The organism is Sphingopyxis sp. KK2 (assembly GCF_001990265.1).
In the GTDB taxonomy this organism is placed as follows: domain Bacteria; phylum Pseudomonadota; class Alphaproteobacteria; order Sphingomonadales; family Sphingomonadaceae; genus Sphingopyxis.
Window position 1 is genome coordinate 1 of sequence record NZ_LYVN01000014.1, and the last position, 48,118, is coordinate 48,118.

Genomic DNA, 48,118 nt, shown 5'->3' on the forward strand with positions numbered 1-48,118 from the left:
CGCCATCGGCGCGCGCTCCTTGCCGGCGTTTTCGTGGACGAGGCCGATGCAGAGCGGCAGGATCGCGCCGGTAACGCCTTGCATCAGCCGGCCCGCGAGCAGCACCGGGAAGTTGGTCGAGAGCGCGCTGATCAGCGAACCCACCGCGCCGATGATGAGCACGACAACCAGCACCTGCCGGCGCCCGAACAGGTCGCCGAGACGCCCGACGATCGCGGCGATCGCGGCGCCGACGATCAGGTAACCCGTGATCAGCCAGCCGACCATCGCGGGGTTGCCGAAATCCTCGATCAGCTTCTTGAGCGCCGCGAGGATCATCGCGGTCTCGAAACTGCCGGTGACCTCGGCGATCCACAGCGCGCCGATGATCAGCGGGAGGTTACGACGATCGGTCACGCTAGCTCGCGACGGCCTTCGCGCCCTCAGGCACGCCAACCTGCGCGGCGCGGACCTCGATCAGGTCGACGCCGATATCGGCGGGCAGGCCGATGACCGACAGCAAGGCCTGCGCCATCGATTCGGGGGTCGCCCCCTCCCCCGTCATCGACGCGTGGCCGGTTTCGACGATCTTCTTGTAGAAGGCCGCCACCGTTTCCTGCGACCAGCTCTTGCCGCCCGAGCCGCCCTTGACCGACCCCGAACGCAGCACAGTGACGCGGATGTCGTCGCTGCGCAGTTCGTCGCGCAGACCATGGCAGAGCGTTTCGACCGCCGCCTTGGTCGCGGCGTAGAGCGCGAGCATCGGGAAGGGCATGTTCACCGACTCGCTGCTGATTGCGACGATCTGGCCCTTGGTGGCGCGCAAATGCGGAATCGCGGCGCGGACCAGCCACGAGACGCCGAGGATGTTGATGTCTATATGGCTGCGGATCATCTCGTCGCTGCCATTTTCGAAGGCGAAGGGATGGAAGATCGCAGCATTGGCGACGACGACGTCGATGCGGCCAAAATGCGCGACGGTCTGCGCGACGGCGGCGTTCACCGCCTCCGACGAGGCGACGTCGCAGGCGATCGGCAGCACCGCATCGCCGAACTCGGCGACGAGGCTGTCGAACTCTTCCGAGGCGCGCGCGAGGCAGGCGACCTTTACCCCCGCGGCAACGAGCGCGGCGACAAAATGCCGTCCCATGCCTTTCGATGCGCCGGTTACGACGGCGACCTTGCCGGCTAGCCTCTCCATCCCATTTCCCCTGATTTTCATGTTTCGGGCTTCATTTTTGACGATACGTCAATTTTTTGCCATATCGCAACCCCGCTGTTAGAATGGCGGCAAAATTTCGGGGCAGGATCACCTATTTGACGCAGACACAAGCCATCATCCCGGCGGACACCCCGCCCGAGCGCAAGCTGGGCGCGAAGGGGCAGCGGACGCGGCAGCAATTGATCGACGCGACGGTTGACCTGCTCGAAACGCACGGACTGCGCGACGTGTCGGTCGTCGACGTCGCACGCGCGGCGCAGACCTCGCCCGCGACCTTCTATGTCTATTTCAAGGGGGTGCCCGAGGTGGTGCTGGCGGCGCTCGAACATGCGAGCCAGACTTCGCCCGCGCTGGAAGAAATCGTCGCGCGCGACTGGCTGGCGCCCGGCGCGGAGCAGGCCGCCGCGGCGTTCGTCGAGGAATATACCGGCATCTGGAACCGCAACCGCACGATCTTCGTCGTGCGCAACCTCGCCGCCGAGGAAGGCGACACGCGCTTTTACGAGGCGCGGATGACGCAGGCGCGGCCGATGATGGACGCGATCAGCAAGCAGGTCGAGCGTGCGCAGGCGGCGGGGCGCACGCCCGCGCACCTGTCGCCGCGGTCGTGCGCCGGCACCGTGCTCATGATCCTCGAGCGCCTGTCGGCGATCGGACCGATGAGCAGCCATAGCGACGGCGTCGGTTACGACGATCTGAAGGCGGCGGCGGCGCATAGTATTGCGATGATGCTGGGAGCGCGGGGCTGATCAGGCGCCCGCCGCCTCGGCGATCATTTTCTGGATGTCGAGCACGCCCGTCGCGAGCCCGCCCGCAAGGCCGGCGTCGACCGGGAGGCACACCCCGCTGATGAAGCTCGCGGCGTCGCTGTTGAGCAGGATCAGCGGCAGCGCCTGTTCCTCGGCGGTCGAGTAACGGCCCTTCGCCTTGGCGAAGGCACCAAGTACCGCGTCGCCCGCGACCTTCCGGAACTCCCCAAGCATCGGGGTATCGATCGGGCTGGGCATGGTGCAGTTGATGCGGATGTCGCGGCCGATCAGGTCGGGCGCACGCACCTGCGTCCAGGTGTTGATCGCTTCCTTCGCGAGGCTGTAGGGATCGCCGACCTCTTCGGCGCGGTCGAGATACCATTGGCGCGCCGCGGCGAAATCCTCGATGGCGATGAATTCGCGCAACAGCGGCTGGCGCGTCAGCCATTTCATGCCGCCGAGCGACGAGACCGAGACGATCGCCGCGCCGGGGTTGAGGTGCGGGATCCATCCCTCGGTCCAGGCGCGGATGCCGAGGAAGTTGACCGTGACGACATCCTCGCCCGGGAAGGTCTGCGGCAGGCCCGAGACGTTGAACACGGCGTCGATCTTGCCACCGATGCTGGCGATGCCCGCGGCGATGGCATCGGGGTTCTTGAGATCGACCTCGGTGAAGCTCGCGAGATTGACCGGCGAAGGCTTGATGTCGGCGCCATGCACTTCGGCGCCGAGATCGACGAGCGCGCGCGCACAAGCCTCGCCGGTGCCCGAGAAGCAGCCCATGACGACGACGCGCTTGCCCTTATAGCCCAATATGTCCTTCGCCATGTCCCTCAACCTTTCGTGATGTTTATTGCAGCGGTGCGAATTTCGTGTCGGCCAGGCCGCCCATCGCGTCGGCCATCAGCGCCGCCTCGCGCGTTTCGTGGGCGTTGCAGAGGATGACCGCGGCATCGGTGGCGATGCGATCGCCGGCGACGGCGTCGCGGAAAGCGGTCCAGGCGGTGCGATAATCGGCGAATTGGAGCCCGAGCGTGGTTTCGATCTCCACCTTTTCGGCGGCGTGGAAACCGGGTTCGAAACGCTCGATCGCGCGCCACCATTTGATGAGGCGTGCCATGCCCTTAGCCTTCACCGCCGCCTGCTGGTCGGAGAGGCGCGGGACGATGGTGTCGCGGATGTCGTCGAGCGCGATCGCGAAGCTCTTGTCGTGTGCGCCGAGCGGGGCATCGGGCAGCGCGACGGGCGGCAAGGCGATGCCCGCGGCGTCGGCGAGCGCATGCGAGAGGACGCGGCGGTGGATCGTCGAATAGACGAGGTTCATACCGAGATTGGGCGGCGGCGGCGCGTCGGGATCGTCGTAGCGCGAGCGGCGCGCAAAGCTGGTCTGGAACAGCAGACGCCAGTAGATCAGGCGCTGCAGATCGACCTCGTACCCGCCGACCTCTTCGTAAGCGGCGAAGGCCTGCGGTAGCGGGACAAAGCCCTGGAACAGCATGCGGATCGCGAGCATCGCGAGGTCGGCCATCGGGTCGCCATAATGGACGAGTTCCCAGTCGAGCAGCGCGGTAACCCGGCCGCCTTCGTAGAGGAAATTGCCGGGGCCAGCGTCGCCATGGACGATGACGGGCGCGGGAATGTTTGCGGGAATATTGGCTTCGAGCCAGTCCAGCGACAGGTGGATGAGCGGATCCCAGCCCTTGCCGCTGTTGCTCGCGCGCAACTCGGCGATGCGGCGGCGGATGAAGGTTTCGGCGGGATCGACCGGGCCCATGCCTTCGACCGGGCTTGCCGCGACGTCGATGCGGTGGAGTGCGGCGAGCTGGCCCATGAAATCATTGGCGAGCGTGTCGCGCTGTGCGGTGTCGGTAAGGCCGCCGAAGCGGTCGTTGCCGGACACCATGCCGCAGACGAGCGCGCGCTGGTCGGGGACAGAGGCGTAGAAGGGCGCGACGCGGACGCCGGCGTGGGCGAGCGGACCCGAGAGGGCGCGGAGGACGGCGGCCTCGCGCAGGAACGCGGCATCGTCGCCCGCCCCGGCCTTGTGCACGTCGTAATTCATATAGGCGCTGGCGGCGCGGCCGTCGGGCCAGGACAGGTCGAGTTCGGCGCCCTCGCGCGACGCGCCGCCGCCGCCGCGGGGGCGCACCGCCGTAACACGTGCGCCGCTCGCGGTTTCGACTGCGGTAGCTAGCCCGTCGGGAAGGAGGTCGTGTGGGTTCATCCTACGATCTTGGCTTCGCGGAAGGCGGCGATCTCGGTGTCCGAATAGCCGATTTCGCGGAGGATTTCGTCGCTATGCTCGCCGACTGCGGGACAGCAGCGTTTGAAGACCACCGGGGTGTCGCCGAAATTCCAGAAGGCGCCGGGCTGCTCGACGATGCCGTAGAGCGGTTGCGACAGGACCGAGATCAGATTGAGTTCGCGGTTTCGCGGGTCGTCGAAGAAGCGGTGCATCGCATCCTCGAAATTGACCGCATCGGCCGGGACGCCGGCGGCTTCGAGGTCGGCGAGCAGGCCGGCGGCGGTGCGCGCTTTGGCCCCGGCCTCGAAATCCTCGCCGAGCAGTGTGGCCAGCGCGGCCTGTTGCTCGGGCTTGTGCGCAGCGACGGCGATCCATTTGCCATCGCCGCATTCGTAGATGCGGTGGTAGGGCGAGAAGCCGGTCTGGTCGCTCGTCAGATGATAAGTGTCGGTGAGGTCGCCATCGGCGCCGATAAGCCGCTCGCCCTGCGTGAAGGCGGCCATGCCGAGCAGCGAGGTCTGGGTCGTGTAGCCGCGGCCCGTCGTGCGCTTGGCATAGAGCGAGGCCATGAGTTCGACGAGACAGCTCTGCGCGGTGGACACGTCCATCGTGCCGGGGCGGTTGAAGACGGGGCGGTTGCCCTCGCCAGCATTTTCGAACTCCCAGCCGGCGATCGCGTTGAAGATCGAGTCATAGCCGGGCCAGTTCCCGCGCGCCCCGCGCTGGCCATAGGCGCTCGAATAGTTGAACGCGATATCGGGGTTATATTTGCGGATGCCCTCTTCGCTGAGGCCAAGCTTCGCGGCGCCCTTGAAGCGCATATTGTGGTGGACCAGCTCGGCCCATTTGAGGAGGCGTTCGAGGATCGGCTGCGCCTCGGGCCGCGTCAGGTCGAGCGCGAGGCTGCGCTTGCTGCGCGCGGCGGCCTGATAATAGCGATGCATGAAGCGGATGCGGTCGCCGGTCAGCGCCTCGACCTTGATGACGTTGGCGCCCATGTCGCCCATCATCGACGGCCCCATCGGCCCGGCGAGGAACATGCCGAGGTCGAGGACGCGTACACCTTCGAGGACTTCGACGGGGGCGGTGCTCGGCGCGGGTGCGGCTTTGACAGGCCATGGCGCATCCCCGCCTTCACCGAGGCGCGGAGCCGGGCGGCCCTGCGGCAGGTCGGCGTCGCTGTGGAAGGGCGTGTTCGGCTGGCGCGTCTGGCCGAGGTCGGGGTCGTCGACTTCGATCACGTAGCGGTTCGCCACGGCATCGTCGTGGCGCAGCACCTCGCCCATCGGAAAGGCGGGTTCGGCGGCGATGTCGGCGGCGCGGAGGTCGGCGAGCCAGTTCTCGAGCGGGCGGAGCTTGAAGGCGGCGGCCTGCCCGGCCTCGGTTTCGAGGTCGACCTCGGTCTCGGCCATGACGTCCCACATCGTCGGCATGGTGGCGTAATCGAACTGTCGCGTCGGATCCATGATCTGGAGCCAGTCGCCGCCCGCACACTGGAAGAGTTGCTGCGCGATCGGGCGCGGACCGAGCGGATAGGTCACCGGGTTGGGCATCGGGCCTTCGCTGTTGCGCGCCCAGACGAGGGGGAGCGTCGCGAGGAAGCCCTGGAAGATCGAGGTGTGCGCGGCACCGCCCTGCCCCGTCTGCAGCCGCATCACGAGCCGTGCGAGCAGCCCCGCGGCGGCGAGATGCGCGGCGGACCAGCTGCCCTGCCGGTAACGATAGGCGATGGGGCCGGCGCGGTGGCCGTCATTCTCGTACATCGCGCCGACGCGCGCGGCGACGAGCAGTTCGTCGTCGCTGCGTTCGACATCGGGATGGTTGGCGGGCGAACCGGTGATCGCAGTGACGACGAGATGCGGGTGGCGCACGGCGAGACTCGCATCGTCGAGACCCAGCGCCTTGGCGCGCGCCGGGGTGAACTGGTGGAGCAGAGCGTCGGCGCCCGCAAGGCGTTCGTCGAGCGCGGCCAGCCCCTCGGACGTGTCGAGATCGAGGGCGAGGCTCTTCTTGCCACGGTTCCAGTTCGCGAAAGGCGCAGTACCACGCGCGGGGTCGCCGTCCGGCCGCTCGACCTTCAGAACATCGGCGCCAAGTTCGGCCAGCATCAGCCCGGCGACCTGCACCGCCATGCCCTGCCCGATCTCGACAATACGAAGGTCGCCCAGCATCGCGTCAGGCCTTGAAGTTGGGGAGGACCCAGCCGTCCTGGATCGGGGTCCAGTCGACGCTGACCTTCATTCCGATATGGACGTCCTCGGCATCACAGCCCGACACGTTTGCATTCAGGCGCGTGCCCGGGGCGCCGTCGAGGTCGACGACGACGGGGACATAGACATAATCCTCGCCATTCTTCGGGTTCTTGTTGCAGATCGCATAGCTGAAGATCGTCGCGGTGCCGGGGAGCGTCGGCCACTCCTTGGCGCGGCTGCCGCATTCGGGGCAGATCGCGGTCGGCGGCATGCGGAAATGACCGCAGTCGCCGCACTGGCACGCGGTGAGCTTGCCCTCCTTCGCCGCCTGCCAGAAAGGCTCGGTATCGGGGTTGGTGGTGATGCGGATCTGGTCGCCGGGGAGCGCGCGGGCGGGGCCATAGGTCATGTCGGTCAGTCCTTGCGCAGGATGAGGCTGGAGACGGGGAGCGACGCCGGGCCGCCCGAAACGAGCGCGAATTCGGCATCCTTGACCTGGTTGATCGCGGTGCCGCGCACCTGTTCGACGCCCTCGACGATGTGGGTCATACCGATGATATAGGCTTCGTTGAGGTTGCCGCCGTGGGTATTCACCGGCACGCCGCCGTTCACACCCTTGCCCGTCGCAGGATCGTAGCGCAGCTTGCCCGACAGGACATAGTCATTGCCCTCGCCCTTCTCGCAGAAGCCATAATCCTCGAGCTGCATCAGCACCATCGGGCTGAAGTGATCGTAGATCAGCGCGACATCCATATCCTTCGCGGTCAGGCCCGATTGTGCCCAGACACGGTCGGCGGTGAATTTGTGGCCCGAGCTCGCGAAATAGGGATCGGGCATGCCCATCCACGCGAAGGCGCGGCCCCATTCGCGCTGGCCGCCATGCGCGGCGGCGTGGACGACCGCGGGCTTGTGGCGGCAGTCCTTCGCCCGGTCCATCGTCGTCGTGATGACCGCGACCGCGCCATCGGTTTCGAGGCAGAAGTCGAGACGACGCAGCGGATCGGCGAGCATCACCGAGGCGTCATATTGCTCCTTGGTCAGCGGGTCCTTGCGCACCGCCTTGGGCCGGTTGTGGGTGTTGGCGCGCGTCGCCATCACCACCTCGCCGAACGCGTCCTGCGTGGTGCCGTAGAGGTGCATGTGGCGGCGTGCGAGCACCGACATCAGGTGGCCGGGCCCGACGAGGCCCGAGGGTTGGAGGAAGCTGTTTTCGGGATTGGGCGCCGCGGCCCCGAACACGACGCCGAGGCGGTGCTGCGGCAATTGCTGCAGCGCCATCAGCGTCACGGTATAGGTGCAATCCTCGTTCATCAGCCCTGCGGTCGCGAGGCCGATCGCGCCGGGACAACCGCCGCCACCGCTGGTCAGGGTCGCCGACCAGCTGATGTGCGGCATGCCCAATGTTTCCATCAGGCTGGCGGTGTCGAACTTGTCGAGATAGCCCGCGCCCGCGGTCGAATAATAGGAGAAGCCATCGATCTGCTTGTGGCTGATCCCCGCGTCGGCGCAGGCGTTCATGATCGCCTCGGCCGCCATGTCGTTGATCGTGCGCGGCCAGCTTTTGCCCCGCACATAATAATCGGTCGCCCCGATCCCCACGATCGCGCATTTGTCCTGATTGACCCAGGCCATCCGCCTCTCCTCCGATTCTAGTTATATAACTAGGTTGGATATGATGCTGGCGGCTGCTTGTCCAGTCGTCAAGCGAAATGGAGTTTGCGATATTTGCCGCGGAAGTAGAGCAAGGGGTCGCGGCGCGGTTCGAAAATCGCCTTCAGCACCCGCCCGACCAAGATGAAATGGTCGCCGCCGTCGTGCACCGCATCGCGCGAACATTCGAAGCTGGAGAGCGATCCGGTGAGCACCGGCGTACCATATTCGCCGATCTCCCACGGGGTGACGCCGAAGCGATCCTCATTCTTGCCCGCGAAGCGATTCGAGGTCGGCTGCTGGCCGATCTGGAGCACATTGACCGCGAACCGTTCGGCGTCGCGCAGATAAGGCGCGCTGCCGGCATTGTTCGCGATGCACACGAGCAGCAGCGGCGGATCGAGCGAGACCGAGGTGAAGCTGTTCGCGGTGAGCCCGATCGGGGTGCCGTCGGGGCAGATCGCGGTAACGACGGTGACCCCGGTCGCGAAGCAGCCGAGCGCGTCGCGGAAAGTCCGCGCGTCACTGCCGGTCCGAAACTCGGGCGAGCCGCGCGGGGCGCGGCGTTCGAGGAAGTCGATCAGATAGCCGCCAAGCGCGTCGGCGCGGTCGTCGGTGACGACGAGCGCACTGTTCTCGACCTCGACCAGTTCGCCGTCGGGGAGCTGCGCGACGAAGGCGGCGGCATCGTCCTTCGACACCAGCTCGCTGATCGCGCCGCGCACATAGAGCGTGGGCAGCGCGATCTTGGCGGCGACGCCGTCGAGACGATCGGCCATCGCCGAGGTGTCGAGCGTGTCGAACAGGCGCACGTCCCACTGCGCCTGACCCGGCGCGAGCGTCGCGGCCTCGCGAATGCGTTCGCCGACGCGCTTCGCGAGCGCCGGGTCGACCTGCACCGGCGAATCGACGAGGACGAGCCCCGAGGCGAGCACCGCGGCGTCGCGTTCGAGCGCGGCGCTGGCGATCCAGCCGCCGAGGGTCGAAGCGACGACGACGGGGCGCGTGCCCATCTGCGCCAGCACGGCGCGCAAATCCTCGACCAGCGCCTCGAAATCGTACCGCGCATCCTCGGGCCATTCACTGCCGCCATGGCCGCGCAGGTCGAGGCTGATGACGCGGCGTCCGGCCTGTTCGAGCGCGTTGGCGACGCCCGACCAGACCGCACGGGTCTGGCCCGCGCCATGTACGAGCAGCACCGCCGGGTCGTTCTCCGCACCGATCACCTCGGCTTCGAGCCGGACGCCCGCGAAACCCCGATATTCGACGATGCTCATGCCTGCTTCTTCTCCTCTGCGGTGCCGAGGTTCAGCCACGCGTCGAATTGATCCGACCGCCGCCGCATCATCAACCGCGCGATGTCGGCATCGCCGTCGATGATCGCCTGGCACAGGCTGTGCTGCATCGCGCGGGTGCGTGCGCGCCGGTCGGGATCGGCGTAGAGGTCGCTACCTCGTTCGTCGAGGCCAAAGCTGTAACCGATTTCGAGGATCAGCTCGACGACCGGATTGCCGCTCATGCCCGAGATCAGCCGCGCCATCAGCAGTTCGGCGGCGATCAGGTCGCGCGGGGTGTCGCGCGCGTCGATCGTGGCGACAAAGGCTTGCAGTGCCTCGACATCGGCCGGGCTGCGGTGCAGCGCGGCGGCGACCGCCGCCTCTTCGGAGACCGGGCGCGTGACCTGGATAACATGCGCGAGGTTCGCGCCTCTCATCCGCAGGAAGCGCGCCAGCGACTGGATCGCGTCGCGCGCGTCGGGGCGTTCGGCATAATAGCCGCCCTGCGCGCCGCGGCGGATGCTGATGAGGCGGTCGCGCTCGACGAGTTTCGCGGCCTGGCGCAACGTCGGGCGGCTGACCCCGAAGCGCGCGAGCAGATCGTCCTCGGCACCGAGGTGCGTACCGGGATCGGCGGCGAGGCTGAGGTTCGCGAGGTTCCGCGCTGTGCGAGTGGCAAGGGTTTCGTTCACGATGGCCATAACAGGTATCTGTTTAAGCCTCTCATGGCGTCATGTCTAGCCGATCCGGCGCTTGACTTATATAACTAGGTATCTTTTAATCACACCAAGACCGATAGCGAGTCGAGAGGAGACTGCCATGAAACCCTTTGTGTTCAGCGCCGACAGCCACATCATGGAACCGTCGGACATCTTCCTCGACGGCCTGCCCGCTTCGCTCAAGGATCATGCGATCCATGCGCGGATGGAGGGCGAATATCTGGTCACCGGGACCAAGGACAAGATCATCTATCGCCTGCGCGTCGGGCAGCATCGCGAGAAGCAGCTCGGCGATGCGCAGCGCCGCGGCATCCGCGAGATCGCGGGGCGGCTCGAGGATATGGAGTTGGAAGGGATCGACAGCGAAATCTGTTTCCCGTCGCTCGGGCTGTGGCTGTACTGCCTCGACAGCCCCGATGCCGAGGCGGCGTCGGCGCGGCTGTACAACGACTGGAACGACAGCTTTCTGGGCGGGCATCCGAACCGCTTCGTGCGCTGCGGCATGCTGCCGGTGCTCGACTTCTCGAACACGCTCGCCGAGCTCGATTACCTCGCGTCGAAGGGCATCATCGCGGCGATGCTGCCAGCGGTGACGCCGCCGGGGCTGCCGAAATACAACAACGCGACCTGGGACCCAATCTTCGCCAAGGGCGCGGCGCTCGGGATCGTGTTCGTGATGCACACGGGCACCGGCCTCGAAAGCGTGATCGTCGAGCGCGGGCCGGGCGCCGGCATCATCAACTACACCAACCAGATGAACGACGCGCAGCACAGCGCGATGTACCTGACCGCCGGCGGCGTGCTCGACCGCAATCCCGGCGCGAAGGTCGCGTTCATCGAGAGCGGCGCCAGCTGGCTCGTCGCGCTCGCCGAGCGCATGGACGAGGTGTCGGTCGCGCACGCGAATTTCGTATTTCCCAAGCTCTCGCGATCGCCGAGCCAGATCGTCGACGACCAGATCTGGGCGAGTTTCCAGCACGACCGCGCGTGCATCGCGTCGGCCGCTGCCGGGCTCCCCGGAGCGAAGAATGTCATGTGGGGGTCCGATTATCCGCACGCCGAGGGCACCTTCCCGATCAGCCGCCGCATCGTTGACGAACTGTTCGAGGGCATGGAAGTCAGCGACGAGGTGCGGCGAAACATATTGGGGCTGAACGCCGCACGGCTCTTCGGGCTGGAGCCCAAGGTCGCTACCAGCGAGAGGGTGGCGGCGTAGAGCCTCCCCCCCATTCATTCCGTCATTGCGAGCGAAGCGAAGCAATCCAGAGCGGTTTACGCCACTCTGGATTGCTTCGCTTCACTCGCAATGACGAACATTTGAACGATTACTCCGCCAGTGGCCTCGCCGTCCGCCCCGCCATGATCGCGGCGATCCCGCCGACCAGCAGGCAGCAGGACAATATCGCCAGCGACGGTTGCAGCGACAGCTCGCCATAGCCCGGCGTGAAGGCCTTGCTGAGATAGCCGGCGACGGTGCCGCCCAGCCCGACGCCCGCGAGCCCGATGAACATGTTGATCGTCGCCGACATCATCGCACGCATCTGCACGGGCACCTGCGCGAAGCAGAGCGCGATGATGGGGCCCAGGTGCAGCGTCATCATGAACTTCACAACCACGAAGCAGGCGAGCGCGATATAGGCATTGCCCGCGAGCGCGAAGCCGACGCCGAAGGGAAAGCTGACGAGCAGACCGATGCCGGCGAACCAGCCGTTGAAGCCCGGCTTGGCCTGGCCGTACCGATCGCTGACCCAGCCCGCGACGAGATTGCCGATGACGAGCCCCGCCGCCATCGCGCCGCCGAGCCAGAAGCCGGTTTCGGCCTTGTCCATGCCGTGGACGCGCTGGAAGAAGGAGGCACCCCACAGGATGAAGGCGAAGCCGGTGAGCGGGACCATGCAGAGCAACAATCCGACCCAGCGCAGCGAGGTGCTCGCCGCCATGGTGCGCAACACTTCGCCTAGGCTGGTTTGCGGCGGCGCCACCGGCTCGACGACGCCGCGGCGGCGCGGTTCGGCGGCAAGGAGATAGACGAGCAGGCCGACCGCAATGCCGGGCAGGCCGACGATGATGAACACCGTGCGCCAGTCATACCATTGCGACAGCCAGCCGGCGAGCGCGAGCCCGCCCGACAGACCGACGGCGTTCGCGGCGAGCATCACCGAGATGATCGTCGTGCGGCGGTCCTTGGGGAAGATGTCGGTGAGCAAGGACATGCCCGCCGGCCCTGCCCCCGCCTCGGCCGCCGCGAGGCCGATGCGCGCGAGCAGCATCTGGACGAAATTATGCGCAAAGGCCGAAAGCGCAGTCGCGGCGCTCCAGATCGAGACGCACACCGCGATGACGAGTCGACGGTCGCCACGATCGGCATAGCGCGCGATCGGAAAGGCGGCGAGCGCGTAAAAAGCGGCAAAGGCGATGCCGGTGAGCAGCCCGAGTTGGCCGTCGTCGAGCCCAAGCTCGACCTTGATGTCATCCTGGAAGAGGGTGAAAACCTGGCGATCGACGTAGGACAGGATCGCAACGATGATGAGCAGCGTGAGCGTCAGGCCACGGCGGCTCGAAATTTCCGAAGACATGATTTTCCTTTCGCGGGGGGACGAAGGTCTCGAAGCCAAAAAAAGAGGGAGGTCCGGCAAGCCGTCCCTCCCCCAATGCTCCTAGGAGCGCCCTGTGGTCCTCAGAATTTGAATGTGCCGGTCACGCCGTAGCTGCGCGGTTCGTTGTAGGACGTACCGACATAGATGTTGCTCAGCAAAAGCGTGTATTGCTGTTCCTGGTCGTTGGTCAGGTTCTTGCCCCACAGCGCCAGTTCGAAATTGCGTTCGGGACCGAAGCTGACCGCGACGCGGGCGTTGAGCAGGCCGAGCGAGCCCGAATTGCGCACCGCGGCGAGCTGGTCGGCTTGCGCCTGGGTCAAGCCCAGACCGCCGATCCCGGTCGAAGTGTAAAGCGCGACGGGAATGTCGATCTGCGGCATCTCACCCTGCCAGGCGTAGACGACGTTCGCATCGAGCCCGACACTGCCCAGATCCTTCTTGAAGTTGGCGCCGATCGAAAACTGCTTCTCGACAATGCCGGCGAAGCTGTAGTCGCTCTTGTCGACGTCGACGATGACCTGGCTGCCGAACGCGCCCGACACGCCCTTGCCCGCATATTTGGTATATTTGGGATCGGTCAGCGCGCCATTTGCGAAGATCGTGAAGCCGTCGACGACTTCGATCGAGCCGTCGACCTCGACCCCCCAGGTTTCGGTATCGGCATTTTCGATCACCGTCTGGCTGAGACCGTTCGGCGCGAGCACGGGGCTGCGCTGTGCGCCCTTCACCTTGTTGTGATAGCCGGCGATGTTGAACGTGCCGCGACCGTCGAGGAAGGTCGTCTTGATGCCGATTTCCTGCTCGTGGACGATTTCGGGCTGCGCCGGGATCGAGTCCGCCAGCGTCAGCGTGCGAAGCTGGAGCGCGCCCGAACGATAGCCCTTGCTGTGCTTGGCATAGATCAGGATGTCTTCGGTCACGTCATAATCGGCGCCGATGGTGTAAGACAGATTCTTGAAGGTCGCGTCGTTCGAGCGCAGGCACGGGATCGGCGTGGCAATCGGGCTGCAACGCACGAAGGTGTCGGTATTGTTCGACACGTCGCCCGACTGGGTGGTCACCCCCTTGTCGTCGATCGAATAACGCAGACCGCCGGTGATGTTGAACGCGTCGGTCAACTTGTAGTTCAGCTGCGTATACATGCCATAGCTGTTGTTATCGATCGACCCGCTGAAGTTCGACCAGTTCGTCGTCCCGACGAACTGCGGCGGCACCGTCGGACCGGCGGTGAAGGTCGCGCCGAACAGGTTCGAGCGCGACTGGTCAAAGCCGGTTTCGCGGAAATAGGTCAGGCCCGCAGCGAAATTCAGACGGTCGTCAAAGCCGGTGCCGGTAACCTGCAATTCGGACGAATATTGCTTCAGATCCTGCGTGCCTTCGGTGAAGTGCGCGGCAAAGCTCGAGCCGTCGAGATCGACGAGATTCTCGCTCTGGACGCCGCGATAGCCGTTGATGAAACGCACCTGGCCAAAGCTGGTGTCGAGGATGAACTTCGCGCTGTAGGTCTGGGTCCGCGTGTCGTTGAAGATACCGCGCGGGTCGGCGCCGACGACCGCACCGGGCAGCGTGATCGACACGCGGTTCTCATTGCCCTCATATTGCGCACGGTCGGTAGCGGCGATGCCGTCGACGATCGGCTTGGCCGCACCGAAGTTCGGCGGCGCGTTGAAAAAGAGGTTCTGGCGCGCCGGACCGTCGATGAAGGTATCATACCATTCGCCCGACAGGATCAGCTCGAAGGTGTCGGTCGGTTTCCAACCCAGCTTGACGCGGCCGTTCCAGGTTTCGCGGCCCTCATATTTGCGGCCGTTGTCGACGTCGGTCTTGTAGCCGTCGCGCTTCTGATAATAGAGCGCGCCGCGGATCGCGAGTTCGTCGGTAAAGCCAAGGTTGATCGCACCCTGGAAGGTGCGCTCGTCGAAGCGGCCATAGGTGCCGCTGAACTTGCCCGAATATTCGCCGTAGCGCGGATTGGCTGTCTGGATCAGCACCGCGCCCGCCGAGGTATTGCGGCCGAACAGCGTGCCCTGCGGCCCCTTGAGTACCTGGACGCTTTCGATGTCGACCAGCTCGGTGTTGAGGCCATAGGCGCGCGCGACATAAAGTTCGTCGAGATAGGTGCCGACCGACGGTTCGAGCGTCGCGAGATTGTCGTTCTGGATCTGGCCGCGCATCGACAGCAGCAGCGCGGTCGGGTTGTTGCCGGCGCCGCGGATGTTGAAGCCGGGGGTGAAGGTCGCGATTTCATCGACCTTGTTGATGCCCTGTTCGGTCAGCTTCTCACCGCTGAAGGCCGTGATCGCGATAGGCGTTTCCTGGATGTTGGCGTCCTGCTTGGTGACGCCGATGACGACGATCGCGTCATCGTCATATTCGCTTTCGTCGGCAGGTGCGGCGGCGCTCTGCGCATAAGCCGGGACCGACGACAGCGCCATTGCCGCCATCGAGGCGGCGACAAGAAAGCGGGCCGAATCGCGCTTTTGCTTGAAAATCATGGTCAAGATCCTCCCCGCGAGGCTTCCTGGCGTCCTCGCTTGGCCAGTTATATAACTAAGTCTAACACGTCAGACAAGTGGATTGCATAAATTTGTCGCGAAACGCTACGGAAACGGTGTCAGGCGTGGTTTTTCGGCAACATCGCTGCAAGTGCCGGAACATCTGCGAGCGCGCGCAACACGTCGTTGAGGTGCGTGCAGCCGATCGTGCCGACCAACGTGTCGAGCACGGCCTGGCGAAATTCTCCGACATTCTGCCCGACCATGCGTGCCGCCTTCATCGATGCGCCGGGGCATTCGCGGAACGGCAGGATGAGCGGCAGCGCCTGCAGCGCCAACAACGCACCGCTCGCCTCGTCGATCTCGGCATAGACGCGATATTCGTGGATCGCGGTGCGGCTGCCTTGCGGATTGGGACCGCTATCCTGAAACCCCGCATCGACCTTCAGCACGCCTTCCGCCCGCCACAGGTCGATGCGACGCGACCGCCGCGCCATCGGGCGCCCTTCCTGTACCGGCAGATCGTGCCAGCCGATCGGGTCGTCGGGATGGACGAGCGGGCCGACTTCGGTCGTCGACTGGTCTTTATGGTCGACTTCGCCATCGCCGGACAGCGAGCTGCCGCCTTCGGTGAAGCCGGTGCAGATATTGACCATGCGCCCCTTGCTGCCCGCCCCCAGTCTCTCGCGGTTCGCACGCATCCGCTGGTGCCAGTCGGGTACCCAGCGCGACCAGACCCACCCCGCGACAAGGCTGGCACCCGCAAAATCGTCGAGCACCTGGAACAAGGGCGTCCCGCGCAGGTCGCCGAGCGTCGCCGCCAGCGCCTGCCGGCTCGCCCCCCCTGCCCGCACCCCGACCATCTCCCGCGCGCGCGCATGGAGCGGCGCGACCTCGATCTCGATGATCTCGCGCGCTGGCGAGGTGCGGATCCGGAATTCGCCGCTGTCGAGAACGACGGGCGCGCCCTCGAACGGCGTGAGCAGGTCGCGCGCGCGGCCGGTCATGATCCAGGGCTGGCCGAAACCGTCGGGCCAGTCCGAATCGATCGAACTGGTCCGGCGGATCGAGCCCGGGCGGCGGAGCGGTGCTGGCCCCGCCGACTGGCGCGCGAAGGGGAATTGCTGGGGTGCGTTCAAATCATCGATCCTATTTGGGGGGCATGCGGATCGCGCCGTCGAGGCGGAGCGTCTGGCCGTTGAAATAGCCGTTGCGCGCGAGTTCGAGCACGAGCGACCCGAACTCGTGCGGATGGCCGAGGCGTTTAGGGAAAGGCACCGATGCGGCGAGCCCTTCGAAGATCGCGGGCGCCTTGTCCTTCACCGCGAGCATCGGCGGCGTCGCAAAGATGCCCGGCATGATCGAATTGACGCGGATGCCGAGATCCATCAGGTCGCGCGCCATCGGCAGCACGAGGCCGTTCACCCCGGCCTTGAGCGAGCCGTAACCGACCTGCCCGATCTGCGCGTCCTGCGCCGCCGCCGAAGCGGTGAGCACGATCGCCCCGCGCTCGCCATCCTCGTTGAGCGGATCGGCATTCGCCATGCCGAGCGCCGCGAGCGACGCGAGGCGATAGCTCGCGATCAAAATGCCCTGCGCCGAAAAGGCATAATCCTCGGTCGCGTAGCGGACATAGCCGCCGGTCGTCTTGTCGAAGCGCACCGTCTTGCCGCCCTTCGAGATTTGCGCGCAATGGACGAGGATGCGTTCCTGGCCGTGCGCGGCGCGGGCGGCTTCATAACCGGCGACGACGCTGTCCTCGCTGGTGATGTCGACCTTGCAGAATACCCCGCCGATCGCGTCGGCGACCGCCTTGCCGCCCTCTTCGTTGACGTCGAAGATCGCGACCTTGACGCCTTCGCTCGCCAGCGCCTCGGCGCTAGCGCGGCCGAGGCCCGAGGCGCCGCCCGTCACCACCGCCGCAATGTCATTTCCCAATTTCATGTCATATCCTTTGATTGCTAATCGTTACTGCAGAACTTCGAGATTGCCACCATCGATCACGAGCACCTGCCCCGTGATGAACCCCGCGCGGTCGGAGCAGAGGAAGGCGGCGGCCGCCGCCATATCCTCGGGCGTGCCCATGCGCGGGACCGGATAGGCGGCGGTGCGTTCGGCGATATGCTCGTCATAGGTCTGGCCCTGCGCCTCGGCGATCTTGGTGAACACCTCCTTGAACTGCGGCGTCGCGATCGCGCCGGTGCCGAGGGTGTTGACGGTGATCCCCATCGGGCCGAGTTCGGCCGAGATCGTTTTCGAGAGCGCGAGCGCCCCGACGCGGTAGGTGTTCTGCGCCGCGCGCGCGAGCTTGCGGTGCGGCGCCTTCACCGAATTGGTGCCGATGGTGAGGATGCGGCCCCAACCCCGCTCTTGCATATGCGGGATCACCGCCTGCACCGCCCAGCGGAAGGCCATGACATTGTTCGTATTCGCCGCCGCGAACGTGTCGTCGTCGACCTCGAGGAAGCTGCCCTTGGGTCCGGAATCGACATTGAAGATCAGGATATCGGGCGGTGCAAAGGCGTCGGTCGCGGCTTGCACCGCCTTGGCGATACCCTCCTTGCTCGTGCAGTCCGCGGAAATACCGATGGCAACGCCGCCCGCCGCCTGCACTTCGGCGACTGCGGCGTCGATTGTGGACTGGGTACGCGCGGCGATGACGGTCCTGCAGGCCTCGCGCGCGAATTCATGCGCACAGCCGAGACCGATGCCCTTCGAGCCGCCGAAGACGAGCGCGACTTTGCCCTTGATCCCGAGGTCCATGTCAGGGCGCCTTTCCGTGCTGGAGCTTGAGCCGGTCCTGCAAAATATCGTTGCGCCCCGGCGAGGCGGCGACGGTCGAGCCGCCGTCCATCTTGATCGTCGTGCCGGTGATATAATCCGAGCGCGCGGAGGCGAGGAACAAGGCGGCGTGCGCGATATCCGCCGGCGTCCCCGCGCGGCCGACGGGGACCGTCGCGCCATAAGCCGCAAGCCCCTCGTCGCCGAGCACCGCCTTGGCGCGGTCGCTGGCGACAAGGCCGGGGTTGATCGCGTTGACGGTGATGCCTTCGCCGACGACATCGCCCGCCGCAGCGCGGATGAAGGCGTCGAGCGCCGCCTTCGCCATGCCATAGGCGGTCATGTTGGGCACGACATTGAAGGTGCCGTTGATCGAGCCGATCGCAATGAAACGCCCACCGTCGCGCGCCTCGGCCAGATGCGGGCGCGCGGCGTCGAGCAGCCACCAGGCCGCCTTGGCGATGCTCGCAAAACCAGCCTCCAGCCGCTCGTCGTCGACATGGCCGAGCCCGCCGTGCGGGATGTCGGCGGCGGCATGGACGATAATATCGACTCCGCCGAACGCCTCGACCGCCGCTGCGATGAGCGCGCGGCAGTCGGCGTGTTTCGCGATGTCGGCGGCGAAACATTCGGCGATGCCGCCGGCCTTCTCGATCCCGGCCTTCACATCCTCGGCATAGGAGATCGTGCGTGCGCCGAGCATGACCTCGGCGCCGGCTGCGGCGAAGGCCTCGGCGATGCCGCGCCCGACCCCCTTGCCGCCGCCGGTGACGATCACCGATTTTCCGGCGAAGCTCTCGCTCATGCGCTTTCTCCTCTAGCAGTGGTCCTGCCGAACTGACGCGGCGGGAACAGCGGAATGTCCATCTGGGTCAGCACGCCGGGCGGCGCGGCATGGACGAAGGGGATCGCGTTGACCGCGATCGTCGGCGTCGCCGACGTGCCGCGCGGGCGGTGGAGTTCCTCGCTGACCTCGGGCGCACCCTCGACGAAAATCTTGTGCGTGACCCCCGCGCCGGTCGCCAGCGCAGGACGCTCCCAATCGGGAGCGGCAGCATGGTGGAGCCGCAATATCTTTTCGTAGCGGATCATCGGCCGACCGAGGCAGTGCGCGGTGACACGCCAGCGCGTCGCGGCGGTGCGCCCCGCCTGCACCTCACCGAAGGCCGCCGTATCGATCGGATAGTCGACCGCGATCGAATCCCAATGCTGTTCGATGCCATCCACCGCGAGGCCGAGGAAGTCGGCGATGCCGCGCAGCGTCGCGATATGCCAGGACGCGCCGACCTGGCTGGTGAACATCGGCGGCTGGGTCGCGGGATCGCCGTTGAAGCCGTACATCAGCAGCGAGTCGGTGCCGCCATAGCCCTGCACATCGGACATCTCGACGATGCGCACGCCGTCGAGCCGCGCGATCGTCGAGAGGATCGCGAACAGCTGTTGCCCGAAGGCGAAACCCGGTTCCTCGCCGGTGAGCAGGAAGCTCGCCCCGCCGCGTTCGCACGCCGCCATGATCGGCGCGACATGGCGCGGGTCGCCATGTGCGGGATATTGGAGGTCGAAATGCGAGATACTGACGACGTCGGTCCCGGCTTCGAGGAAGGGCAGGATTTCGGCGGTCGCCTCTTCGTCGCGGCCGACCGTGCTGGCGAAATAGACGAGGCAGTCGGCACCGAGCGCGAGCAGTTCGGCGCTGTCCGAGGTCGCGATAACCCCGGTCGGCCCGGTCCCTGCTATGTCGCCCGCGTCGCGGCCGCGTTTGTCCGCGCCAGAGACATGGAGGCCGACGAGTTCCAGCGCCGGATCGCCGATGATCTGAAGCAATCCCTGCTTGCCGAGATAGCCCATGCCCCAGGCGATGACGCGGATCGCCATGGCTATGTTTCCGCGAACAGCGCGCGCAGCCCGGGCGCCGAGGGTTTCATCGACGGGGTCCGCGGAAAGTCGGGAACGATGCGGATATGGACCGGGACCTGATAGGCGATCAGTCGCTCGCGGAGCCATGCCTTGAGATCGTCGTGTGCCGGAGCGGGCGCGCCGTCCTTGAGGATGATCGCGGCGGCTGGCACGGCGCCGAGGCGGTCGTCGGGGACGCCGACAACGGCGGACTCGCGGATCGCCGGATGATCGTTCAACGCGGTCACCACATCGTCGGGATGGATCTTGAAGCCGCCGCGAATGATCGCATTGTCGGCGCGGCCCCGGATGAAGAGGAAGCGGTCGGCGTCGAGGACGGCGCGGTCGGTGGTGCGCAGCCATTCAAGGTCGTTGCCGAGCTGCTGCCCCTTGATCTCGAGCAGGCCTTCGGCGCCATGCGGCAGGATCGCCCCACTTTCGGCATCGACGATGCGCGCTTCGACATCGGCGTGGACGCGACCGACCGCGCCGCGCTTTTCGGGCCAGAGCTTGCGGAAATCATCGATCGTCCAGCCCGCGATCGCGCCCGCAAATTCGGTCGCGCCATAATTGCTGCAGATCGGGATGCCATATTTGGCGATGAAAGCATCGACGAGCTCGGGCGCGAGCGGCGCGGTGCCGGTGATCAGCGACTTGAGGCTGGCGAGGTCGGCAGGATCGACATCGGCGTCGAGCAGCATGCGCACCGCCGACGGGACCGCCGAAGCAACCGCCGGGCGGTTACGGCGCACCGCCGACACCCAGGCGTCGACGCTGAACTTTTCGAGCAGCGCGATCCGCCGCCCCGCCGCCAGCGCGCCGATGCAACCATAGATGCCACCGATATGCGTCAGCGGGTTGACCACCATCGTACAGCCCGAATTGAGCCGCGGCGGATCGTCGAAACTGCGCCCGCGCTCATATCGGGTGAAGCCGCGAAAGCTGGCGTCGAAGGCATCGCGGCTGAGCGGTACGCGCTTGGGCGTGCCGGTGGTGCCGCTGGTGAGCATCTCGATCGCAACGCCGGGCGAGGTCTGGATGCCGGTGCGGACCTCGCCCTGCACGACGCGGACGCCGTCCAGAAGCGGATCGATTGCGATCACCGCCGAACCGGCGCGAGCGAGCGCTTCGGCAAGGCCGGGGCGTGCGAGGTCGGTGGCATCGGCGATGATGGCGGGCAAGCCGAGTTGCTCGACGTCGGCGAAAAGCTTTGCGTCGGGCAGGATCGGGTTGAGCGTGACGAGGCAGCGGTCGGTCGAAAGCACCGCGACGATCGCCGCGACATGGCCGGGGCGGTTGCGCAGCATCACCCCGACGCGCGCATCCTCGGGCAGGCCCATCGCATCGAGCGCATCCTCGATCGCGCGGACAGCGGCGGCGATCTGGCGCCAGCTATAATCCGTCCCGCCAAAGTCGATCTGCGCCCGCCCAGGATCGAGCGCCATGATCGCACGCAATTTCTCGGTCATCAGCGCCATCAGAGGGCCAAACCTCCGCTTGCCTCGATCACCTGTCCCGTCACCCAGCGCGCATCGTCGCCGAGCAGCATCATGACCGCGCCCGCTATATCCTCGGGTTCTCCCAGACGTCCCATCGGAGTGTGTTTCGCGGTCGCCGCATCCCAGCCCTCCTGAGCGCGCAGCGCCGCGATAAATTCGGTCGCGACCGCGCCGGGGGCGATGCAGTTGCAGGTGATCTGCCGCTTTGCGACCGCCAGGGCCGTGCTGAAGGTCAGGCTCTGGATCGCGCGCTTGGTCATCGCATAGCTTGCGGCGAAAGGCTGGCCGACCTTGCCCGACATCGAGCCGATGTTGACGATGCGCCCGCCGTCGCGCAGCCGCGGCAGCGCGGCCTGCGTCACGAAATGCGGGCCCTTGACGTTGACGGCGAACAATTCGTCGAACAACGCCTCGCCCGCGCCCTTCAGCGTGCCGTCACGCCCGCCGCGTCCAACCCCGGCGTTGTTGATAAGGATGTCGAGATTGGGCGCCTCGCCAAAGGCCGCATCGCACGCCGCGAACATCGCCTCAATCCCAGCGAGCGACGAAACGTTGGCCTGCACCGCAAACGCCTGGCCGCCCGCAGCCACGATCTCGGCGACCAGCGCGTCGGCCGCGTCCTTGCTGCCCGCATAGTTGACCGCGACATGCGCCCCCGCCTGCCCCAGCCGCCGTACGATCGCGGCGCCGATGCCGCGCGAACCGCCGGTGACGAGCGCGGTCTTGCCGACAAGGTCGCTCACAGGAACAGCCCCCCGCTTGCTTCGACGATCTGCCCGGTGACCCAGTGCGCCTCGTCGCGGCAGAGCATCATCACCGCGCCCGCGATATCCTCGGGCACGCCGAGGCGTTTCATCGGGGTGAGTTTCGACGTCGCCTCGGCCCAGCCGGGCTTTTCGGAGAGCGTCTTGTTGAATTCGGTATCGACCGCACCCGGCGCGACGAGGTTGCAGGTGATACCGCGCGGGCCGACGACGACCGCGGTCGACATGGTCAGGCTCTGCAGCGCGCGCTTGGTCGCGGCATAGGCGGCGAAGGGCGGCAGCGCCGAGCGCCCGCCGAGCGAGCCGATGTTGATAATGCGCCCGCCGTCGCGGAGGCGGCCGAGGCAGAGCTGGGTGATGAAATGCGGCGCCTTCTGGTTCACCGCGATCATGCGGTCGAACAACTCCTCGCTGCATTTGGTCAGGCTGCCGGTATCGCCCTCGCCGCCGACCCCGGCGTTGTTGACGAGGATGTCGAGATTGGGGGTTCCGCCGAAGGCCGCATCGCAGGCCGCGAGCATTGCCTCGATACCCGCCATGGTGCCGACGTCGGCCTGCACCGCAAAGGCCTTCCCGCCATTTGCCACGATCTCCGCAACGAGCGTTTCGGCGGCATCCTTGCTGCCCGCATAATTGACCGCGACATGCGCGCCCGCTTCCGCGAGTCGGCGTGCGATCGCCGCGCCGATACCGCGCGATGCGCCGGTGACGAGCGCGGTCTTTCCGCTGAGCTCCGCCATTTTCTCTCTCCCCAATCGTTTCGACATAATTGACTTAGTTATACAAGTCGTGCAAGCCCTGCCGAAAAGAAAATGGGAGTGGAGATGTCCGAACTGATCCTCAGCAAGCGCGAAGGCGCCTTGCGCATCCTGACGTTGAACCGGCCCGACCGGCACAATGCGATGGACGATGCGATGTCTTCGCTGTTCCAGAAATTGCTCGGCGAGGCGCTGGATGAAACGGACAGCAGCACGATCCTGATCCGCGCCAATGGCAAGAGCTTCTGTTCGGGCCGCGACACCAATGTGCTCGGCCATCGGGCGCGCGACGAGAGCGATTTCCATTTCATCCGGCGCCACCAGGAAGGGCGGCTGAAGATGCAGGAATCGACCAAGCCGATCATCGCGGCGCTGAAGGGCGGCGCGATCGGCGGCGGGTGCGAACTGGCGCTCGCGGCCGATATCCGGGTGAGCGACACGACGCTGAAGCTCGCGCTGCCCGAGATATTATACGGCGTGCTGCCCGACACCGGCGGGACGCAGATGATGACCGCACTGATCGGCCCGTCGCGCACGAAATATATGGTGATGTCGGGGCAGAAGATCGACGCCGCGACCGCGCTCGAATGGGGGGCGGTCGACTTCGTCGTCCCCCCTGAGGAGCTTGAGACCAAGGCGCTCGAAATCGCACGCGACATCGCGGCGCGGCCGCCGATCAACCTCGCGCTCGCGAAGGAGATGATCAATCTGATGCACGGCCCGACGATCCGCACCGGCACCCGCGCCGAGCTCTACGCGCAATCCTATCTGTTCAAGACCGACGATTATCAGGAAGCCCGCGCCGCGATCCGCGAGAAGCGCGCGCCGCTCTACAAGGGGAAATAATATGGCGCTTCCTCCCCCTCCCCCCGTCGGCGCCAAGGCGCTGCCCGACGGCACCTATGCCGGACAGGTTGTTGCGGTCACCGGCGGCGGTACCGGCCTTGGCAAAGGCATGGCGGTCGAGTTCGCGCGGCTCGGTGCGAAGATCGCGGTACTCAGCCGCAAGCCCGACCATCTGGCGGCGGGCATCGCCGCGATCGAGGCGGTCGGCGCTGAGGTCATCGCCGTCGCGTGCGACGTCCGCGACCCCGATGCGATCGTCCGCGCTTTCGACGAGATCGAGGCGAAGCTCGGCCCGGTCGATGTGCTGATCAACAATGCGGCAGGCAATTTCCCGGCGCCCGCCGAGGAGATGACCCCGAACGGGTTTCGTACCGTGGTCGATATCGTGCTCAATGGTACCTATAATTGCAGCCGCGAGTTCGCGGTGCGGCGGCTCGCTGCGGGGCTGCCGGGAGCGATCCTCAACATCGGCGCGACCTATAGCTGGACCGGCGGACCGGGGACGTCGCATTCGGCGGCGGCGAAGGCGGGGGTGACCAATTTGACGCAGAGCCTCGCGGTCGAATGGGCTCCCGACGGCATCCGCGTCAATTGCATCGCGCCGGGGCGCTTCCCGCACGACGATCTGCCCGCGCATATGACGCGCCACCGCGAGGGCGAGCGCGGCGACAATACGATTCCGGGGATGCGTGTCGGCGAAGTCCGCGAACTGGGCTGGGCGGCGACCTTCCTCTGCTCGCCCTACGCGACCTATATCAGCGGACATACACTCGTGGTCGATGCCGCTAACTGGCTGCGCCGGTCGCTGGTGATGCCCGAGTTCGTGCCGATCCGTGAACAGTTCGGAAAGCGCGCGATGGAAAGCGGCAGCGCGCGCGAGGCGATCGCCAAGACGCGCGGAGACGGCGCATGACCGCGCCGCTGGTCCTGCGCGACGACGCGAACGGCGTCTGCACGCTGACGCTCAACCGACCCGACAAGCGCAATGCGATCAATCGCGAGCTGTTCCGCGAATTTCGCGCACATATCCGCGATATTGAGGACGGGATCGACGACGTCGGGTTGGTCGTCATCACTGGCGCGGGCGAGCATTTCTGCGCGGGCCACGACCTCAAATCGCCGCCGCACGCCGATGCGCTGGGCTGGCTGCGACAGGAGATGCTGATCGTCGAGCGGCTGACGAAGCTGCGCCAGCCGGTGATCGCGAAGGTCCGGGGCACTTGCTACACCGGCGGGCTCGAACTCGCGCTCGCGTCCGATTTCATCGTCTGTGGTACGAGCGCGCGCTTCGCCGACACGCATGGCAAATGGGGACTGGTCCCCGGCTGGGGCCTGTCGCAGCGGCTGCCCCGCCGCGTCGGACAGGCGAAGGCGCTCGAGATGATGCTGACGTGCCAGCCCTATGCGGGCGAGGATGCGGCGGCGATGGGGCTCGCCAACTATTGCGTCGCCGATGAGCTACTCGATGCCAAGGTCGCCGAACTGGCCGCGCTGATCCTCGGCAACAGCCGTCACAGCAATGCCGAGAACAAGCGGCTGATCTACGACACCGACGGCATGGGCATCGCGGCCGGGCTGAACCACGAACTGATGCGCAACGCCGGGTTCGATCCGGCGATGCGCAAGAAGGGCGAGCCAATCGGCGCCGCGAAAAAGGCCGTTTGATGGACATCGGATTTTCGCCCGAGGAAATGCACTTTCGCGAAGAGTGCCGCGACTGGCTGCACGCCAATGTGCCCGCCGGGAAGCGCCCGCTCGATGCCGCCGACGCGATCACCTTCGACAAGGCGTGGCAGCGACGCCTGTTCGACGCCGGCTGGGCGGGGATCAACTGGCCGACCGACTATGGCGGGCGCGGGCTGTCGATCGTGCAGCAGGTCATCTGGCTCGAGGAATATGCAGCAGCGCATGCGCCATGGATCGGGGCGAATTTCGTCGGGATCAACCATGGCGGCCCGACCTTGATCCTCAACGCCAGCGAGGAACAGAAAGCGTATCACCTGCCGCGCATCCTGAAGGGCGAGGCGATCTGGTGCCAGGGCTTTTCGGAACCCGGCGCGGGGTCGGACCTCGCGGGGATCAAGACGCGCGGGCGGATCGAGGGCGACGAACTGGTCATCAACGGGTCGAAGATCTGGACGAGCTTCGCGCATGTCGCCGACTGGCAGGAACTGGTGCTGCGCACCGAGGAAGGCTCGCTGCGGCACAAGGGGCTGAGCTGGGTCATCTGCGACATGCATGCGCCCGGAATCACCGTGCGGCCGATCCGCAAGATGTCGGGGCAGACCGAATTCGCCGAAGTCTTTTACGACGATGTGCGCATTCCGCTCGCCAACGTCGTCGGTGGGCTCGGCAATGGGTGGAAGGTCGCGATGTCGACCTTGAGCTTCGAACGCGGCACGGGGTTCATTGCCGACCAGGTCAAGCAGAGCCAGGAGATCGAGGAACTGATCGCGGCGGCACGCGCGAACGGGATGATCAAGGACGACCGGATCGCCGACCAACTGGCGCAGCTGCGCGCCGAGGTCGCGGCGGTGCGCGCAATGACCTATCGCAACATTTCCGAGGTGGTGCGCACCGGCCAGCCGGGCCCCGAGGCGTCGGTGATCCGGCTCTTCACCTCCGAACTCGGCCAGCGGCTCGAACGCATGGCGGTGCTGCTGATGGGCGATGCCATCATCGACTTCGCCTATGGCGACGACAATGTAGTCGGCGATTATCTGCGCGGCTTCGCGGCGACGATCGCGGGCGGCACCGCGCAGATCCAGCGCGACATCATCGGCGAGCGGCTGCTCGGCCTGCCCAAGTCGAGGTGATATCATGGACCTGACCCCGAACGACGAACAGATCGCGTTCCAGACTGCGACCGCCGACTGGTGCCGCGACAATATGGCGCTGGAGGGCGCGCGGGCGCGGCCCGAAGGGCTGTGGGCCGAAATCGAGGCGATGGGGTGGACGGGCATGACCGCGCCCGGAATGGACCTCGACCATGCGACCGAGGCGCTGGTGTTCGCCGAGCTCGGGCGCTTCCTCGCCCCGATCGGACTGATCGCGACTGCCGTCGCGAGCCGCTGGTTCCCCGATGTTGCCGAGGGCAAGGTCGCACTGGCGCTGACCGTGAGCGAGCCCGAGGATTTGCGCGTGCTCGATCCGGCGGGATCGTGCGCCGTGCTGATGAGCGAGCCGGGCGGACTGCGACTGTTCGATCTTCCCGACAGCTTCACCGATCAGAGCGGCATGGTCCATGCGACGCCGCACGCGCCGACGATAGACCTGTCGACGCTGCAGAGCCGCCACGAATGGACGAGCTCGCTTTGGACCGAGGACGACCCTGCCCCGCCGCTGCACCTGCAATTGTTGAGCGCAGCATATGCCGTCGGCTGCGCCGATGCGGCGCGCGACATGGCGGCCGATTATGCCAGGCTGCGCGAACAGTTCGATCGCCCGATCGGCTGGTTCCAGGCGCTCAAGCATATCTGTTCGGACATGGCGGTGCGCGCGGCAGCAGCGCGGTCACAGCTCTATTACGCGGCCTGTGCGCTCGACGAAAATGCTGCGGACGCCGCCTTCCATGTGGCCGCAGCAAAACGGCTCGCCGACCAGGCCGCGCTCGACAATGGGCGCGCGAATATCCAGGTCCATGGCGGCATAGGCATGACCGACGAGGCAGCGGCGCATTTGCCGCTGAAACGCGCGCATCTGTTGCAATTCATTGCGCCGGCAGCGCGCGAAACGCTGCTGGCCTGATGCGATGTCACTCGTCGACGATGGCCTGGAACTCGCGTTCGAGCCATTGGCGCAGCCGCGGTTCGACGCGGCCGGCGAATTCGGCGAGCGGAAGCTGGTCGCGATAGGCGAAGAAGCCGAGCGAGACCATCATGAAGCGCGCCGCCTTCACATCGGCGTCGCCGCCGCCGAACCAGTCTTTGAGCGGTTCGAACACCCGCTCGCGGAGCAAGCGCTGCGCAATCGCGCGCGCCTCGCTGTCGGCGGCGGCGCTGAACATCATCGGCAGCGGGCTGACGCGGTCGTCCTCGTCGGCGAAGCGCGCGACGATCATCTTGCCGAACTGGTCCTTGGGCAGATCGGTCATCAGCCGCGTGTTGAGCGCCGCATCGAGCGCGGCTTCGAACAATTTCAGTTTACCGCCGAAATAGCGGCTGACCAGCGACGGGTTCACCCCCGCGAGCGCGGTAATGTCGCGCACCCCCGCCTCGGCAAAGCCCTTCGCGGCAAAGACTTGCTGCGCAGCATGAAGAATTGCTGCGCGGGTGCGGTCGGCGTCGCGGGCCGGCGTTTCGATCGTCGTTTCCATAAACTCTCCCGATTGACTCCTTATGTAAACACTCGTTTACTTACGTCAATGGGAGAGAGAATATGACCGATTCGCAGGCTGCGGAGCGCACGCCCGTCTTTGAATTCGACTATATCGCCGACCCCGGCGTGCTCGCCGATTGCCATGACCGCTATTGGGAGCTGAAGGAGACCGCGCCGCCGGTGTTCTGGACCAGCGCGCATGGCGGCCATTGGGTGTGCAACACCGGCGCGACGGTGCAGCATGTCGTGCGGCATCCCGAGCTTTTCTCGAGCCGCTATCTCTCGATACCGCCCAATCCCGACCAGCCGAAGATGATCCCCGAGATGCTCGACCCGCCCGAGCACCGGCCCTATCGCCAGATGCTGCGGCCCTTCTTCGAATCGAAGGCGATCGAGCCGCTCGACGGGCGCATCGCGGCGTGGACCGACCAGTTGCTCGATAGCGTGGTCGATAAGGGCGAATGCGATTTCGTCGAGGCGATCGGCTCGCGCCTGCCCGTCGCGGTGTTCATGGAATTATTCGGTTTCCCGATGGAGAAGTTCGAAGAGTTCCGCGCCCTCGCCACCGGCTTTTTCCATTCGCAGGCGAGCAACGAAAACCGCAACCAGCTCGCGCAGGCGATCGTGGGCAACCTGGCCGAACTGATCCAGCAGCGCATGGCCGAGCCCAAGGACGACATGATCTCCAAGATCATCGCGGGCGAGGTCGACGGGCGCAAGCTGAGCTTCGAGGAACTGATGTCGATCGGCTTCCTGATGTTCCTTGCCGGGCTCGACACCGTCACCAATGCGATGAGCTTCGGCATGCGCCACCTCGCGCATGACGAAAAGCTGCGCCAGCGCGCGATCGACGATCCGGCGGTGATCCCGAACATGGTCGAGGAGTTGCTGCGGCGCTACGCCTTCGTCGCGACGCCGCGCTACGTCACCGCCGACACCGAACTCGGCGGCGCGCAGCTTCGCGCGGGCGACTGCATCCTCGCGCCGCTGCCGCTCGTCGGCTGGGACGAGACGTTGACCGAGGATCCGAAAACAGTGTCGGTCGAACGGCAATTCTATCGCCACGCCGCCTTCGGGTCGGGCATCCACACCTGTCTGGGCCTGCATCTCGCACGCATGGAACTCATCATCTTCTACCGCGCCTGGTTCGGCCGCATCGGCCACTTCCGCCAGATCACCAAGGGCGACGAGACGTGCCGCGGCGGCAGCGTGATGGCACTCGAACATCTGCATCTGGCGTGGGACGCCTGAACGACTTTCATTGGGAGAATTAGATATGGCTAGCGCACCCGCAGTTCACCTGCATTTGGGTCACGAACAACGGACGAGCGGCACCGGCGGCACGCATCCGCATTTGCATCCGGTCCAGCAGGTCGTTCAGGCCGACATCCCGCTCGCGGGGGCGGCAGAGGTCGAGGAAGCGGTCGCGAAGGCCGAGGCCGTGCGCGAGGACTGGCGGCGGACTGCGCCCGAGGTGCGGCGCGACATTCTTAATCGCCTCGCCGACCTGCTCGAAGCGAACAAGGCCGAACTCGCCCGCATGGCGGCGCTCGACGGCGGCACGACCTTGATGGTCGGCGAGCGCGGGGTCGATACAGCGGTGGGCTGGACGCGCTATTATGCCGGCTGGTGCGACAAGATGTCGGGCGAGCTGATCTCGACCTTCGATACGCGCGGCGAACTGAGCTACACGGTGCCCGAGCCGATCGGCATCGTCGGCATCATCATCACCTGGAACGGCCCGTTGATCTCGCTCGGCATGAAGGTCGCGGCGGCGCTCGCGGCGGGCAATTGCGTGATCTGCAAGCCCGCGGAGATCACCCCCTTCGCGCCCGAGATGTTCGCGCGGCTGTGCAAGGAAGCCGGGGTGCCCGACGGCGTGCTGTCGATCCTGCCCGGCACCGGCGCGGCGGGCGATGCGATCGTGCGGCACAAGAAGATCCGCAAGATCAGCTTCACCGGCGGACCGATCACCGCGCGCAAGATCCTCGCGGCCTGCGCCGAGGAGATCAAGCCGTCGGTCATGGAACTCGGCGGCAAGTCGGCGAGCCTCGTCTTCCCCGACTGCGACATCCAGGCCGCCGCAGAGCGCGCGGTATTCTGGACCGTCGGTTGCCTGTCGGGCCAGGGCTGCGCCCTCCCCACCCGCCAGCTCGTCCATGCCGACATCTATGACGATTTCATCGCGCGGCTCAAAGCGATCATCGGCCAGTTCAAGGTCGGCGACCCGCTCGATCCGACCGTGGCGGTCGGCCCCGTCATCAACAAGGCGGCGGTCGAGCGGATCACCGGCATGTTCGAGCGCGCGAAGGCCGACGGCGCCGCGACCTTCCTGCTCGGCGGCGGGCGCTGCGGCGGCGACCTCGCCGAGGGCAATTTCATCGAGCCGACCCTGATCGTCGACGCCGACCCCGATCACGAGATCAGCCAGGTCGAAATCTTCGGCCCCGCCGTCGTCGTGATGAAATTCCACACCGAGGATGAGGCGGTCGCGATCGCCAACAACAGCGAATATGGACTCGCCGCCTATATCCAGTCCAACGATCTGCAGCGCGTCCATCGCCTGTCCGAGCGCCTGAACGCGGGCGGTGTCTACAACAACGGCGGATTCCAGATCAATCCGCACACCCCCTTCGGCGGCATCGGCATCTCGGGATTTGGCAAGGAGGGCGGCAAGGCGGGTATCGACGAGTTCCTGCACTACAAGACCGTCACCATCGGCGTCGGCGCCCCGATCTTCCCGAAGCAGGAGGCGTGAGCATGGCCGACTTCACCAACGACCAGTTCCGCCTCGACGGCAAGGTCGCGATCGTCACCGGCGCGGGCGGGCGCGGCAACAGCATCGGGCGCGCCTATGCGGTCGGGCTCGCCAATGCGGGCGCGAGCGTCGTCGTCGCCGACCTCAATCGGGAAGGCGCCGAGCGCGTCGCGGGCGAGATCGAGGCTGCGGGCGGCAAGGCGCTGGCGGTGCAGGTCGACATCGCCGACGAGGCGTCGGTCGCTGCGATGATGGACGCCGTGCAGGCCGCCTTCGGCGGGCTCGACATCCTGGTGAACAATGCGGCGCTGATGGTCGAGGCGGTCGGCACGCCCGCGATCCAGACGAGCATCGCCGATTTCGACAAATTGATGCGCGTCAACCTGACCGGGGCGCTGATCTGCTCGAAGGCGGCGGTGCCTTTGTTCCAGGCACGCGGCGGCGGCAAGATCGTCAACCAGCTCTCGGCAGGCGGTTTCCCCGCGCAAACCACCTATGGCATCAGCAAGGTCGCGCTGCTCGGGCTGACGACGACGCTCGCGACCGAACTCGGGCGGATAAACGTCAACGTCAACGCGATCGCGCCGGGGATGACGATGTCCGACGCGGGCAAGGCGCTGACCCCCGACGAAAGCCCCTTCGTGCAGGCGGCGATGGCGCGTGTGGTGAAACAGCCGCGCGGTGAGCCACAGGACCTGGTCGGGGCGCTACTGCTGCTCTGCTCGCCCGCAGGCGACTGGATCACCGGGCAGGCGCTCAACGTCGATGGCGGGTTCATCATGCGGAACTAAAAAACTCGTCATTGCGAGCGAAGCGAAGCAATCCAGAGCGGCGCATGCCTACTCTGGATTGCCGCGTCGCCTTCGGCTCCTCGCAATGACGAAATCAGGCCGTCCGCCGCAATTCGTGCTTCAGCACCTTGCCCGACGCATTGCGCGGCAGTTCGGCGAACAGGCTCAGCCGCTCGGGCGTCTTCTGTTTCGCGATTCCCGCCGCGAAGAAATGATCGCGCACCTCTTCGAGCGTCAGCGTCGCTCCCGGCGCGGGCACGACGCACGCACGCACCACCTCGCCCATGCGCTCGTCCTTCGCTGCCACCACCGCCACATCGGCGACCGCCGGATGGCCGAGCAGAACCGCCTCGACCTCTTTCGACGAAATATTCTCGCCGCCGCGGATGATGATGTCCTTCTTGCGGTCGGTGATGAGCAGATAGCCGCCCTCGTCGAGCCGCCCGATGTCGCCGGTGCGGTACCAGCCGCCGGGCAGGAAGGCCGCCTCGTTCAGCGACGCGTCGAGATAGCCCATGAAGAGCTCGGGCCCGCGCGTGCAAATCTCGCCGTCTTCGCCGGGCGGCACGTCCCCGCCGTCATCGTCGACGAAGCGCATCTCGGACCCGATGATCGCGCGCCCTTCGGTGTGGAGCTGCTTGTCGAGCGGATCGTCGACCACCCCCGAGGTGACGGTCGGGTGCTCGCTCGACCCATAGCAATGATAGACGGCCAACCCCAGCGCCTGGCAGCGTTCGATCAGCGACGGCGGCACCGGCGCCGCCCCGACCAGATATTGGCGCAGCGATGTCAGGTCGTATCCCTGCGCATCCGCCGCCGCGATCATGCCCGACAGATGGAAAGGCGTGCCCGACGAGGAAGTGACCTTGTGCCGGTCGATCAGTTCGGCCGCGAGCGTCGCGTCCCACTGGTCCATCAGGATCAGCGGCGTCCCCTGGCAAAGGAAACGATACATCGACAGCGCGCCCGCGACATGGCCCGGCGGCCAGGGCGAGATCACTGCATCGTCGTCGCTCCCCGCGCGCATCAACCGCATCGTCTCCATCTCGGCGAGGAACCCGCGCGCCGAGTGCATCACCCCCTTGGGATCGGCGGTGGTGCCCGAGGTGTAGACGAGAAGCGCGAGGTCGTTCGCATCGACCGCCACCGGATCGGCAATCGGGCCCTCGGCCTCGAGCGCGTCGAAGTCGGGTCCGATCGCGACATGCCGCTCCAGTGCGGGCAGGTCGCCGCAGTCTGCCACGACCTGACGGTAGTCGACATTGCGGAAGCGGTCGGGGGTGACCAGCCATTTCGCCTTCGACTGGCGCAGGATGAAGCCCAGCTCCTTCGCGCCATAGATGGTGACGATCGGCAACATCACTGCCCCCGCCTGCGCAGCGGCGACCGCAACGACAAGCCATTCGCGCCAGTTGGCGAGCATGCAGGCGACGATATCGCCGCGCCCGATGCCCGCGGCGGTCATCCGCGTCCCCATTCGCCGCCCCGCCGCGACGACCTCGCCCAGCGTGGTCGTGCAGGGCAGCTTGTCCGACGCGACGGTCAGCGCCGCTCCGGGCGCACGCGCCGCGGCGGCGATCATCGCGTCGGCAAAATTCATCCGTGCAGGGAGTCGACGATCCGCTCGCCCTCGCCGCGTGCCGCCCAGGTGTCGTTGGCGTTGCGCAGATGGAGCCGCCAATGGTTGACCGCACCCTCGACATCGCCGGCCTCGATCATCGTGACCAGCTTTTCGAAGGATTTGAACCCGGCGCGCAGGCTCTTGTACTTGTCCTCTGTCGTCCGCGGGTGGCGGCGCTGATAGTCGTTCTGGTGATGGCGGCCGAGATTGAGCAGCATGCGGTTCAGCAGGCTGAGCGTCTTGTTGCCCGTCGCCTCGACGAGCGTCTGGTGGAAATGCGACACATTGTCGACGAACTCGGCATAAGCCTCCGTGGTCAGCATGTTTTCCAGGTCGGCGAGCACCTGGCGCACTTGCGCGAAGCCCGGCGTCTGCCCCTTGGCGGTCGCCAGCCAGCGCACGACGGTCGGCTCGATCGCAAGACGCGCCGCGTACAGATCGGCGATCGTCGTCCCGCCCGCCTCGAGCAGATAGCCCGCATAGCGCGACACCAGTTCGACCGACGGCTGATGCACGCGCGCGCCGCTGCGCGAGCCGCGCACGACGCTGATCAGCGCTTCGGCCTCGAGGATACGAAAGGCTTCGCGCAGGGTCGGCCGCGAAATGCCGAGGGTCGACATCAGCGTGCCTTCGGGCGGCAGCGAGTCCCCCTCTTTCAATTCGCCCCGGACGATCTGGGCCCGGATCTGGTCGGCGACCAGTTCCGACGTCTTAGGTACCCTGATACGTGCGGCGCTATTTTCCATATTCACAAATCCTGCCCCTGCCCGGAGTTGTTTAACTTATCTCTACTCTAGAAGCGCCTTTAGGGCCTTTGGCGCAATCCCGCAATGTTGCGGCGATTTCCTCCATTTAGCCACCGAAGGACAGGCCTTCGTTGAGCGTCCATTTGCCATCGCGCCCGCGCACCCATCCCGACGATCCCCAGGTCCCGCCATCGACGGGCAACAATATGCCGGTTATGTAACTTGCCATCGCGCTCGACAGGAAAACCGCTGCATCGCCGCATTCCATGTCGACGCCCTCGCGCCCGAGCGGGATCAGGCGGTTCATCGCATCGACCGCCTCGTCGCTATGATGCTTCCACGTCGCGGGATCGACGGGGCCGGCGCGATTACCCTGGTTGCCGGGGGTGACCGTATGGTCGGGGGCGATGCAGTTGACGCGGATGCCGTGCCCCGACAGTTCGACCGCCATCGATTTGGTGAAGCTGAGCATGCCCGCCTTGCACGCAGCATAGACCGCGAAATTGGGTGCGGCGCGGTTCGCTTCGATGCTCGCGACATTGACGATCGAACCGCCCCGCCCGCCCGCGACCATATGCCTGGCCGCTGCCTGCGTCGCGATCAGCATCGACATCAGGTTGATGTCGATATGCTTGCGCATGCTGCGCTCGCTCTGCTCGAGGAAGGGGCGTGCGGAGACGCCCCCGGCGTTGTTGGCAAGGATATCGAGCCGGCCGAACTCGGCGGCCGCGCGGTCGACGGCGGCGCGCAGGGCCTCGCCGTCCATCACGTCGCCCGCGATCTCCAGCGCGCGCCGTCCTGCTTCGCGCACCCGCTCGGCCGCCTCCTCGGCGCGTTCGGGAAAAATATCGTAGATCGCGACGTCGGCGCCCGCTTCGGCAAGCCGGATCGCGATCGCGCGCCCGATCCCGCCACCGCCGCCGGTCACGAAGGCGGCCTGCCCGTCGAGGCGGATGCGATCAGTCATCGAGCGCGATGCCCATGACCGCACCGGTGACATAGGCGGCATAATCGCTGGCGAGATAGGCGGCGAGATGCCCGAGCGTCTCGCCGGTCTCGTGCGTCAAAATGCTGTTCACACGCACGCCGTCGCGCGCCCATTCGACCCCGAGCGTCTTGGTGAGATTGCTGAGCGCGCCGCCAGCGGCGGCCTGATCGGCGCCGAGAGCCTGTTCGGGCGCCCCGACGAATAATATCGCCCCGCCCTGCCCGCGCGCGCGGCAGTTTGCGGCGAAATCCTTCGCGCCGAGGAAGCGGCGGTCGAGACCGGCCTCCATGCTGGCGCGCCATTCGGCGTGGGTCAGGTCATGCGCAGGCTTGATCGCCGAAGGCGGCGCGACATGAACCCAGATGTCGGCTTCGCCGTCGACCAGCGTCGCCCCCGCCGCTTCGAACGCCTTCGTGATCGCCGGGCTGTCGCCCTCGATCGCCACGCGCTTGCCCGCCAGCCAGCCGCTCATTTCCACCCCCAGGGTCCGTCGGCGCGTTCGCGCGGCGGCACATAGTCGGGCATCATCAGCGAGCGGCGCAGGCTCTCGCCGCCATCCTGCACGATCACCTGCCCCGTCATCGCACCGAAGATCGATGTGCAGGTCATCGCCGACAGCCAGCCGAACTCCCAGATGCTGCCGGTGCGCCCGGCAGGGATCATATTCTGCAGCGGCTCGATCCCGCCCTCGCGGTTTCCGGCGGTCGAACTGGCGTGCGGGAAGAAACCCGCCGCGATCGCGTTGACGCGGATGCCGTAAGGCGCCCAGTCGGCGGCCAGCTTCCTGGTCATCGTCGCCTGCGCGGTCTTGGCGGCGGCGCTGTGCGCGTCGCCGGGAAAGCCGGTCCAGATATATTGCGCGCTGTTGTTGACGATCGCCCCGCCCGCGCCGCGCGCGATGCGGCGGCGCGCGAACTCGGTCGAACAGAGGAAGGTGCCGTCGATCGCGATCCGCGTGACCGCATTCCAGGCATTGGCCGAGATATCCTCGGCGAGCACCGGAAAATTGGCGCCGGCATTGTTGGCGAGCAGCGCGATCGGCCCGAGTGCCGCCTCGGCCTCGTCGAAGGCCGCAGCAACGGCTTCGGGCAGCCGCACGTCGCAGCTCATCGCATGGGTGCGCACGCCGAGCGCGGCGATTTCGGCCGCGCCTTCCGCCGCACGCTCGATGCTGCGCCCCATCACCGCGACGTCGGCGCCGCCCTGTGCAAAGGCCTTGGCCATGGCGAGCCCCATCCCCGATCCGCCGCCGGTGACGAGCACCGTCTGCCCCGCGAAGATGTCGGCCGGATAGGGCGGCGCGTCGAAAGGCGGCGGCGTCGCCACGATATGATGGGCTGCTACTGGCATCGTCTCTCCCTGCACACAGGGTTGCGCCCGGACCCGACGCGTGTCAAGACATACATAACTAGGTTATACAGGAGAGGCATATGGAGATCGTCGCGGAGGGCCTCGCCTTTCCCGAGGGGCCGGTGGTCATGGCCGACGGGTCGGTGATCGTCGTCGAGCTGGCGGGCGGGCGGATCACCCGCTGCTGGAACGGCCGGACCGAGACGATCTGCGCCATCGGCGGCGGCCCCAATGGCGCCGCGATCGGCCCCGACGGCGCGCTCTATGTGTGTAACAATGGCGGGCTCGACCTCGTCAAATTCCAGAATGCACGCGGCGCCGGGCATGAGGGCCGCGTCGAACGCGTCGACCTCGCAACCGGCCGTTTCGATCGGCTTTACGATGTGTGCGACGGCATCGCGCTCGAAGCCCCCAACGACATCGTCTTCGATGCGGAGGGCCGGATGTGGTTCACCGACCTCGGCAAGAGTCACGACGGCATCCGCACCGCGAGCGGGCTGTTCAGCGCGGCGCCCGACGGGTCGTCGATCACCGCGATCAACCGCCATGCGATGTCGTATAACGGCGTCGGGCTGTCACCCGATGGTGCCCATGTCTATGTCGCCGACACGCATCAGGCGCGGCTTTGGCGTTATGATCGCCGGGTCGAGGCGCAGCGCCCGACCTGGGTCGCAACGGCGCCGGGGCCGGTCGGCTTCGACAGCCTCGCGGTAACCGCAGCGGGCCATATCTGCGTCGCGACGCTCTACGACGGCGGGATCACGACGATCACACCCGATGGACAGGTGAGCAAGCGCGACATCGCGGGCGAGCCCTATGTCACCAATATTGCCTTCGGCGGCGCCGACCGGCGCGATGCCTATATCACGCTGTCACAGACGGGGCGGCTCGCAAAGATGCGCTGGGACGAGCCGGGGCTGGAGCTTCATTACAATGGCTGATCTTGGGGCTGATCTTGGGGCTGATCTTGCGGCTGACCTCGCCGCCAACCGCGACGCGATCCGCGACCTGCTCGCGCGCTATACCTATAATGGCGACCGCGGACGGCTCGCCGAAATGACCGCCTGTTTCGCCGAGGATGGCGTGCTCGAATATCTGGGCAAGGCGCCGCAGGGACCCGCGGCGATCGAGGCGGCGCTGTCGTCGGGGACGCGCAATCCGCGGCTGACCTTCATCCGCCACCATATCACCAACCCGCTGATCGCGATCGATGGCGATACGGCGACCGCGCGCAGCTATTTCACCGTGCACAGCAATTTCGGACCCGACCATAGCGGCACCTATGACGACCGGCTGGTGCGCACCCCAGACGGCTGGCGCTTCGCGCACCGGCGGGTGCGGATCGACTGGCAGGCCGAGGGATCGCTGTTCGAACCGATGACATCGCGCTGATCGATATTGACACTATAGTGTCAATTCGACATCAAGGTGCCATGTCTGATCGATTTCCAGATTTCGAACGATTCGCCGACGAGGTCGCGCGATTGCGCGGCCGCATGCGCGCGCTGTTCGCCGATACGCGCGCCGCGAGCGGATTGCCCGAGATGGAGCTGACGGTGCTCACCGCGGTGGTCAACGCCGCGGCACCGCCGACGGTCGCGCAGATCGGCCGCAGCCTCGGTCACCCGCGGCAGGTCGTTCAGCGCGCCGCGAACCGGCTCGCCGAACTGGGCCTCGTCGCTTTCGCCGATAATCCCGAGCACAAGCGCGCTTCGTTGCTCGTCGCGACCGAGGCGGGACGTGCGTTGAAGGCCGCCGATCATGCCCGCGCGCAAGAGGTAACGCGCGCCGTGACGGCGCGGATCGACGCCGCAACCTTTGCTGATGCAGCCGGACAGCTTCATGCGATCCGTTCGGAGATCGAAGCCTATTTGCGGGAGCGCGAACAATGAACGGCGAACTGGCGGCGCTGGCCGATGTCGAGCGACTGACAGCGTGGCTCGACGTCCATATCCCCTCGCTCGGCGACGGGCCGCTTCAAGTCGCGAAGATCCATGGCGGCACCTCGAACGTCATCCTGTCGCTCGATCGGGGCGGCGACACGCTGATCCTGCGCCGCCCGCCCGCGGTGCCGCCGCCGGGCAGCGAAAAGAGCGTGCTGCGCGAGGCGCGCGTGCTCACCGCGCTGAACGGCACCCCCGTGCCCCACCCCGTCTGCCACGGAAGCTGCGCCGACGCCGACGTCATCGGCGCGCCCTTCTATGTCATGGACCTCGTCGAGGGCTGGCCCGCCGACCTCATCGACGGCAAGATCCACGACCGCCCACCCTTCGACAAAATGCCGCACGCGCGCGAGGTCCCCTTCGCGATGGTCGACGGGCTGATCGCGCTCGCCAATGTCGATTATAAGGCCGTTGGATTGGACGATTTCGGGCGCCCCGACAATTTCCTCGAACGCCAGGTCGACCGCTGGGAAGGCCAGATCAAAAGCTACAAGCAGCTCTATGATTTCGAGTGGCGCGAACTGCCCGGCTATGCGCTCGCGCGCGACTGGCTGCGTGCGAACCGGCCCGGCGATTTCCGCCCCGGCATCATCCATGGCGACGTCGGTACCCCCAACGCGCTCTTCGCCTTCGATCCGCCGTGCCGGCTCACCGCGCTGATCGACTGGGAGTTGTCGACGATCGCCGATCCGCTGCTCGATCTCGCCTGGTTCTGCAACGGCATATGCGATGAGCGCTTCCCGGGCCATATTCCCGAAAAATCGCTCTACAATGTCATGGACTGGCCGACGCGGCAGGAGCTGATGGCGCATTATGCGGCGGGCACCGGCCGCAGCATGGACAGCTTCGACTATTACCTCATCCTCGCGATGTTCAAGGGCGGCTGCATCCTCGAGTACAAGGTCGCACAGGCCGCCAAGGGCATTTTGAGCGCCGAGACCGGGCGCTTCTTCGACCGGCTGGTGCGCGGCAATTTCGCCGAAGCCGAAAAACTCATTCGCCTCATCGGCTGATCCCAAAACAAGGAACCCCCATGATCGATTTCCGCATCGAACCCGAATTGCAGGCCAAGCTCGACTGGATGACCAAGTTTGTCCGCGAGGAGTGCGAGCCGATGGACCTGCTCTTCCCCGGCCATGGCGCGCCCTATGACGTCGCGAACAAGGAATCGCGCGCCTATATGGCGCCGCTGCAGGAGCAGGTGAAGGCGCAGGGCCTGTGGGCGTGTCACCTCGGCAAGGAACTCGGCGGGCCGGGCCACGGCCAGTTGACGCTTGCGCTGATGAACGAGATCCTCGGGCGCAGCTATTGGGCGCCGACCGTCTTCGGCACCGCTGCGCCCGATACCGGCAATGCCGAAATTCTCGCGATGTTCGGCACCGACGAGCAAAAGGCGCGTTATCTGCAGCCGCTGATGGACGGCACGATCGTCTCGACCTTTTCGATGACCGAGCCGCAGGCCGGCGCCGATCCCAAGGAATTCGCCTGCCGCGCCTGGCAGGAGGGCGACGAATGGGTGATCGAGGGCGAAAAATGGTTCTCGTCGAACGCGCGCTACGCCGCCTTCCTGATCGTCATGGTCGTCACCAACCCCGAAAACCCGCCCTATAATCGCATGTCGATGCTGATCGTCCCCACCGACACACCGGGGGTCGAGTTCCTCCGCCATTCGCAGACAATGGGCGACAGTCGCGGCGAGGATGACGGCACCCACGCCTATATCCGTTACAACAAGGTACGCGTGCCCTTGGATGCGATGCTCGGCGGCCCCGGCGAGGGGTTCAAGGTCGCGCAGGCGCGGCTCGGTGGCGGGCGCGTCCATCATGCGATGCGCACTGTCGGCAAATGCCAGCGCGCGATCGACATGATGCTCCAACGCGCGGTGTCGCGCCGCACGCAGGGCAAGCAACTCAGCGAGCATCAGTTCGTGCAGGGCGCAATCGCCGATTCGATTATCGAGCTCGAACAATTCCGCCTGCTCGTGCTCAAGACGGCATGGATCATCGACAATGAACCGCATGGCGCGGCGCGCACGCATATCGCGATGTGCAAGGTGCAGATGGCGAAGGTCTATCACGACATCGTCCAGCGCGCGATCCAGCTCCACGGCAGCCTGGGCGTCACGCTCGAAACGCCGCTCGCCGACATGTGGATGGGACTGCCCGCGATAGCACTGGTCGATGGGCCGACCGAAGTGCACAAGGTGCAGGTCGCGAAAGCCTATCTCAAAAATGCGACGCCCGCGCCGGGGCTGTTCCCGAGCGAGCATATCCCGACCCGGCTGGAGGCGATCCGGGCGCGGGGCTGAGAGGAGCATTTCGCATGACCACCCGTCCGCTCGTCGACAAACAGATCGCACCTTTGCTCGACATGTTCCCGCCGGTCGACCTGGCCGGAACGCCGATCGACGAGCTTCGCGAACAGTCGGGACGCGCCTATGCCTTCATGCCCCCGCCCGCGATCCTGCCGGAGGAGATCGTCATTCCCTCGGCGCACGGAGGGCCCGATATCGCGGTCTATCTTTATAGCCCGGCAGAAACGAAGCCGGGCGGCGGCGCAATTCTGCATATCCATGGCGGCGGCATGGTCATGGGGTCGGCGAAGCAGATCCAGACCAGCCCGGCGTCGCTGGCGGTGGCGGCGGGGGTTCCGGTCGCATCGGTCGAATATCGACTTGCGCCCGAACGCCCCTTTCCGGCGCCGCAACAGGATTGCCATTCGGCGCTCGTCTGGCTTGCGGGACAGGCCGACGCACTCGGCTTCGACGCGAGCCGGATCGTCGTCGCGGGCGAGAGCGCGGGCGGCGGACTGGCGGCGGCGCTGGCGATCATGGCGCGCGATCTCGGCGGGCCGGCGATTGCGGGGCAATTGCTCACCTATCCGATGCTCGACCATCGCACCGGCGGCGACGCCTGCCCCTATGCCAATCCGAACACCGGCGAATTCATCTGGACGCGCGCGAGCAACCGCTTCGGCTGGGGGGCCCTGCAAGGCGATTACGCCGCCGATGACGATCGCAAGGGCTGGTTCTCGCCCAGCCTCGCCGACGACCTGTCGAACCTGCCCCCCGCCTATATCGCGACGGGCAGCCTAGACCTCTTTTTCGATGAAAATCTCGATTATGCGCGGCGGCTGACCGCGGCGGGGGTGCCCGTCGAGCTGCACAGTTACGCCGGCGCGATCCATGCCTTCAATGCGGTGCCTGGCGCCGCCATCGCCGACCGCTGCAACGCCGGACTGATGGCCGCCGCGGCAGCGATGACCGCCCCCGCAGGAGAATGAAATGATCCCCGATCCGCTTTTCGATTTCACCGGCAAGGTCGCACTCGTTACCGGCGGCTCGCGCGGGCTCGGCTACCGCATGGTCAAGGCGCTCGCCGAGCGCGGCGCCGACGTCATCGTCGCGAGCCGCAAGATCGAGAATTGCGAGACGGTCGCCGACGAATGCCGCGCGCTCGGGCGCAAGGCGATGGCCTATGGCGTGCATTGCGGACGCTGGGACGAGATCGACGGGCTGATCGCCGCAACTTACGCCGAATTCGGCCGCATCGACATATTGATCAACAACGCCGGCATGTCGCCCGCCTGCCCCAGCCACGAAATGCCCGAAAACCTGTTCGATTCGGTGCTCAACCTCAATTTCAAGGGGCCGTTCCGCCTCGCGAGCCAGGTCGCACACCGGATGGCGCAAGGCGATGGCGGCTGCATCATCAACATCAGCTCATCGGGCGCGCTGATGGCGTTGCCGCTGGTCATTCCCTATGGATCGGCGAAGGCGGCGCTCAACGCGATGTCGGTGTCGCTCAGCCGCGAATATGCGCCCAAGGTGCGCGTGAACACGATCAGCCCGGGGCCGTTTCTGACCGATATCGCCGAAGCCTGGGAACCCAGGAAGCGCGAGACGCAGCCCGTCGCGCTCGGCCGTCCGGGACGGCCCGAGGAGATCGTGACCGCCGCCCTGATGCTCGCCAGCCCCGCATCGACCTATACGACGGGGGCGTTGGTGCGCGTGGACGGCGGCCAGCAATAGCTCAGCGGCGGAACCCCGCCAGCCGCCCGTCGATGATCGCTTCGGCCTCCGAAATGATCCGGTCGATCAGTTCCTGACAGGTCGGGATATCGTGGATCAACCCCTGCACCATCCCGGCCCAGAAGACGCCCTTCGACAGGTCGCCGGTCTTGAGCAGTTCGCGGCCTGCGGTGCCCGCGACCAGTTCCTGCACGTCGGTGAATTTCGCATCGGGCTCGGCGAGGCGGCGGACGACCTCTTCGCTGACCGGGCTCTTCCCCACGCGCGCGGTGTTCTTGAAATTGCGGAAGATCAGGAAGCTGCCACGCTCGTCATTGTCGACATAGGCCTGCTTTACATTGTCGTGGACGGGCGCCTCTTTCGTGGCGCAGAAACGCGTGCCCATGTTGATCCCCTCGGCGCCGAGGCTGAGCGCTGCGACAAGCCCGCGCCCGTCGCCGAAGCCGCCCGACGCGAGCATCGGGATCTTGACCTTGTCGGCAGCCGCCGGGATCAGGATCAGGCCAGGAATATCGTCCTCGCCCGGATGTCCCGCGCATTCGAAACCGTCGATCGAGATGATGTCGCAGCCCGCCTTTTCGGCCGACAGCGCGTGGCGGACCGCGGTGCATTTGTGCAGGATCGTCACCCCGTGCGGCTTCACCCGCGCCCAGATTTCGCGCACCGCAGGCGTGCCCGCGGTTTCCATGATCTTCACACCGCTTTCGACGACGGCATCGGCATAGGCGTTGTAATCGGGCGAATTGATCGTTGGAAAGACGGTCAGGTTGACGCCGAAGGGCTTGTCGGTCATCGACCGGCACTTCTCGATCTCGTCGCGCAGCGCCTGCGGCGTCGGCTGGGTCAGCGCGGTGATGATGCCGAGGCCGCCGGCATTCGATACCGCACTCGCCATCTCGGCGGTGCCGACCGCCTGCATGCCGCCCTGGACGATCGGATGCTCGATCCCCAGCATTTCCGTGATCCGCGTCTTGAAGCCCATCCGCTTTCCCTCCAATAGTTATATAACTTGGTTATACTTCTAAACCCATGATGACAAGAGGTGTCCGATGACCGCTCCCCTGCCCCGCGCCGTCCGTGCCGACGAACTCGGCCCGCCCGAAAACTATGCGCTTGTCGATCATGATCCCGGTCCGCCCTCGCCCACTCAAGTAAGGATTTCTATCAGGGCGGCGGGGATCAGCTTCGTCGACGTGCTGACCGCCGGTGGCGGCTATCAGGTCAAGCCGCCGGTTCCTTTCATTCCGGGCAGCGAATGCGCGGGCGTGATCGAGGCCGTCGGCGCCGAGGTGACCGGGCTGGCGGCGGGCGACAAGGTCGTCGCGAGCGGCTGGGGCGGGATGTTCGCTAACGCTACCAACCTGCCCGCGCGCGTCGTGCGCAAGATGCCCGAAGCGCTGTCGTTCGAGCAAGCGGCGGTGTTCCCGGTGAGCTATGCGACTGCCTGGCACGCGCTCGTCGATCGCGGCCAGCTCAAGGCAGGCGAGACTTTGCTCGTGCTCGGCGCGGGCGGCGCGACGGGCTATGCGGCAGTGCAGATCGGCAAGCATCTCGGCGCGCGGGTGATCGGCTCGGCGTCCGACGCGGCCAAGCGCGAGCTCGCGATCGCGGGCGGCGCCGATGCGGTGGTCGACGCGCGCGCCGACGACTGGCGCGATCAGGTCAAGGTGGCGAATGGCGGCAAAGGCGTCGACGTCGTCTTCGATCCGGTGGGCGGCGACGCGACCGATCCCGCATTCCGCTCGCTCGCGTGGAACGGCCGGCATCTGGTGATCGGCTTTCCGGCCGGAATGACCGCGCTCAAGACGAACCTGCCGCTGCTGAAGGGCGCGAGCCTGATCGGTGTTGACGTGCGCCAGTTCGGGATATTCGAGCCCGAGAAGAGCGAAGCCAATCGCGACACTGTGTTTGCGCTGGCAAGCGAAGGCAAGCTGCGCCCGGCGGTGGTGCGGGCCTACCCGCTGGAGGAATTTCAGGCCGCGATGGCAGATGCCGCTGCGGGCAAGAGCGCGGGCCGGATCGTGCTGGTGATGGACTAGGCCCAGCCGGCTTCGATCGCGGTCAGGCGCGCGCGCCAGTCGGGTCCGGCTGGCAGCATTTCGAACTCGCCCTTCAACCGCGCCACCAGTGCCGCGACCGGCTCGACCGCGTCGATCAGACCGACGCTCTGCCCCGCGCTCCAGATGTCGCGCCACGGCACCACGCCCTCGGGCATCGGCGAGCGGACAGTGGGCAGCGCTTTCGCATCGAGCCCGACCGCCTCGATCGATTGCCGCATCCAGTGCGCGGGCACGCCGTTCATGGCCGCCGAGGCGACGATGTCGTCGGCGCCTGCCGCCGGGATCATCGTCCGGTGCCCCTCGACCACGCCGCTTTCGGGCGTCGCGATGAAGCGCGTCCCCATGCAGGCGATATCGCCGCCGAGCGCGAGCGCCGCCGCAACGCCATGCGCGTCGGCGATGCCGCCGGCGACGATCAGCAGCCCACCGAACATCCGCCGTACCGCGGGGACAAACGCCATCGGCGTCAAAAACCCCGTATGCCCGCCCGCGCCCGCACAGGTCAGCATCAGCCCGTCGGCGCCCGCCGCAATCGCCTTTTCGGCATGTTTCATTGTCGTCACGTCATGGACGACGCGCCCGCCCCAGCCATGGACTCGCTCGACCAGCGCCGACGGATCGCCAAGGCTCGATAGGACCAGCGGGACGCGATAGCGTTCGAGCAGCGCAAGCCGGTCGGCACCCGCAGGATCGCTGCCCCAGCGCGCGGGCATATTGACGATCGGCGGTGCGCCGTCCGTCTCGGCGAGCGCCTTAAGATAGTCCTCGAACTGGTCGGCGGGCGTGATCGTACCGCCCTGCCAGCCGCCAATTACGCCCGCGCGGCAGCAGGCGGTTGCGAGCGGGACCGACGAGGCGAAGCTCATCGGCGCGCACATCAGCGGAAGCGCAAGATTGGCGAACATCGCGGTCAGACGGTCGCCTTCAGCGCGTCGAGCACGCGGACATAATGGACGGGGTTCCACACATCCTGATCCTCGCCCCAACCGATGCCGCCGTCAATGTCCCAGCGCATCAGCTGGTTCACGCCGTAGCCGGCCTCGCTCATCGTGCTGACTACAAAGCCTTCGCTCTTCATTTCGCGGCCATGCTCATCGACCAGCTCGACCTGCATATGCGTGCTCCAGCCGGTCTTCGGGCTGCGGAACACGCGCATCCGCGACTTGGCGGCGTCGAGGCTGCCGAACGTCCCGTCGCGGCGGATCCAGCCCGCATTCATCGGCGACCAGCCCTCGGCGTCGCCGTCCTGCACGCGCGCGAAGCCGAGGAAGCCGGTGCCGTCCCTGCGGTGCCCGAAGATATATTGGATGCGCCCGCGCCCACGCTCGCGCTCGATCTCGCGCCACCGTGCGCCGCCGGGGTGCTTCACCCGCTCCATATCATTGGCATAGAGTTTCGGGCTTGCGGCATAGGGCCCGCCGCGCGGTCCCCAAGTGCGGTCGCGCACCCCGATGCCGTCGATGCGGATTTTCTCGCCGCGCAAGGTCATCCAGCCCTCGACATGGCCGAGCTGGTCGTAGTGCGGGGTCGCCATGAAGGGCGGCTTGCCGGGTGGGAAACGGTGCGGTTCGTGGAGGCCCGTATGCGTGAAGTCGAGCGCGAAGCCGCGCGCCGGGTCCTCATACTGCAGATGATATTTCATGCCCGGTTCGATCATCTTGAGGCTGTAGCCGCCGCCATTCTTGTCGCCGGGGAAGACGATGTCGGTGAGGTCGGGCGCGTCGGGCATCGGCGCTTCCTCGACCTTGCGGTAATAGGCCATGCGCGCCTGGTCATACCCCTCGTCGTCCCACGCGAAGATGCGCCAGGTCACCGCCTTTCGGTTCGGATAATAGGGCGCGTGGATCCAGCAGCCGATCTTGCGTTCGGGGATGTTGAACGACCACCAGTTGGTCTCGGTCTCGTATGGATCGTCGGAAAGCTGATGGTAGCGGTCGTCCTCGGGCTTGAACGCCAAGTCTTCGGTCATGCAAGTTTCTCCAGTTCGTCGAGCGCTGCGGTGAACAGCGCGGCGATGCGGCCGACGTCGGCGACTTTCGCGGCATCGGCGATCACGCCCATGTCGAGATTGTCGCCGCTGCGCCGCGACGTGATATTGAGGAAACGGCCCGAGCCGATGATCGGAACCGGATAGTTATGGCGCTGCAAAAAGCCAGCATAGCTGCGCGGTTCGGCGGGGCCGGGGACGTTCGAGAGGGTCAGATTGCCGGGGATCAGACGCTTGCCGCCCGCCATGCGATCGGCAAAGGCGGCGCGGCGGTCGCGTGCGCCGAACGGCTTTTCGGCGGCGTCGAGCAAGGCCTCGTCATGGCCGGTGCGGCGCATCTCGGCCGCCATCGACGCCTGGATCGCGCGCAGCCGCTCGACCGGATCGGCGAGATGCGTCGCGAGATGCGGGTGCAGCGCGACGATGCGGTTGCCGAAATCGCCATGTTCGGGGCGGCGATACGAGCGCGCCGAATTGATAACGAGCGGCGCGCCCGGAAGGTCGCCAGTCTCGATCAGCCAGTTGCGCAGTGCGGTGCCGGCAAGGGTCAGGAATACGTCGTTTATCGTGGCGCCCGCCGCCTTGCCGACCGCCTTGACGCGTGCGAGCGGCAGGCTGATCGTCGCATAGCGGCGCTCGGCCGAGGTCGGTCCCGACAGCGCGAACTCGGGGGTCGGTTCGCGGTCGCCCTTATGCGCTTCGAGCGCGGCGAGCGCCTCCTTGCGCCGGGCCGACTGTGCGGCGCGCAGGTCCGCTTCGGCTTCGAAGCGCGCATCGGCTCTTTCGCGCCATTTCTCCGGCTCGGGCAGCCGCGCGTCGGCGAAGCGCGCGGTCGCGGGCGGCGCGGCATCGCTGAGCAGGCGCATCACGGTCTGGAAACCGATGCCGTCGGCGACACTGTGGTGCATCTTCAAATAAAAGGCGCTGCCGCCATCGGCGAGACGCTCGAAGACATGCACCGCGAAGGGCGGGCCCGACAGATCGAGGCGGCGCATGTTGAGCTTCGCCACCGCAGCGTAGAGATCGACTTCGCTCCATTCGCCGTCATGCAGTTCGACCGCGATCAGGCTTTCAAGATCGGCATGGGCGATATCGGCCCAAACGTCGCTGTCATAGCCATCGGGCGCCTCGTGCAGCCGCACGAGCAGAGGCGTCGCGGGCAGCCGGTCGGCGAACTGGCGGCGCAGCGCGGCGGCGAGATCGCCCTGCCGCTCCTCAGGCACCTCGAGCAGGATCAGCGCGCCGACATGCATCGGCGAGGCGTCGGTCTCCGACAGGATCATGAAATGATCGTCGGGGCGCAGGCGGCGGACGCCCGGCGCGAGTTTCAGCGGATCGCTCACGCCCTACCAGCCCGCCAGCGTCGCGGCGCGCGCGCGATGCTCGGCGGGGCTGCCGAGCCAGGCGCGGTCGGCCATCGCGCGGCGGAACCAGTAATTGAGGCCATATTCCCATGTATAGCCGATGCCGCCATGCGCCGCGACCGCCGCGCGGGTCGCGCGGACATAGACGTCGCACAGATGCGCCTTCGCCATCGCCGCGGCGCGCGGGGCGTCGGGAAGCTGGGCATCCCAGGCATAAGCCGCGTACCAGACCAGCGCGCGCGCGGGTTCGACATCGAGCGCCATATGCGCGAGCTGGTGCTTGAGCGCCTGGAAGCGTCCGATCGGCTGGCCGAACTGCTCGCGCTCCTTGGCATAAGCGACGCTCATGTCGGTGACCTTCTGCGCCCCGCCAAGCGCATCGGCGGCAACGAGGACGAGCGCGGCGTCGGCGAGGCGCGCGGTCATCGGATCGCCCGCGGCGATCAGCGTTTCGCCCGCGTCGCCAGCAATGGCCACCTTCGACATGGGGCGGG

48 protein-coding genes are annotated in these 48,118 nt (G+C 66.4%); 18 read left to right on the forward strand and 30 right to left on the reverse strand.

All coding sequences use genetic code 11. The features are described 5' to 3' along the window. Both B1A78_RS03850 and B1A78_RS03855 read right to left on the reverse strand, forming a co-directional pair. The coding region (locus B1A78_RS03850) for an MFS transporter (protein ID WP_144037675.1) at positions 1–396 on the reverse strand (396 nt) is incomplete at its 3' end. A gap of 1 nt (position 397) precedes the next feature. Then, on the reverse strand, positions 398–1,180 hold the full coding sequence (locus tag B1A78_RS03855; RefSeq protein ID WP_077145693.1) for an SDR family oxidoreductase: 783 nt from the start codon (positions 1,178–1,180) through the stop codon (positions 398–400). 116 nt (positions 1,181–1,296) lie between these two features. On the opposite strand from B1A78_RS03855, the gene B1A78_RS03860 reads away from it, so the two are divergent. Then, a complete protein-coding gene (locus tag B1A78_RS03860) occupies positions 1,297–1,950 on the forward strand; it encodes a TetR family transcriptional regulator (protein ID WP_179101969.1) in 654 nt (217 codons plus the stop codon). Here B1A78_RS03860 and B1A78_RS03865 read toward each other — a convergent pair whose 3' ends face one another. From B1A78_RS03865 to B1A78_RS03895, 7 genes are all read right to left on the reverse strand, one after another. Then, the gene (locus B1A78_RS03865) at positions 1,951–2,778 is read right to left on the reverse strand and encodes a coniferyl-alcohol dehydrogenase (protein ID WP_077145695.1); all 828 of its coding nucleotides are present in this window, start codon (positions 2,776–2,778) and stop codon (positions 1,951–1,953) included. It lies immediately after the preceding gene. 22 nt (positions 2,779–2,800) lie between these two features. Next, positions 2,801–4,174: a phosphotransferase family protein gene (locus tag B1A78_RS03870; protein WP_077145696.1), complete on the reverse strand. Its 1,374-nt coding sequence runs from the start codon at positions 4,172–4,174 to the stop codon at positions 2,801–2,803. Next, on the reverse strand, positions 4,171–6,366 hold the full coding sequence (locus tag B1A78_RS03875; protein ID WP_077145697.1) for a CoA transferase: 2,196 nt from the start codon (positions 6,364–6,366) through the stop codon (positions 4,171–4,173). Before B1A78_RS03875 ends, B1A78_RS03870 begins: the two co-directional genes overlap by 4 nt. Before the next feature lie 4 nt (positions 6,367–6,370). After that, a complete protein-coding gene (locus B1A78_RS03880; protein ID WP_077145698.1) occupies positions 6,371–6,796 on the reverse strand; it encodes a Zn-ribbon domain-containing OB-fold protein in 426 nt (141 codons plus the stop codon). 5 nt (positions 6,797–6,801) lie between these two features. After that, the gene (locus B1A78_RS03885; protein WP_077145699.1) at positions 6,802–8,019 is read right to left on the reverse strand and encodes a thiolase; all 1,218 of its coding nucleotides are present in this window, start codon (positions 8,017–8,019) and stop codon (positions 6,802–6,804) included. A gap of 68 nt (positions 8,020–8,087) precedes the next feature. After that, entirely contained in the window at positions 8,088–9,314 is a 1,227-nt protein-coding gene (locus B1A78_RS03890; RefSeq protein WP_077145700.1) for an alpha/beta fold hydrolase, read from the reverse strand. Further along, positions 9,311–10,006 (reverse strand): FadR/GntR family transcriptional regulator, encoded by a 696-nt coding sequence (locus B1A78_RS03895; protein ID WP_179101970.1) that lies wholly within the window; start codon positions 10,004–10,006, stop codon positions 9,311–9,313. The genes B1A78_RS03890 and B1A78_RS03895 overlap by 4 nt, the downstream gene beginning before the upstream one ends. 127 nt (positions 10,007–10,133) lie before the next feature. Between B1A78_RS03895 and B1A78_RS03900 the strand changes: the two genes are divergently transcribed. Next, the gene (locus B1A78_RS03900; RefSeq protein ID WP_077145702.1) at positions 10,134–11,249 is read left to right on the forward strand and encodes an amidohydrolase family protein; all 1,116 of its coding nucleotides are present in this window, start codon (positions 10,134–10,136) and stop codon (positions 11,247–11,249) included. 109 nt (positions 11,250–11,358) lie between these two features. Here the strand turns inward: B1A78_RS03900 and B1A78_RS03905 are convergent, their stop codons facing one another. From B1A78_RS03905 to B1A78_RS03950, 10 genes are all read right to left on the reverse strand, one after another. Continuing rightward, on the reverse strand, positions 11,359–12,609 hold the full coding sequence (locus tag B1A78_RS03905) for an MFS transporter (RefSeq protein WP_077145703.1): 1,251 nt from the start codon (positions 12,607–12,609) through the stop codon (positions 11,359–11,361). 101 nt (positions 12,610–12,710) lie between these two features. Continuing rightward, on the reverse strand, positions 12,711–15,125 hold the full coding sequence (locus tag B1A78_RS03910; protein ID WP_077145704.1) for a TonB-dependent receptor: 2,415 nt from the start codon (positions 15,123–15,125) through the stop codon (positions 12,711–12,713). Between the two features lie 119 nt (positions 15,126–15,244). Next, positions 15,245–16,264, reverse strand: a complete 1,020-nt coding sequence (locus B1A78_RS03915) for a DUF2889 domain-containing protein (protein WP_077145705.1) — start codon at positions 16,262–16,264, stop codon at positions 15,245–15,247. 10 nt (positions 16,265–16,274) lie between these two features. Further along, positions 16,275–17,069 carry an SDR family oxidoreductase gene (locus B1A78_RS03920; protein WP_077145706.1) on the reverse strand — a complete coding sequence of 265 codons (795 nt, stop codon included), beginning with the start codon at positions 17,067–17,069 and terminating at the stop codon, positions 16,275–16,277. Between the two features lie 24 nt (positions 17,070–17,093). After that, positions 17,094–17,888: an SDR family oxidoreductase gene (locus B1A78_RS03925; protein WP_077145707.1), complete on the reverse strand. Its 795-nt coding sequence runs from the start codon at positions 17,886–17,888 to the stop codon at positions 17,094–17,096. 1 nt (position 17,889) lies between these two features. After that, positions 17,890–18,711 carry an SDR family NAD(P)-dependent oxidoreductase gene (locus B1A78_RS03930; RefSeq protein ID WP_077145708.1) on the reverse strand — a complete coding sequence of 274 codons (822 nt, stop codon included), beginning with the start codon at positions 18,709–18,711 and terminating at the stop codon, positions 17,890–17,892. Next, complete coding sequence (locus tag B1A78_RS03935; RefSeq protein WP_077145709.1) at positions 18,708–19,781, reverse strand: hypothetical protein; 1,074 nt, start codon at positions 19,779–19,781, stop codon at positions 18,708–18,710. Before B1A78_RS03935 ends, B1A78_RS03930 begins: the two co-directional genes overlap by 4 nt. Before the next feature lie 2 nt (positions 19,782–19,783). Continuing rightward, positions 19,784–21,280, reverse strand: a complete 1,497-nt coding sequence (locus tag B1A78_RS03940) for a class I adenylate-forming enzyme family protein (protein ID WP_077145710.1) — start codon at positions 21,278–21,280, stop codon at positions 19,784–19,786. After that, positions 21,280–22,044 carry an SDR family NAD(P)-dependent oxidoreductase gene (locus B1A78_RS03945; RefSeq protein ID WP_077145711.1) on the reverse strand — a complete coding sequence of 255 codons (765 nt, stop codon included), beginning with the start codon at positions 22,042–22,044 and terminating at the stop codon, positions 21,280–21,282. Before B1A78_RS03945 ends, B1A78_RS03940 begins: the two co-directional genes overlap by 1 nt. Next, positions 22,041–22,805, reverse strand: coding sequence for an SDR family oxidoreductase (locus tag B1A78_RS03950; RefSeq protein ID WP_077145712.1), 765 nt, complete (start codon positions 22,803–22,805; stop codon positions 22,041–22,043). Before B1A78_RS03950 ends, B1A78_RS03945 begins: the two co-directional genes overlap by 4 nt. 84 nt (positions 22,806–22,889) lie before the next feature. On the opposite strand from B1A78_RS03950, the gene B1A78_RS03955 reads away from it, so the two are divergent. The 5 genes from B1A78_RS03955 to B1A78_RS03975 are packed head-to-tail and all read left to right on the forward strand — an operon-like array spanning position 22,890 to position 27,416. After that, positions 22,890–23,669 carry an enoyl-CoA hydratase/isomerase family protein gene (locus B1A78_RS03955; RefSeq protein WP_077145713.1) on the forward strand — a complete coding sequence of 260 codons (780 nt, stop codon included), beginning with the start codon at positions 22,890–22,892 and terminating at the stop codon, positions 23,667–23,669. 1 nt (position 23,670) lies between these two features. Further along, positions 23,671–24,582, forward strand: coding sequence for an SDR family oxidoreductase (locus tag B1A78_RS03960; RefSeq protein WP_077145714.1), 912 nt, complete (start codon positions 23,671–23,673; stop codon positions 24,580–24,582). Further along, positions 24,579–25,334, forward strand: coding sequence for an enoyl-CoA hydratase/isomerase family protein (locus tag B1A78_RS03965; RefSeq protein WP_077145715.1), 756 nt, complete (start codon positions 24,579–24,581; stop codon positions 25,332–25,334). The genes B1A78_RS03960 and B1A78_RS03965 overlap by 4 nt, the downstream gene beginning before the upstream one ends. Next, positions 25,334–26,485, forward strand: coding sequence for an acyl-CoA dehydrogenase family protein (locus B1A78_RS03970; RefSeq protein WP_077145716.1), 1,152 nt, complete (start codon positions 25,334–25,336; stop codon positions 26,483–26,485). Before B1A78_RS03965 ends, B1A78_RS03970 begins: the two co-directional genes overlap by 1 nt. Before the next feature lie 4 nt (positions 26,486–26,489). Continuing rightward, positions 26,490–27,416 (forward strand): acyl-CoA dehydrogenase family protein, encoded by a 927-nt coding sequence (locus B1A78_RS03975; RefSeq protein WP_077145717.1) that lies wholly within the window; start codon positions 26,490–26,492, stop codon positions 27,414–27,416. Between the two features lie 7 nt (positions 27,417–27,423). Here B1A78_RS03975 and B1A78_RS03980 read toward each other — a convergent pair whose 3' ends face one another. Next, entirely contained in the window at positions 27,424–27,984 is a 561-nt protein-coding gene (locus tag B1A78_RS03980; protein ID WP_077145718.1) for a TetR/AcrR family transcriptional regulator, read from the reverse strand. Positions 27,985–28,046: 62 nt separating this feature from the next. On the opposite strand from B1A78_RS03980, the gene B1A78_RS03985 reads away from it, so the two are divergent. From B1A78_RS03985 to B1A78_RS03995, 3 genes are read left to right on the forward strand one after another with little or no spacing between them, the layout of a single operon-like run. Continuing rightward, complete coding sequence (locus tag B1A78_RS03985; RefSeq protein WP_077145719.1) at positions 28,047–29,237, forward strand: cytochrome P450; 1,191 nt, start codon at positions 28,047–28,049, stop codon at positions 29,235–29,237. Positions 29,238–29,262: 25 nt separating this feature from the next. Further along, positions 29,263–30,744: an aldehyde dehydrogenase gene (locus B1A78_RS03990; protein ID WP_077145720.1), complete on the forward strand. Its 1,482-nt coding sequence runs from the start codon at positions 29,263–29,265 to the stop codon at positions 30,742–30,744. Positions 30,745–30,746: 2 nt separating this feature from the next. Continuing rightward, the gene (locus tag B1A78_RS03995) at positions 30,747–31,535 is read left to right on the forward strand and encodes an SDR family oxidoreductase (protein ID WP_077145721.1); all 789 of its coding nucleotides are present in this window, start codon (positions 30,747–30,749) and stop codon (positions 31,533–31,535) included. Between the two features lie 94 nt (positions 31,536–31,629). Here B1A78_RS03995 and B1A78_RS04000 read toward each other — a convergent pair whose 3' ends face one another. The 5 genes from B1A78_RS04000 to B1A78_RS04020 form a co-directional block, all read right to left on the reverse strand. After that, the gene (locus B1A78_RS04000; RefSeq protein ID WP_083733816.1) at positions 31,630–33,135 is read right to left on the reverse strand and encodes an AMP-binding protein; all 1,506 of its coding nucleotides are present in this window, start codon (positions 33,133–33,135) and stop codon (positions 31,630–31,632) included. Then, positions 33,132–33,902 carry a FadR/GntR family transcriptional regulator gene (locus tag B1A78_RS04005; protein WP_077145722.1) on the reverse strand — a complete coding sequence of 257 codons (771 nt, stop codon included), beginning with the start codon at positions 33,900–33,902 and terminating at the stop codon, positions 33,132–33,134. The genes B1A78_RS04000 and B1A78_RS04005 overlap by 4 nt, the downstream gene beginning before the upstream one ends. A 106-nt stretch (positions 33,903–34,008) precedes the next feature. Continuing rightward, positions 34,009–34,869 (reverse strand): SDR family NAD(P)-dependent oxidoreductase, encoded by an 861-nt coding sequence (locus B1A78_RS04010; protein ID WP_077145723.1) that lies wholly within the window; start codon positions 34,867–34,869, stop codon positions 34,009–34,011. Continuing rightward, on the reverse strand, positions 34,862–35,362 hold the full coding sequence (locus B1A78_RS04015) for an SDR family oxidoreductase (RefSeq protein WP_144037677.1): 501 nt from the start codon (positions 35,360–35,362) through the stop codon (positions 34,862–34,864). Before B1A78_RS04015 ends, B1A78_RS04010 begins: the two co-directional genes overlap by 8 nt. Next, positions 35,359–36,240 carry an SDR family oxidoreductase gene (locus B1A78_RS04020; RefSeq protein ID WP_077145725.1) on the reverse strand — a complete coding sequence of 294 codons (882 nt, stop codon included), beginning with the start codon at positions 36,238–36,240 and terminating at the stop codon, positions 35,359–35,361. The genes B1A78_RS04015 and B1A78_RS04020 overlap by 4 nt, the downstream gene beginning before the upstream one ends. Before the next feature lie 80 nt (positions 36,241–36,320). Between B1A78_RS04020 and B1A78_RS04025 the strand changes: the two genes are divergently transcribed. Genes B1A78_RS04025 through B1A78_RS04055 form a run of 7 tightly spaced genes read left to right on the forward strand, consistent with a single transcriptional unit; the run spans position 36,321 to position 42,213 of the window. Further along, positions 36,321–37,181, forward strand: a complete 861-nt coding sequence (locus B1A78_RS04025; protein ID WP_077145726.1) for an SMP-30/gluconolactonase/LRE family protein — start codon at positions 36,321–36,323, stop codon at positions 37,179–37,181. Beyond that, a complete protein-coding gene (locus tag B1A78_RS04030; protein WP_077145727.1) occupies positions 37,174–37,632 on the forward strand; it encodes a nuclear transport factor 2 family protein in 459 nt (152 codons plus the stop codon). Before B1A78_RS04025 ends, B1A78_RS04030 begins: the two co-directional genes overlap by 8 nt. A 41-nt stretch (positions 37,633–37,673) precedes the next feature. Then, on the forward strand, positions 37,674–38,132 hold the full coding sequence (locus B1A78_RS04035; protein ID WP_077145728.1) for a MarR family winged helix-turn-helix transcriptional regulator: 459 nt from the start codon (positions 37,674–37,676) through the stop codon (positions 38,130–38,132). Next, positions 38,129–39,196, forward strand: coding sequence for a phosphotransferase family protein (locus B1A78_RS04040; protein WP_077145729.1), 1,068 nt, complete (start codon positions 38,129–38,131; stop codon positions 39,194–39,196). The genes B1A78_RS04035 and B1A78_RS04040 overlap by 4 nt, the downstream gene beginning before the upstream one ends. A gap of 20 nt (positions 39,197–39,216) precedes the next feature. Beyond that, entirely contained in the window at positions 39,217–40,491 is a 1,275-nt protein-coding gene (locus tag B1A78_RS04045) for an acyl-CoA dehydrogenase family protein (RefSeq protein WP_077145730.1), read from the forward strand. A 14-nt stretch (positions 40,492–40,505) separates the two neighbouring features. Next, a complete protein-coding gene (locus B1A78_RS04050) occupies positions 40,506–41,465 on the forward strand; it encodes an alpha/beta hydrolase (protein ID WP_077145731.1) in 960 nt (319 codons plus the stop codon). Position 41,466: 1 nt separating this feature from the next. Then, positions 41,467–42,213, forward strand: a complete 747-nt coding sequence (locus B1A78_RS04055; RefSeq protein ID WP_077145732.1) for an SDR family NAD(P)-dependent oxidoreductase — start codon at positions 41,467–41,469, stop codon at positions 42,211–42,213. 1 nt (position 42,214) lies between these two features. On the opposite strand, the gene B1A78_RS04060 is transcribed toward B1A78_RS04055, so the two are convergent. Then, a complete protein-coding gene (locus B1A78_RS04060; protein ID WP_077145733.1) occupies positions 42,215–43,195 on the reverse strand; it encodes a nitronate monooxygenase family protein in 981 nt (326 codons plus the stop codon). Between the two features lie 67 nt (positions 43,196–43,262). On the opposite strand from B1A78_RS04060, the gene B1A78_RS04065 reads away from it, so the two are divergent. Continuing rightward, entirely contained in the window at positions 43,263–44,252 is a 990-nt protein-coding gene (locus B1A78_RS04065; RefSeq protein WP_077145734.1) for an NADPH:quinone oxidoreductase family protein, read from the forward strand. On the opposite strand, the gene B1A78_RS04070 is transcribed toward B1A78_RS04065, so the two are convergent. The 4 genes from B1A78_RS04070 to B1A78_RS04085 form a co-directional block, all read right to left on the reverse strand. Next, a complete protein-coding gene (locus B1A78_RS04070; RefSeq protein ID WP_179101971.1) occupies positions 44,249–45,139 on the reverse strand; it encodes a nitronate monooxygenase family protein in 891 nt (296 codons plus the stop codon). The two genes, B1A78_RS04065 and B1A78_RS04070, sit on opposite strands and share 4 nt — an antisense overlap. A gap of 44 nt (positions 45,140–45,183) precedes the next feature. Next, positions 45,184–46,242 carry a hypothetical protein gene (locus B1A78_RS04075; protein ID WP_077145736.1) on the reverse strand — a complete coding sequence of 353 codons (1,059 nt, stop codon included), beginning with the start codon at positions 46,240–46,242 and terminating at the stop codon, positions 45,184–45,186. Further along, complete coding sequence (locus B1A78_RS04080) at positions 46,239–47,603, reverse strand: wax ester/triacylglycerol synthase domain-containing protein (protein ID WP_077145737.1); 1,365 nt, start codon at positions 47,601–47,603, stop codon at positions 46,239–46,241. Before B1A78_RS04080 ends, B1A78_RS04075 begins: the two co-directional genes overlap by 4 nt. A 3-nt stretch (positions 47,604–47,606) precedes the next feature. Beyond that, positions 47,607–48,118: acyl-CoA dehydrogenase family protein (locus B1A78_RS04085; RefSeq protein ID WP_256837456.1), on the reverse strand; the 512-nt coding region annotated here is incomplete at its 5' end.

Excerpts from the sequence above, each read along its gene's own strand:
- B1A78_RS03855 (WP_077145693.1), bottom strand. The coding sequence starts at position 1,180 with ATGGAGAGGCTAGCCGGCAAGGTCGCCGTCGTAACCGGCGCATCGAAA.
- B1A78_RS03865 (WP_077145695.1), bottom strand. The coding sequence starts at position 2,778 with ATGGCGAAGGACATATTGGGCTATAAGGGCAAGCGCGTCGTCGTCATG.
- B1A78_RS03870 (WP_077145696.1), bottom strand. The coding sequence starts at position 4,174 with ATGAACCCACACGACCTCCTTCCCGACGGGCTAGCTACCGCAGTCGAA.
- B1A78_RS03875 (WP_077145697.1), bottom strand. The coding sequence starts at position 6,366 with ATGCTGGGCGACCTTCGTATTGTCGAGATCGGGCAGGGCATGGCGGTG.
- B1A78_RS03880 (WP_077145698.1), bottom strand. The coding sequence starts at position 6,796 with ATGACCTATGGCCCCGCCCGCGCGCTCCCCGGCGACCAGATCCGCATC.
- B1A78_RS03885 (WP_077145699.1), bottom strand. The coding sequence starts at position 8,019 with ATGGCCTGGGTCAATCAGGACAAATGCGCGATCGTGGGGATCGGGGCG.
- B1A78_RS03890 (WP_077145700.1), bottom strand. The coding sequence starts at position 9,314 with ATGAGCATCGTCGAATATCGGGGTTTCGCGGGCGTCCGGCTCGAAGCC.
- B1A78_RS03900 (WP_077145702.1), top strand. The coding sequence starts at position 10,134 with ATGAAACCCTTTGTGTTCAGCGCCGACAGCCACATCATGGAACCGTCG.
- B1A78_RS03905 (WP_077145703.1), bottom strand. The coding sequence starts at position 12,609 with ATGTCTTCGGAAATTTCGAGCCGCCGTGGCCTGACGCTCACGCTGCTC.
- B1A78_RS03910 (WP_077145704.1), bottom strand. The coding sequence starts at position 15,125 with ATGATTTTCAAGCAAAAGCGCGATTCGGCCCGCTTTCTTGTCGCCGCC.
- B1A78_RS03920 (WP_077145706.1), bottom strand. The coding sequence starts at position 17,069 with ATGAAATTGGGAAATGACATTGCGGCGGTGGTGACGGGCGGCGCCTCG.
- B1A78_RS03925 (WP_077145707.1), bottom strand. The coding sequence starts at position 17,888 with ATGGACCTCGGGATCAAGGGCAAAGTCGCGCTCGTCTTCGGCGGCTCG.
- B1A78_RS03930 (WP_077145708.1), bottom strand. The coding sequence starts at position 18,711 with ATGAGCGAGAGCTTCGCCGGAAAATCGGTGATCGTCACCGGCGGCGGC.
- B1A78_RS03935 (WP_077145709.1), bottom strand. The coding sequence starts at position 19,781 with ATGGCGATCCGCGTCATCGCCTGGGGCATGGGCTATCTCGGCAAGCAG.
- B1A78_RS03940 (WP_077145710.1), bottom strand. The coding sequence starts at position 21,280 with ATGGCGCTGATGACCGAGAAATTGCGTGCGATCATGGCGCTCGATCCT.
- B1A78_RS03950 (WP_077145712.1), bottom strand. The coding sequence starts at position 22,805 with ATGGCGGAGCTCAGCGGAAAGACCGCGCTCGTCACCGGCGCATCGCGC.
- B1A78_RS03955 (WP_077145713.1), top strand. The coding sequence starts at position 22,890 with ATGTCCGAACTGATCCTCAGCAAGCGCGAAGGCGCCTTGCGCATCCTG.
- B1A78_RS03960 (WP_077145714.1), top strand. The coding sequence starts at position 23,671 with ATGGCGCTTCCTCCCCCTCCCCCCGTCGGCGCCAAGGCGCTGCCCGAC.
- B1A78_RS03965 (WP_077145715.1), top strand. The coding sequence starts at position 24,579 with ATGACCGCGCCGCTGGTCCTGCGCGACGACGCGAACGGCGTCTGCACG.
- B1A78_RS03970 (WP_077145716.1), top strand. The coding sequence starts at position 25,334 with ATGGACATCGGATTTTCGCCCGAGGAAATGCACTTTCGCGAAGAGTGC.
- B1A78_RS03975 (WP_077145717.1), top strand. The coding sequence starts at position 26,490 with ATGGACCTGACCCCGAACGACGAACAGATCGCGTTCCAGACTGCGACC.
- B1A78_RS03980 (WP_077145718.1), bottom strand. The coding sequence starts at position 27,984 with ATGGAAACGACGATCGAAACGCCGGCCCGCGACGCCGACCGCACCCGC.
- B1A78_RS03985 (WP_077145719.1), top strand. The coding sequence starts at position 28,047 with ATGACCGATTCGCAGGCTGCGGAGCGCACGCCCGTCTTTGAATTCGAC.
- B1A78_RS03990 (WP_077145720.1), top strand. The coding sequence starts at position 29,263 with ATGGCTAGCGCACCCGCAGTTCACCTGCATTTGGGTCACGAACAACGG.
- B1A78_RS03995 (WP_077145721.1), top strand. The coding sequence starts at position 30,747 with ATGGCCGACTTCACCAACGACCAGTTCCGCCTCGACGGCAAGGTCGCG.
- B1A78_RS04000 (WP_083733816.1), bottom strand. The coding sequence starts at position 33,135 with ATGAATTTTGCCGACGCGATGATCGCCGCCGCGGCGCGTGCGCCCGGA.
- B1A78_RS04005 (WP_077145722.1), bottom strand. The coding sequence starts at position 33,902 with ATGGAAAATAGCGCCGCACGTATCAGGGTACCTAAGACGTCGGAACTG.
- B1A78_RS04010 (WP_077145723.1), bottom strand. The coding sequence starts at position 34,869 with ATGACTGATCGCATCCGCCTCGACGGGCAGGCCGCCTTCGTGACCGGC.
- B1A78_RS04015 (WP_144037677.1), bottom strand. The coding sequence starts at position 35,362 with ATGAGCGGCTGGCTGGCGGGCAAGCGCGTGGCGATCGAGGGCGACAGC.
- B1A78_RS04020 (WP_077145725.1), bottom strand. The coding sequence starts at position 36,240 with ATGCCAGTAGCAGCCCATCATATCGTGGCGACGCCGCCGCCTTTCGAC.
- B1A78_RS04025 (WP_077145726.1), top strand. The coding sequence starts at position 36,321 with ATGGAGATCGTCGCGGAGGGCCTCGCCTTTCCCGAGGGGCCGGTGGTC.
- B1A78_RS04030 (WP_077145727.1), top strand. The coding sequence starts at position 37,174 with ATGGCTGATCTTGGGGCTGATCTTGGGGCTGATCTTGCGGCTGACCTC.
- B1A78_RS04035 (WP_077145728.1), top strand. The coding sequence starts at position 37,674 with ATGTCTGATCGATTTCCAGATTTCGAACGATTCGCCGACGAGGTCGCG.
- B1A78_RS04040 (WP_077145729.1), top strand. The coding sequence starts at position 38,129 with ATGAACGGCGAACTGGCGGCGCTGGCCGATGTCGAGCGACTGACAGCG.
- B1A78_RS04045 (WP_077145730.1), top strand. The coding sequence starts at position 39,217 with ATGATCGATTTCCGCATCGAACCCGAATTGCAGGCCAAGCTCGACTGG.
- B1A78_RS04050 (WP_077145731.1), top strand. The coding sequence starts at position 40,506 with ATGACCACCCGTCCGCTCGTCGACAAACAGATCGCACCTTTGCTCGAC.
- B1A78_RS04055 (WP_077145732.1), top strand. The coding sequence starts at position 41,467 with ATGATCCCCGATCCGCTTTTCGATTTCACCGGCAAGGTCGCACTCGTT.
- B1A78_RS04060 (WP_077145733.1), bottom strand. The coding sequence starts at position 43,195 with ATGGGCTTCAAGACGCGGATCACGGAAATGCTGGGGATCGAGCATCCG.
- B1A78_RS04065 (WP_077145734.1), top strand. The coding sequence starts at position 43,263 with ATGACCGCTCCCCTGCCCCGCGCCGTCCGTGCCGACGAACTCGGCCCG.
- B1A78_RS04070 (WP_179101971.1), bottom strand. The coding sequence starts at position 45,139 with ATGAGCTTCGCCTCGTCGGTCCCGCTCGCAACCGCCTGCTGCCGCGCG.
- B1A78_RS04075 (WP_077145736.1), bottom strand. The coding sequence starts at position 46,242 with ATGACCGAAGACTTGGCGTTCAAGCCCGAGGACGACCGCTACCATCAG.